Annotated in this window: 36 protein-coding genes and 3 rRNA genes (1 of these 39 cut by a window edge); 3 read left to right on the top strand and 36 right to left on the bottom strand. The window is 64.2% G+C overall.

Annotation, left to right across the window (positions count from 1 at the left end):
• Positions 1-329: 329 nt before the first annotated feature.
• The 25 genes from rrf to hisH all read right to left on the bottom strand — a co-directional run bounded on the left by rrf (position 330) and on the right by hisH (position 28,589).
• Positions 330-446: ribosomal RNA gene (gene rrf, locus DR039_RS08210) — 5S ribosomal RNA — on the bottom strand.
• Positions 447-590: 144 nt separating this feature from the next.
• A 23S ribosomal RNA gene (locus DR039_RS08205) occupies positions 591-3,756 on the bottom strand.
• 406 nt (positions 3,757-4,162) lie between these two features.
• A 16S ribosomal RNA gene (locus DR039_RS08200) occupies positions 4,163-5,698 on the bottom strand.
• The 16S, 23S and 5S rRNA genes sit together here, the layout of an rRNA operon.
• 542 nt (positions 5,699-6,240) lie before the next feature.
• The gene (tyrS, locus tag DR039_RS08195) at positions 6,241-7,503 is read right to left on the bottom strand and encodes a tyrosine--tRNA ligase (RefSeq protein WP_111836890.1); all 1,263 of its coding nucleotides are present in this window, start codon (positions 7,501-7,503) and stop codon (positions 6,241-6,243) included.
• Positions 7,504-7,624: 121 nt separating this feature from the next.
• Complete coding sequence (locus DR039_RS08190) at positions 7,625-8,020, bottom strand: type II toxin-antitoxin system VapC family toxin (RefSeq protein ID WP_111836889.1); 396 nt, start codon at positions 8,018-8,020, stop codon at positions 7,625-7,627.
• Between the two features lie 98 nt (positions 8,021-8,118).
• A complete protein-coding gene (locus tag DR039_RS08185; protein ID WP_111836888.1) occupies positions 8,119-8,271 on the bottom strand; it encodes a type II toxin-antitoxin system Phd/YefM family antitoxin in 153 nt (50 codons plus the stop codon).
• A gap of 172 nt (positions 8,272-8,443) precedes the next feature.
• Complete coding sequence (locus tag DR039_RS08180) at positions 8,444-9,082, bottom strand: DNA-3-methyladenine glycosylase (protein ID WP_229116892.1); 639 nt, start codon at positions 9,080-9,082, stop codon at positions 8,444-8,446.
• A gap of 13 nt (positions 9,083-9,095) precedes the next feature.
• The gene (gene argH, locus DR039_RS08175) at positions 9,096-10,634 is read right to left on the bottom strand and encodes an argininosuccinate lyase (RefSeq protein ID WP_111836886.1); all 1,539 of its coding nucleotides are present in this window, start codon (positions 10,632-10,634) and stop codon (positions 9,096-9,098) included.
• A gap of 156 nt (positions 10,635-10,790) precedes the next feature.
• Positions 10,791-12,173, bottom strand: a complete 1,383-nt coding sequence (locus tag DR039_RS08170) for an O-antigen ligase family protein (protein ID WP_111836885.1) — start codon at positions 12,171-12,173, stop codon at positions 10,791-10,793.
• 211 nt (positions 12,174-12,384) lie between these two features.
• Positions 12,385-13,608 carry an argininosuccinate synthase gene (locus DR039_RS08165; RefSeq protein WP_111836884.1) on the bottom strand — a complete coding sequence of 408 codons (1,224 nt, stop codon included), beginning with the start codon at positions 13,606-13,608 and terminating at the stop codon, positions 12,385-12,387.
• A gap of 68 nt (positions 13,609-13,676) precedes the next feature.
• Complete coding sequence (locus DR039_RS08160) at positions 13,677-14,243, bottom strand: arginine repressor (RefSeq protein ID WP_111836883.1); 567 nt, start codon at positions 14,241-14,243, stop codon at positions 13,677-13,679.
• Entirely contained in the window at positions 14,240-15,457 is a 1,218-nt protein-coding gene (locus DR039_RS08155; protein WP_111836882.1) for an acetylornithine transaminase, read from the bottom strand. The genes DR039_RS08160 and DR039_RS08155 overlap by 4 nt, the downstream gene beginning before the upstream one ends.
• A gap of 17 nt (positions 15,458-15,474) precedes the next feature.
• Positions 15,475-16,407 carry an acetylglutamate kinase gene (argB, locus tag DR039_RS08150; RefSeq protein ID WP_111836881.1) on the bottom strand — a complete coding sequence of 311 codons (933 nt, stop codon included), beginning with the start codon at positions 16,405-16,407 and terminating at the stop codon, positions 15,475-15,477.
• Positions 16,404-17,612, bottom strand: coding sequence for a bifunctional glutamate N-acetyltransferase/amino-acid acetyltransferase ArgJ (argJ, locus tag DR039_RS08145; RefSeq protein ID WP_111836880.1), 1,209 nt, complete (start codon positions 17,610-17,612; stop codon positions 16,404-16,406). The genes argB and argJ overlap by 4 nt, the downstream gene beginning before the upstream one ends.
• Complete coding sequence (gene argC / locus DR039_RS08140; protein WP_111836879.1) at positions 17,609-18,724, bottom strand: N-acetyl-gamma-glutamyl-phosphate reductase; 1,116 nt, start codon at positions 18,722-18,724, stop codon at positions 17,609-17,611. The genes argJ and argC overlap by 4 nt, the downstream gene beginning before the upstream one ends.
• Before the next feature lie 102 nt (positions 18,725-18,826).
• The gene (locus tag DR039_RS08135) at positions 18,827-19,318 is read right to left on the bottom strand and encodes a flavodoxin domain-containing protein (RefSeq protein ID WP_111836878.1); all 492 of its coding nucleotides are present in this window, start codon (positions 19,316-19,318) and stop codon (positions 18,827-18,829) included.
• 99 nt (positions 19,319-19,417) lie between these two features.
• Positions 19,418-22,075, bottom strand: coding sequence for a phenylalanine--tRNA ligase subunit beta (gene pheT, locus DR039_RS08130; protein ID WP_111836877.1), 2,658 nt, complete (start codon positions 22,073-22,075; stop codon positions 19,418-19,420).
• 1 nt (position 22,076) lies between these two features.
• Positions 22,077-23,162 (bottom strand): phenylalanine--tRNA ligase subunit alpha, encoded by a 1,086-nt coding sequence (pheS, locus tag DR039_RS08125; RefSeq protein ID WP_111836876.1) that lies wholly within the window; start codon positions 23,160-23,162, stop codon positions 22,077-22,079.
• Positions 23,163-23,244: 82 nt separating this feature from the next.
• A complete protein-coding gene (locus DR039_RS08120; RefSeq protein ID WP_111836875.1) occupies positions 23,245-24,072 on the bottom strand; it encodes a TrmH family RNA methyltransferase in 828 nt (275 codons plus the stop codon).
• Positions 24,073-24,186: 114 nt separating this feature from the next.
• Positions 24,187-24,567 (bottom strand): 50S ribosomal protein L20, encoded by a 381-nt coding sequence (gene rplT / locus DR039_RS08115; protein ID WP_111836874.1) that lies wholly within the window; start codon positions 24,565-24,567, stop codon positions 24,187-24,189.
• 27 nt (positions 24,568-24,594) lie between these two features.
• Positions 24,595-24,789, bottom strand: coding sequence for a 50S ribosomal protein L35 (rpmI, locus tag DR039_RS08110; protein WP_111836873.1), 195 nt, complete (start codon positions 24,787-24,789; stop codon positions 24,595-24,597).
• A gap of 92 nt (positions 24,790-24,881) precedes the next feature.
• Positions 24,882-25,904, bottom strand: coding sequence for a translation initiation factor IF-3 (infC, locus tag DR039_RS08105; RefSeq protein ID WP_267489835.1), 1,023 nt, complete (start codon positions 25,902-25,904; stop codon positions 24,882-24,884).
• A 403-nt stretch (positions 25,905-26,307) separates the two neighbouring features.
• Positions 26,308-27,039: an SseB family protein gene (locus tag DR039_RS08100; RefSeq protein ID WP_111836907.1), complete on the bottom strand. Its 732-nt coding sequence runs from the start codon at positions 27,037-27,039 to the stop codon at positions 26,308-26,310.
• Positions 27,040-27,164: 125 nt separating this feature from the next.
• Complete coding sequence (gene priA / locus DR039_RS08095) at positions 27,165-27,914, bottom strand: bifunctional 1-(5-phosphoribosyl)-5-((5-phosphoribosylamino)methylideneamino)imidazole-4-carboxamide isomerase/phosphoribosylanthranilate isomerase PriA (RefSeq protein ID WP_111836871.1); 750 nt, start codon at positions 27,912-27,914, stop codon at positions 27,165-27,167.
• 36 nt (positions 27,915-27,950) lie between these two features.
• On the bottom strand, positions 27,951-28,589 hold the full coding sequence (gene hisH / locus DR039_RS08090) for an imidazole glycerol phosphate synthase subunit HisH (RefSeq protein ID WP_111836870.1): 639 nt from the start codon (positions 28,587-28,589) through the stop codon (positions 27,951-27,953).
• 306 nt (positions 28,590-28,895) lie between these two features.
• Between hisH and DR039_RS08085 the strand changes: the two genes are divergently transcribed.
• Positions 28,896-30,458, top strand: a complete 1,563-nt coding sequence (locus DR039_RS08085) for a serine/threonine-protein kinase (RefSeq protein WP_407641284.1) — start codon at positions 28,896-28,898, stop codon at positions 30,456-30,458.
• A gap of 29 nt (positions 30,459-30,487) precedes the next feature.
• On the opposite strand, the gene DR039_RS08080 is transcribed toward DR039_RS08085, so the two are convergent.
• From DR039_RS08080 to DR039_RS08060, 5 genes are all read right to left on the bottom strand, one after another.
• The gene (locus DR039_RS08080; RefSeq protein ID WP_111836868.1) at positions 30,488-31,315 is read right to left on the bottom strand and encodes a hypothetical protein; all 828 of its coding nucleotides are present in this window, start codon (positions 31,313-31,315) and stop codon (positions 30,488-30,490) included.
• On the bottom strand, positions 31,315-31,914 hold the full coding sequence (gene hisB, locus DR039_RS08075) for an imidazoleglycerol-phosphate dehydratase HisB (protein WP_111836867.1): 600 nt from the start codon (positions 31,912-31,914) through the stop codon (positions 31,315-31,317). The genes DR039_RS08080 and hisB overlap by 1 nt, the downstream gene beginning before the upstream one ends.
• Positions 31,911-33,041, bottom strand: a complete 1,131-nt coding sequence (locus tag DR039_RS08070) for a histidinol-phosphate transaminase (protein ID WP_111836866.1) — start codon at positions 33,039-33,041, stop codon at positions 31,911-31,913. Before DR039_RS08070 ends, hisB begins: the two co-directional genes overlap by 4 nt.
• A 144-nt stretch (positions 33,042-33,185) precedes the next feature.
• Complete coding sequence (locus tag DR039_RS08065; protein ID WP_111836865.1) at positions 33,186-34,964, bottom strand: cation:proton antiporter; 1,779 nt, start codon at positions 34,962-34,964, stop codon at positions 33,186-33,188.
• 187 nt (positions 34,965-35,151) lie between these two features.
• Positions 35,152-35,757 (bottom strand): MarR family winged helix-turn-helix transcriptional regulator, encoded by a 606-nt coding sequence (locus DR039_RS08060; RefSeq protein WP_111836864.1) that lies wholly within the window; start codon positions 35,755-35,757, stop codon positions 35,152-35,154.
• Positions 35,758-35,974: 217 nt separating this feature from the next.
• Between DR039_RS08060 and DR039_RS08055 the strand changes: the two genes are divergently transcribed.
• A complete protein-coding gene (locus DR039_RS08055; RefSeq protein WP_111836863.1) occupies positions 35,975-38,401 on the top strand; it encodes a RecQ family ATP-dependent DNA helicase in 2,427 nt (808 codons plus the stop codon).
• A 105-nt stretch (positions 38,402-38,506) separates the two neighbouring features.
• On the opposite strand, the gene hisD is transcribed toward DR039_RS08055, so the two are convergent.
• Positions 38,507-39,862 (bottom strand): histidinol dehydrogenase, encoded by a 1,356-nt coding sequence (hisD, locus tag DR039_RS08050; RefSeq protein ID WP_111836862.1) that lies wholly within the window; start codon positions 39,860-39,862, stop codon positions 38,507-38,509.
• A gap of 142 nt (positions 39,863-40,004) precedes the next feature.
• On the opposite strand from hisD, the gene DR039_RS08045 reads away from it, so the two are divergent.
• Positions 40,005-40,829: a DUF4232 domain-containing protein gene (locus DR039_RS08045; protein WP_111836861.1), complete on the top strand. Its 825-nt coding sequence runs from the start codon at positions 40,005-40,007 to the stop codon at positions 40,827-40,829.
• A gap of 120 nt (positions 40,830-40,949) precedes the next feature.
• Here DR039_RS08045 and DR039_RS08040 read toward each other — a convergent pair whose 3' ends face one another.
• The 5 genes from DR039_RS08040 to DR039_RS08020 form a co-directional block, all read right to left on the bottom strand.
• Positions 40,950-41,708: an ATP-binding cassette domain-containing protein gene (locus DR039_RS08040; RefSeq protein ID WP_111836860.1), complete on the bottom strand. Its 759-nt coding sequence runs from the start codon at positions 41,706-41,708 to the stop codon at positions 40,950-40,952.
• Positions 41,705-42,697, bottom strand: coding sequence for an iron chelate uptake ABC transporter family permease subunit (locus DR039_RS08035; protein ID WP_111836859.1), 993 nt, complete (start codon positions 42,695-42,697; stop codon positions 41,705-41,707). Before DR039_RS08035 ends, DR039_RS08040 begins: the two co-directional genes overlap by 4 nt.
• Positions 42,694-43,707, bottom strand: a complete 1,014-nt coding sequence (locus DR039_RS08030; RefSeq protein ID WP_197719060.1) for an ABC transporter permease — start codon at positions 43,705-43,707, stop codon at positions 42,694-42,696. Before DR039_RS08030 ends, DR039_RS08035 begins: the two co-directional genes overlap by 4 nt.
• A 7-nt stretch (positions 43,708-43,714) precedes the next feature.
• Positions 43,715-44,761, bottom strand: a complete 1,047-nt coding sequence (locus DR039_RS08025) for a siderophore ABC transporter substrate-binding protein (protein WP_229116889.1) — start codon at positions 44,759-44,761, stop codon at positions 43,715-43,717.
• 216 nt (positions 44,762-44,977) lie between these two features.
• On the bottom strand, positions 44,978-46,009 hold the 3' portion of the coding sequence (locus DR039_RS08020) for a right-handed parallel beta-helix repeat-containing protein (protein WP_126622237.1). 990 nt of this gene lie beyond the right edge of the window; the window shows 1,032 of its 2,022 coding nt (coding positions 991-2,022); its start codon lies off the right edge, out of view — the gene reads right to left on this strand; the stop codon is at positions 44,978-44,980.

Genomic DNA, 46,009 nt, shown 5'->3' with positions numbered 1-46,009 from the left:
TGCTGCTTGTCGTCGCGGTCTCGCCAACTGCGACGCTGACCATCGCGTTGCTGGTAACCGCCATGCTGCTTGTCGTCACGGCTCCTGCGGGGGCCTCCCGAATTGGAGCGATTGCCGAAGCCATGGCGGTCGTTGCCGCGGCGAGGGCCGGAGTGGTCGTTGCGCCGTTGGTAAGGCATTCTCTGTTCCTCTTCGTGACGTCATCGCTCGGGCGTGCAGCGCGGGCTACCTTCCGCCAGACTACCGGCCTTCGCTGTGTTGTTGTGGTTTGGTGTGGTTATGTGGGGAGGCCCCCAACCTGTGGTTGGGGGCCTCGACCCTGGGTGTGTGCTCGGCGGTGTCCTACTCTCCCACACCCTGGCGGGTGCAGTACCATTGGCGCTGGGAGTCTTAGCTTCCGGGTTCGGAATGGGTCCGGGCGTTGCCTTCCCGCTGTGACCACCGAGACGTTTATGTGGGGCCCAGTGCGTGTGTTGGGCCGTATTGTGTGTTGTGTTTTGTGTTGTGTGTTTGGTGTGTGGGTTGGTGGTGGACCGTATAGTGGACGCTTGCGTGTTTGGTTCTTGTTCCCCACCTATGTGGTGGGGGGGTGTTGTTTGTGTTTGGCCTATTAGTACCGGTCAGCTTCAACCCTTACGGGTTTTGTACTTCCGGCCTATCTACCCAGTGGTCTGCTGGGGGCCTTCCACCCCACGAGGGGGTGTGGATACCTTATCTTGAAGCTGGTTTCCCGCTTAGATGCTTTCAGCGGTTATCCTTGCCGAACGTAGCTAACCAGCCGTGCCCCGGGCGGGACAACTGGCACACCAGAGGTTCGTCCGTCCCGGTCCTCTCGTACTAGGGACAGGTCTTCTCAAGTATCCTGCGCGCGCAGAGGATAGGGACCGAACTGTCTCACGACGTTCTAAACCCAGCTCGCGTACCGCTTTAATGGGCGAACAGCCCAACCCTTGGGACCTGCTCCAGCCCCAGGATGCGACGAGCCGACATCGAGGTGCCAAACCATGCCGTCGATATGGACTCTTGGGCAGGATCAGCCTGTTATCCCCGGGGTACCTTTTATCCGTTGAGCGACGACCCACCCACTCGGGATCGCCGGATCACTAGTTCCTGCTTTCGCACCTGCTTGACCTGTCGGTCTCGCAGTCAAGCTCCCTTGTGCACTTGCACTCAACACCTGGTTGCCGACCAGGCTGAGGGAACCTTTGAGCGCCTCCGTTACTTTTTAGGAGGCAACCGCCCCAGTTAAACTACCCACCAGGCACTGTCCCTAACCCGGATCACGGGCCGAGGTTCAGGCGCACGCTATGGCCAGAGTGGTATTTCAACGATGACTCCACAATCACTGGCGTGACTGCTTCACGGTCTCCCACCTATCCTGCACAAGCCACAGCGGGCGCCAATACCAAGCTATAGTAAAGGTCCCGGGGTCTTTCCGTCCTTCTGCGCGTAACGAGCATCTTTACTCGTAATGCAATTTCGCCGAGTTCATGGTGGAGACAGTAGAGAAGTCGTTACGCCATTCGTGCAGGTCGGAACTTACCCGACAAGGAATTTCGCTACCTTAGGATGGTTATAGTTACCACCGCCGTTTACTGGGGCTTAAATTCACCGCTTCACCCCCAATGGGGGTTGACAGCTCCTCTTAACCTTCCAGCACCGGGCAGGCGTCAGTCCGTATACATCGCCTTGCGGCTTCGCACGGACCTGTGTTTTTAGTAAACAGTCGCTTCTCCCTGGTCTCTGCGGCCCTCACCCCTAGCCCGCGTGGGGCTTCAAGGCTCGGGCCCCCCTTCTCCCGAAGTTACGGGGGCATTTTGCCGAGTTCCTTCACCATGATTATCTCGTGCGCCTAGGCATACTCTGCCCGACCACCTGTGTCGGTTTAGGGTACGGGCGGCTGGCACCATCGGCGTCGAGGCTTTTCTAGGCACCACAGGATCACCCTGATATCCCCCACTGAAAAGCAGGGCCACCATCACGCCTCACCCCCGTCATCGAAGACAGCCCCCCGGATTTACCTGGAGGACGGGCCGCGCGCTTGAACAGTCCAAGCCATTAGGACCGCCGGGCTACCACTGTGCGTCACCCCTGTTAAACGCTTGCCTACCTGCACGGAGGATCCCCAGACCCAAACCCACCACACCACAAGTGTCCCCCGAAAGACACCAGGGCATGACTGTGAGCCCAGGCGTGGGTTAGCACCCGCGCGTCAGCATGGGCGGTGCTTCGCCGGTACGGGAATATCAACCCGTTGCCCATCGACTACGCCTGTCGGCCTCGCCTTAGGACCCGACTCACCCAGGGCGGACTAGCCTAGCCCTGGAACCCTTGGTCATTCGGCGCTAGGGTTTCTCACCCTAGTATCGCTACTCATGCCTGCATTCTCACTCCCACACCATCCACCCCTAGGTCACCCCGAGGCTTCACCCGGTGCAGGACGCTCCCCTACCACCCACCACCCCTGCCAAACCCCTCAAAAATAGGGGGTAAGGAAGAAAAAAATTGTGGTGGGTCCGCGGCTTCGGCGGTGTGCTTGAGCCCCGCTACATTGTCGGCGCACGATCACTTGACCAGTGAGCTATTACGCACTCTTTCAAGGATGGCTGCTTCTAAGCCAACCTCCTGGTTGTCTGCGCGACCGCACATCCTTTCCCACTTAGCACACGCTTAGGGGCCTTAGCCGGCGATCTGGGCTGTTTCCCTCTCGACCACGGAGCTTATCCCCCGCGGTCTCACTGCCCCGCTACAACCCGACGGCATTCGGAGTTTGGTTGACGTCAGTAACCCTGTGGGGCCCATCAGCCACCCAGTAGCTCTACCTCCGCCGGGCAACACGAGACGCTGCACCTAAATGCATTTCGGGGAGAACCAGCTATCACGGAGTTTGATTGGCCTTTCACCCCTACCCACAGCTCATCCCCTCCATTTTCAACTGAAGTGGGTTCGGTCCTCCACACGCTCTTACACGTGCTTCAACCTGGCCATGGGTAGATCACCCCGCTTCGGGTCCAGACCGTGCCACTAAAACGCCCTTTCAGACTCGCTTTCGCTACGACTCCCCCAACACGGGTTAACCTCGCGACACAGCACTGACTCGCAGGCTCATTCTTCAAAAGGCACGCCATCACCCCGAAGGGCCCTGACGGCTTGTAAGCGCCCGGTTTCAGGTACTATTTCACTCCCCTCCCGGGGTACTTTTCACCATTCCCTCACGGTACTAATCCGCTATCGGTCATCAGGAAGTATTCAGGCAACCAAGTGGTCTTGGCAGATTCACACAGGATTCCACGAGCCCCGTGCTACTCGGGAACACACCCACACGGCCCAGACAGTTTAACCTACGGGGCTCTCACCCACTACGGCTCCCCTTCCCAGGAGATTCGGCTACCAACCAGGTTTATCACCGCGCCTACCACCGGCAGATGGCAGAAAAGCATGCCCCACAACCCCACAACCGCAACCCCTGCCGAGTAATCACACGATCATGGTTTAACCATCATCCGCTTTCGCTCGCCACTACTAACGGAATATCTTCTCCTGCGGGTACTGAGATGTTTCACTTCCCCGCGTCACCCCCCACACCCTATGAATTCAAGTGCAGGTGACACGACATAACTCGTGCCGGGTCCCCCCATTCGGACACCCTCGGATCACAGCCCGCTAGCCAGCTCCCCGAGGCTTATCGCAGGCCACCACGTCCTTCATCGGCCCCTGATGCCAAGGCATCCACCGAACGCTCATAAAAACAAACAAAACAAAACACCACCAACAAAACGTTGATGGCAGCAAAGAACAAAGATGCTCGCGTCCACTATACAGTTCACAACCAACCCACCCACACCCCCCAAAACCACCCACCCCCAAAACAAGGGAGGCAGACAACCAAGAAGGAGCCAGGCACCAAACAGGGCGTATTACCCCAGGCCCCGACAGCATGCCACCCCCAACCCAACCCCCACACCAAAAGCACGAGGATCAGGTCAGGGCACCCAAACCAACCAGTATTTAACTAACTGGTATTCGGGTGGTTTTCTATACCAAAAGTTCCGAAAAACACAGCACCCAACCCCATAGCACCAAACCCCCCACCACCCAAAACGGGCAGTAAAAACAAAAAGACAGGCCCAGCCAAGGTCAGGCAAACAATAGTGCTCCTTAGAAAGGAGGTGATCCAGCCGCACCTTCCGGTACGGCTACCTTGTTACGACTTCGTCCCAATCACCAGCCCCACCTTCGACCGCTCCCCATAAGGCCACGGGCTTCGGGTGTTGCCAGCTTTCATGACGTGACGGGCGGTGTGTACAAGGCCCGAGAACGTATTCACCGCAGCGTTGCTGATCTGCGATTACTAGCGACTCCAACTTCACGGTGTCGAGTTGCAGACACCGATCCGAACTGAGACTGGCTTTAAGGGATTCGCTCCGCCTCACGACATCGCAACCCTCTGTACCAGCCATTGTAGCATGCGTGAAGCCCAAGACATAAGGGGCATGATGATTTGACGTCATCCCCACCTTCCTCCGAGTTAACCCCGGCAGTCTCCCGCGAGTCCCCACCACAACGTGCTGGCAACACGGGACAAGGGTTGCGCTCGTTGCGGGACTTAACCCAACATCTCACGACACGAGCTGACGACAACCATGCACCACCTGTGAAGGCGCTCCGAAGAGAAACCACGTCTCCGTGATCAACACCCACATGTCAAGCCTTGGTAAGGTTCTTCGCGTTGCATCGAATTAATCCGCATGCTCCGCCGCTTGTGCGGGCCCCCGTCAATTCCTTTGAGTTTTAGCCTTGCGGCCGTACTCCCCAGGCGGGGCACTTAATGCGTTAGCTACGGCGCGGAAACCCCGGAAAGAGCCCCCACACCTAGTGCCCAACGTTTACGGCGTGGACTACCAGGGTATCTAATCCTGTTCGCTCCCCACGCTTTCGCTCCTCAGCGTCAGTAACGGCCCAGAGACCCGCCTTCGCCACCGGTGTTCCTCCTGATATCTGCGCATTCCACCGCTACACCAGGAATTCCAGTCTCCCCTACCGCACTCAAGCCGGCCCGTACCCACCGCAAGCCTCCAGTTAAGCCAGAGGATTTCACGACAGACGCGACCAGCCGCCTACGAGCTCTTTACGCCCAATAATTCCGGACAACGCTCGCGCCCTACGTATTACCGCGGCTGCTGGCACGTAGTTAGCCGGCGCTTCTTATCCAGCTACCGTCAACCACCCCACAAAGAAGGCGGCCTGCTTCACTGGCGAAAGAGGTTCACAACCCGAAGGCCTACATCCCTCACGCGGCGTCGCTGCATCAGGCTTGCGCCCATTGTGCAATATTCCCCACTGCTGCCTCCCGTAGGAGTCTGGGCCGTGTCTCAGTCCCAGTGTGGCCGTCCACCCTCTCAGGCCGGCTACCCGTCAAAGCCTTGGTAGGCCATCACCCCACCAACAAGCTGATAGGCCGCGAGCCCATCCCCAACCAGAAAAAGAACCTTTCCAAACCCACCCATGCGAGCAGGCCAAAATATCCCGTATTAGCCACCCTTTCAAGCGGTTATCCAGAAGTCAGGGGCAGGTTACTCACGTGTTACTCACCCGTTCGCCACTCATCCACCCAGCAAGCTGGGCTTCACCGTTCGACTTGCATGTGTTAAGCACGCCGCCAGCGTTCGTCCTGAGCCAGGATCAAACTCTCCAAAAGAAACCAAAAAACAACCCACCAACCAAAAACAAAAGCCCTCAGCCAGCAAGAAGCCAATCAGAAACAGAAAACAAAACCCAAGCTCAACCCACCCCACAACCGACAAGGAAGCAGAGGCAGGCAAACCAAAAAACAAGAACAAGACAACCAACCAACCCCAAAAACAGAGCCAACCAGCCACCCCATCCCAACAAATGACATAAAAAACATGACACACTATCGAGTTCTCAAACAACACACCCATTCGGTTCTTGTGGATTGCTTTCGCATTCCACCGCCTTCCGAAGGCGCCTGAGAAACTTTAGAGAATCAATTTCCAGATTTCAAATCCTGGGCTCGTGAGCCCGCTCTCATCTGTTTAGATTCTCTTGAGTTCTCAACCCCGGAACGGTTTTGGATCTCTCCGCTCCGTTTCGGGCCGGGAGGAACAATACGCAGAGCCTTAAGCAGGGGTCAAACCAGATGACGGTGACGGTGCCCACAAGGCCCCGCCACCGTCATAAGCGCCTCAAACCGCTCCAATTCGCACGGCCCTCAAAGGCTCAGCCTTGGCGCGCCACCGCGAGGTTACGACGTCCTTTGCGCACCAGCACCACGCCCCCAGCCAGCAGCTGCTCAGCGGTCACCGGCGCAGCTTCATCAACAACTTTGACGTTATTCAGGTAAGCCCCACCACCGGCGACCGTCTTGCGCGCCGCATTGCGCCCCTTTTCCAGGCCCGTGGCAACCAGCAGATCAACGATGGTGGACTCCCCCACCACCAGTTCGCCAGCGGGAAGGTCAGCAGTCGCGGCACTCAGAGTCTGCGCGTCAAGCTCCGACAACTCGCCACGCCCCCATAGAGCCTGAGTAGCTGACTCGGCTTGGGCTACGGCGTCGACACCGTGAACCCAAGTAGTTACCTCCCGAGCCAGCACCTTCTGTGCCTCACGCACCTTGGGATTCTCTGCGGTGGCTGCCTCTAGCCGCTCAATCTCCGCTCGATCCAGGAAAGTGAAGATCTTCAAGAAGCGCACCACATCGGCGTCATCGACCTGCAGCCAGAACTGATAGAAGGCGTAGGGGCTGAGCATCTCCGGGTTCAGCCAGATCGCCCCGCCTTCGGTCTTGCCGAATTTGGTGCCATCGGCCTTGGTGATCAGCGGGTTGGTCATGACGTGCACCGAGGCGCCCTCTACCTTGTGGATCAGGTCCATGCCGCCGACCAGATTGCCCCACTGATCGTTGCCTCCCACCTCCAGGGTGCAGCCATAACGCCGGAAGAGCTCCAGGTAGTCGTTGGCCTGCAGGATCTGGTAGCTGAACTCGGTAAAGGAGATACCCTCCTCACTGGCCAGGCGACGCGCCACAATGTCTTTGGCGAGCATGGTGCCCATCCGGAAGTGTTTGCCGAGGTCACGCAGGAAGTCCACCGCACTCATAGGAGCGGTCCAGTCCAGGTTGTTCACGATGCGCGCGGGATTCTCACCAGCGAAGTCCAGCAGGTGCTCGAGTTGAGCCTGCAAGCCTTTGGCCCAGCCAGCGACGACGTCCTTGGTGTTGAGGGTGCGCTCGCCTTTAGCGCGCGGGTCACCAATGAGACCGGTGGCACCACCAACCAGCGCGAGGGGGTGATGCCCGGCCAACTGCAGGTGGCGCATGACCTTCACGGCTACCAGGTGGCCGTGGTGGAGGGAGGGAGCGGTGGGGTCAAAGCCGCAATAGAAGGTGACCTGCCCCTCGGTGAGCGCCTTACGCAGCGCGTCGATGTCGGTGTGCTGGGCGATTAGGCCTCGCCACTGCAGCTCGTCCAGGATGTCGGTCACGGTCCTGTGCCTTCCATTGCTCTTCCCGGCGTCCGGCGTCCGGCGTCTGGGGCCGGAGTGGCCTCCGGCGCCGTTAGTCTGCCACGACGTCGGCTCCGGCCCAGCGCTAGTCCAGCGATACCTAGGCGCGGGCCACCGGTGTGAGCACTGACAGACCTAGACTTCGGGCGGCGGTAGCCAAGCGCTGGTCATAGGTGACCAGGCAGGCGGCACCGCAACGCAATGCCGCTACCACGTGCATCGCATCAACTAGCCGCAGCTCCTCCGCACAGAGCACGCCCGCCTCCACGAACAGAGAACGCGGCAGCTCATACAGCGGCAGCCCCTCAAGAAAACTAGTAACCGCGGCCTGACGCAACACGCCGCTGCGACGGGCAGCCAGTCGGAGTTCAGTCTCCAACAACACCGAGCTAACCAGTTCCGGCGCCTGTTGAGCCACCAACTCAACCAGCGCGGTTGACTCAGCTTCGTCTAGCAAGAGCTTGAGCGCCGCGGAGGTGTCCAAGTACCACCTCATCGCTCCTCCCGGATGCCAGCAAGCAGTATCTCGCTAGGCGTGTCCGCGCGTCGTCGCCGGAGCGAAACCGGCCGCAAGGCATGGAAGGCGGGCTTGGCTCAACGCAGCCCACCGTCCTCAACCACAGGCATCAGTAACGCTACTGGCACACCTTGACGGGTTACGCGCAGGGCCTCACCCTCCTCCACGCGGCGCAGCACAGCAGAGGAGTCTTTCCTTAGCTCACGCTGACTGATAGAGGCGGTAGACATAAGTAAAAACTAGCACTCTGGCGCATCGTTGCGCGGATGATTGCCGTTGGAGTCCGGGGCTTAGCACTCCTTGCGGTGGCCCGCTTCGATGGCCTGGCCGCCGTACCTGGCCGCATCCCCCTATTCAGTACGCCACGCCAGTGTTGCGGTTCCGAGCAAAGGTCGGAATCACTCACTGGCGGCGCGGCTTCCTAGACTTGGCAACCGCAGCTTTGTACGGGGAGACCGTGGGATCGCCGTCGATCCAAAAGCGCCAAGGGAAGCCACTTCCTTCCCCACCCGGGCCAGAAACACCGGTCCTGGGCCCGGTGCGGATGCGACCAGCTGGCACCGGTTCCTCCGGCAGTGCCAAGCGCAGACGGCCTCCGACTGCGCCGAGCACAGCGCCGTCGTCAGCACGGTCCAACGCCAGCGCTTGGCACAGGCGTCCGGGTCCACTCGCCAACTGCGCGTCCTTACGGGCGGCAGGGCGACGACGGCGGGCAAGCTCCACACCTTCAACCACCTCACCAGCGCGCAGCAGCACCGCCCTACTCAGGCCCTCCGGACCACAGACCAGGTTGACGCAGTGGTGCATCCCGTAGGTCAGATAGACGTAGACGGCGCCAGCAGCCGCGAACATCGTGGCATTGCGTTTAGTCCGCCCCCGGTAGGCATGAGAACCAGGGTCATCCTCACCGCGGTATGCCTCCACCTCGGTGATCCGCAGCGCAACCTCGCCTTCATCACTGGCTACTCGCAGCACTGCCCCCAAGAGCCGTGGACACACCTCCAAGGGGTCTAGCTGCAGCAGCTCTTGCATACCTGACATGGCAGCAGCGGTTTCAGACCTCGGCGGCATCCAAGTCGGCTTTTCCTACGACCCTCGACTCAGCCGGCCCGGCAGGGCCATCGAGCAGTGATCCTTCCCAAGCGAAAACCCGCAGCTCGGCGGAGGTAGCAATGGCCCGAGCCAGCTGCTCCACCACCCGGACCGGCGCGGTGCCGCCATGCCCGGAGCGGGCCGCCACCGAGCCCTCCGCAGAAAGCACTTGGCGCACGCCGGACTCAAGACGGGTGTCAATGCGCTGCAGGTCGGCATCGCTCAGGTCCCACAGCTCGATGCCCCGGCCCTCACACTCGCGCACACAGGCGCCCGAGATCTCGTGAGCTTCCCGGAAGGGGACCCCATGCTTCACCAACCACTCAGCCACGTCAGTGGCCAGGGAGAATCCCTGGGGCGCCAACTCCGCCATCCGTTCCAAGTGCAGCGTCATGGTGGACACCATGCCGGAAACAGCGGGCAGTAGCACCGCGAGAGTGTCCACGGCGTCGAAGACGGGCTCCTTGTCTTCCTGCAGGTCACGGTCGTAGGCGAGAGGCAGAGCTTTGAGGGTGGCCAGGAGACCAGCCAAATCCCCGATGAGGCGCCCTGCCTTCCCGCGTGCTAGTTCCGCCACGTCTGGATTCTTCTTCTGCGGCATGATCGAGGAGCCTGTAGAAAAGGCGTCGTCCAAGGTGACGAAGCCAAATTCCTTGGTATTCCAAATGATGATCTCCTCGCTCAGGCGGGAGATGTCTACCGCCACCATGGCCAGCACAAAGCTCAGCTCAGCTACGACGTCGCGTGCGGCGGTGCCGTCAATAGAGTTCTCCACAGCCGCGTCAAAACCCAGTTCTGCCGCCACGGCGTCAGGGTCGAGACCCAGGGTGTTGCCTGCCAGGGCGCCGGAGCCGTAAGGACTGACGGCGGCGCGGGCATCCCAGTCAACTAGGCGCTCAACGTCTCGCATAAGTGGCCAAGCGTGGGCCAGCAGGTGGTGGGCTACGAGCACCGGTTGGGCATGTTGCAGGTGGGTGCGACCCGGCATGATCGCCTCACCCGCGGCGGCAGCCTGGTCAATCAGAGCGTCAACCACATCCAGCACCAGTGCAGTCAGGTGTCGCGCCTGATCCCGCAGGTACATGCGAATCAGGGTGGCAATCTGGTCATTGCGGGAGCGCCCGGCACGCAGACGGCCGCCCAGTGCCGCCCCGGCGCGCTCCAGGAGTCCGCGTTCCAGGGCGGTGTGCACGTCTTCGTCGGCGAGGGTCGGGGTGAAAGTGCCGGCGACGACGTCGTCTTCCAGGCGGTCCAGGGCAGCGGTCATGCCTTCTAACTCAAATGCGTCGAGCAGACCAGCGCTGGCCAAAGCGCGGGCGTGGGCGCGCGAACCAGCAATGTCGTAGCGCGCTAGGCGCCAGTCAAAGTGAGTCGAGACGCTCAGTGCCGCTAGAGCCTGAGCTGGGCCACCAGTGAAGCGGCCTCCCCACAAACTGATGCCAGCCGGAGCGCTGGCGGCTGGGCTGTTGGGGGCGACGTCGTGTTGGGGCTCACTGCTCATAGGCACATCATGGCCTATCGGCAGCCTCGTGGGAGCAGCGATCCGGCGACTTGTCCGCGCAGGTGCCAGAAGACTGTGACGGCCTGAGGTCTGTGAGAGTGTCTGAGTATCTCAGCGGCGTCGGAGCCTAGAAGGCCTGCGGATCGCGGTGAAAAGCTATCCGGGGTTGCGGAAGCTGCGTCGCTCCGCCCGGAGGTGCTGCGATTCGGTGAGTGGCACTTCGGAGCCCTGGCGCTCCTCCACGATTCGATGCAGGCCTAGCCAGGTGCCCAGGGCGCAGACCACCACCCAGTTGCCCTCACTCAGGAGCCGGGACTCGGTGAAAGATTGCATGACCAGGGCGGTCATCAACAGGGCGGGCAGGACTACGGAAGCATCGGAGTTCAAGTGGCGCCCTGCCAGGCGGAATGAGCGGTAAACGAGCACGCAGACGATCACGACTATTAGCGCCCCACCGACCACTCCGGTCTGGAACAGGGCTTCGATATAGGCATTGTGTGCGTTCATAGTGGGGGTGCCGTCGGGACGCACCAGGATGGTGGAGAACACCGGAATCCAGGGGATCCAGTACATGATCCAGCCCCATCCGAGAATGGTGTGCTCCTGCCACAAGGAGAGCACGGCTTTCCAAATCTCCCAGCGTGCACTCATGGATTCGCTGCGGCCTAGCAGGGCGATCAACTGGGTGTACCAACCCAGCGCTGCAGCGGCCAAGCCAACGATGACAGTCACGGCGGCGGTGACTACCCAGCTACGGAAGCGCACTGGCACGTGACGCATAAGCCACAGATAGCCCATCACGGCCACGCAGACCGCCGCAGCCGCCCAGACCGTAGCGGAGTTAGTCAGGGCCAAAACCACCAGTGACAGGGCGCTCCAGACCACCATGCTGATGGGCTTGACCCGCCGATCAGCCCAACGGACCGCTATGCACAGCAGCGTCAGCAGGGCAATGAAGGCTAGGGGGTTGCGGTTGCCGACGATTCCTTGGATCGGCCCGCCGCGGAGGATGTCCCCGTAGACCCAGTAGTAGGTGATGGGAACCTCCTCCCAGCCGCGCATATACAGGGGGGCCAGCGGATGACGCAGCACCAAGGCCACGTAGAGTTCCAGCAGGATGCTGAGCACCAAGGCGGCCTCGAGGGCCCGGCTCAGGGCATCAGTCATCTGCCGCAGAGATAGGCCGCAAGCAAGCAGCACCCCGACGGCGGTAGTAGCGATCATTAGTGCTGAGGCCAGAGCGGTCTCGGCTGGATACGCAGACCAGATGATGCTCAGGGCACACAGCACCACGTACAGGCCAATTGTGGTGGGCAGGGCGGGCCACTTCACGCAGTGTCCCTCACGGATGAAGACCCATAGCAGCAGCAGGCCGCTTACTGCGGCGATGAGGCCAAAGGATTTCCAGCCCACCAGGTTGCGGACGGACTGTCCAGCAAAGGTCAGGAAGAAGGCCCAGGTGCCTGCGGCGGGCATCAGTTTGAGACGCGGTGGCGTCTCAGGCAGCAGGAGCTGCCGGAGGTTGCTGGGCTGAGTCATAGCCGCAACGTAGCACCGGAGCCTGAGCACTCTGAGTGGTCATCCCGCGACCTTGCGTGCCCGCACCAAGATGCAGCGGACACGCAAGCGGCACGCAAGGGAAGGTGGTGCGATGCCGTCAGCACTAGCCTGGATAAGCCAGAAGCGATGCCGACGGCGTCGCGAGTTGGCTATGCACATCCCCTTCGGGCTGCAGTCCTCCAGCAGAAGCTCAGTAGCCGGTGGAAAGACCCAGGCGATGCTCACGGGCTGCCGCAAGCTTGGACTGCAGGCCATAAATCTCAATGAAGCCGCGCGAGGAAGACTGGTCGAAGGTGTCACCAGTCTCGTAGGTAGCCAGGTTGAAGTCGTAAAGGCCGCTGTCCGTCTTGCGACCATTGACGGTGGCGCGTCCGCCATGCAGCACCATGCGAATGTCCCCGGTGACAAAGCGCTGCGTGTCTTCAATGAAGGCATCCATGGACTTCTTCAGCGGGGAGTACCACTGGGCCTCGTAGACCAGGTTCGCCCAGTCGGCCTCCATCTGGCGCTTGTAGCGCAGTTGCATGCGCTCCAAGCAAACAGCCTCCAGGGCCTGGTGCGCCTCGATCAGAGCTATCGCACCGGGGGCCTCGTAAATCTCGCGAGACTTGATGCCCACTAGGCGGTCTTCCACGATATCGATCCGGCCCACCCCCTGGGCGCCTGCGCGGCGGTTGAGCTCTTGAATGGCCTGCAGTGGGGTGACTGATTTGCCGTCGATAGCGGTGGGGATACCGGCCTCGAAGTGCACCACCAGCTCGTCAGGCAGGGGCGGGTAGGTGGGATCATCGGTGTAGGTGTAGACGTCCTTGGTGGGGGCGTTCCACAAGTCCTCCAGGAAGCCTGTCTCCACTGCACGCCCCCAGACGTTCTGGTCGATCGAGAAGGGGTTGTGCTTGGTGGTCTCGATTGGCAGCTGGTGCTTCTCCGCGTATTCGATGGCGACGTCGCGCGTCAGGGCCAAGTCGCGCACTGGGGACAGGCAGTCCATGTCCGGAGCCATGGAGGTGATGGCCACCTCGAAGCGCACCTGATCGTTGCCCTTACCGGTGCAGCCGTGGGCCACAGTGGTGGCACCAAACTCGCGGGCAGCCTTAACCAGGTGCTTGGCAATCACCGGCCGGGAGAGCGCGGAAACCAGGGGGTAGCAGCCCTCATATAGGGCGTTGGCCTTGAGCGCTGGCATGCAGTACTCCTCCGCGAACTCGTCGCGCGCGTCAGCTACATAAGCCTCAACGGCACCACAATCCAGAGCACGTTGGCGGATGACCTCTAGGTCCTCCCCGCCTTGGCCGACGTCTACCGCCACGGTAACCACCTCGCGGCCGGTCTGCTCACCGATCCAACCGATGGCTACGGAGGTGTCCAAGCCACCGGAATAGGCCAGGACCACGCGGTCTTTGTGCTCGCTCATTGATTCTCTTTTCTTTGGTTTGGTGAAGGGAAGCAACTGGGGAGGGGAATCCACGCCGCCACGGACTGTCAGTGACGGCCCGGCTCAGCCAGCGCGATGAGGTGTCCAGCCACCTCAGCGGAAGTGTCCTCAGAACGGGTGATGACCAGCACGGTGTCATCCCCGGCAATGCAGCCAAGGACCCCGGGGAGCATGGCATCGTCGACGGCACTGGCCAACAGCTGGGCTGCGCCGGCGGGGGTGCGCAGGATCAACTGGTTCCCGGCCCACTCAGCAGTCACTAGCAGGTCGGCGCACCAGCGGGCTAGGCGGGAGGTGACGTGTTCGGCCAGTGAGCCTTCATCGTCAACACCCGTGACGGCGGACTTTAGCTGGCCCGGGGCGCCGGCCTCAGGCACCGCGTAGACCTGCCCACCTCGGGCAGAGCGAACCTTGGTGGCGCGCAGTTCCACCAGGTCGCGTGACAGCGTTGCCTGGGTAGTGCACATGCCCCGCTCTGCCAAGGCTTGACGCAGCTCGGCCTGAGAGCGAATCCGAGCCTTGGCGAGCACCTGAATAATGAGGGCATGCCGGGCGGCTTTGGTGGCCGGGGCTGCCGCGCCACCCTCATGCTCGTTGGTACTGCTGGCAATCATGCGCTAACTCCTGAGTGTTGGTTGGCCAGCTCCGCCTGCAGAGCTGTGGTGAAGCTATGCGCCTCGGAGTCGGCCAGGATGAATGGCGGGGCCAGGCGCAAGGTAGCGGCATCTGGGGCGTTGATGATGAAGCCGCGCTGCAGCATGGCTGCCACCAGTTGACTCGCGGGCCCAGCCCCAGGCTCTAGGCCCAGGCCCAGCAGCAAGCCGCGCCCCCGGACTTCGGCCACCCCGGGCACCTGCGCCAATTCAGCGGCCCAACTGCGACCCAGCTCAGTTACGCGCACCAGCAATTCCTGCTCACGAATGGTGTTAATGACTGCCAGGGCTGCGGCGGCACAGACCGGGTTGCCACCAAAGGTGGTGCCATGCTGCCCCGCACCGAGCAGCTGGGCCGCCTCATCTTGGGCCACCACGGCACCGATGGGCATGCCTCCGCCGAGCCCCTTGGCTAGGGTGACTACATCGGGAACCACACCCGGGGCAAGTTGGTGGTGGGCCATCCAGGTGCCGGTGCGGCCCATGCCGGTCTGTACCTCGTCCAGGATTAGCAGGGCTCCGGCCTGGGAGCTCAGGCGCCGCGCTTCCTCCAGGTAGCCCTCAGGAAGCTCACGGACCCCCGCCTCCCCCTGAATCGGCTCCAGGATCAACGCTGCCACGTCCTTGCCCATGGCGGCGCGCAGGGCTTCTACGTCCCCCGCTGGCAAGAACTCGACGCCATCCGGCAAGGGCGCAAAAGGTTCACGGTAGGCGGCCTTGTAGGTGAGCGCCAGCGCACCCATAGTGCGCCCATGGAAGGCGCCCGCAAGGGCCAGGATGCGGGGGCGTGCTGCTCCGCCGTGGCGGCGAGCGATTTTGAAAGCAGCCTCATTGGCCTCCGTGCCGGAGTTGCACAGGAAGACTTTGCTAGAGCCTGCCGGAGCCTGAGGGAAGGTCAAAGCGGCGAGCTCTTCAGCTAGGCGCACCTGGGCTGGGCTGGTGAAAAGGTTGGAGATATGCCCCAGGCTGGAGACCTGCTCGCTGACTGCCTTAACTACGGCCGGGTGAGCATGTCCCAAACAGTTGACGGCAATGCCTGCCAACAGATCTGTGAACTGCTGCCCGTCAGCGTCCCAGACTTGAGCCCCGTGGCCCCGCACCAGCACGCGCGCTGGGGTGCCAAAGTTCTGCATTACGGCCTGCTGGTAGCGGGCCAACCAGCCTTCACCGCTCATATTTGGCGTGTCAGTGTTCAAGACTGAACGCCTCCTTTGGCCTGCGACCAGCCGGTGTGCTCAGGGTGCACCACGGTGCCGACGCCGTCGTCCGTGACGATCTCCAAAAGCATGGAGTGGGCTTGGCGGCCGTCAACCACGTGGGCCTGCCCAACTCCCCCACGCACGGCCCGCACACAGGCCTCCATCTTTGGAATCATGCCGGATTCAAGGGTGGGCAACAGTTCCGCTAGGGCCTCCACACCGATGCGCGAGATCAAGGAGGAGCGATCGGGCCAGTTGGCGTACAGACCCTCCACGTCAGTGAGCATGATGAGCTTTTGAGCGTGCAAGGCCACAGCAATAGCTGCCGCCGCCGTGTCCGCATTGACGTTCAGAACTGTGGTGCTGTCCGTTTTCAGAGGAGCTACGGAGGAGATGACCGGGATGCGCCCCTGTCCCAGAAGCTCGGTAACCGAGCGGGGGTCCACCTCCACGACGTCGCCGACCAGGCCGACATCTACGCTCTCGCCGTCCACCTCGGCCAGGCGCTGGCGGGCGCGCAGCAGGCCACCGTCTTCCCCCGAGATGCCGACGGCGGCCGAGCCAGACTCATTCAGCAAGGAGACCAGTTCCCGCTGGACGGAGCCGGTCAGCACCATGCGCACCACATCCATGACCTCCGGGGTGGTTACACGCAGCCCGCCACGGAACTCGGAATTGATATCTAGGCGCCGCAGCATGGCGTTAATTTGCGGACCACCGCCGTGGACGACAACGGGCCGCAGGCCCACCTGGTGCAAGAACAGGATGTCCTGCGCGAAAGCGCGTTTGAGAGACTCCTCCACCATGGCATTGCCGCCGTACTTAATGACGATGGTTGCGCCCTTATAGGCACGCAGCCATGGCATAGCCTCCAGCAGTACGGCGGCCTTCTGGGGGGCCGTGAGGGTGCTTGGCAGGTGATTCATGTCGTGTAATCCGCGTTGATGGTGACGTAGCCGTGGGTGAGGTCATTGGTCCAGACGGTGGCTTCGCCTTCGCCGGCGTGCAAAGCAATATCGATGCGGCACTCCCGCGGACTCATATCCACGCCGGAACGCTCGTCACCCACGCCGCCGTGACGGAAGATGGTGACGCCGTTGATGGCCACATCCACCTGGTTTGGGTCAAAGGGACAGACCGCCTCGGGCACGGTGCCGAGCTGTGCCAGAACGCGTCCCCAGTTGGGGTCCTCGCCAGCCACTGCACATTTGAGGAGGTTGGAAGCTGAGACAGTGCGGGCGGCAGCTTCGGCGGCTTCCTCACTGACGGCGCCGGTGACAGTGATGGCGATGTCGTGGGTAGCGCCTTCGGCGTCGGCCACTAGGCGCCGCCCTAGGCGCCCAAGCACATTGGCGACGGCCTCCTCTAGCTCCTCCTGGCTAGGTCTCACGCCTGAAGCACCGGAGGCGAGCAGCAGGACAGTGTCATTCGTGGACATGCAGCCATCGGAGTTGATGCGGTTGAGGCTGCGCGCATTGGCCTGGCTCAGGGCCTGCTGGGCTTGCTCAGCAGTAACGACGGCGTCGGTGGTCAGTACGCAAAGCACAGTGGCCATACCCGGGGCGAGCATGCCCACACCTTTGACCATGCCACCTACAGTCCAGTTGCCTTGCGCAGAAGAAAGCTCCAGAGCATCCTCCTTGGAGACCTTATCCGTGGTCATGATGGCAGTTGCGGCGTCGGTTCCGGCCTGGGGACCGGTGGCTAGTTCCTGGGTCGCTGTCTGCAAGCCTTTAAGCAAAACGGGCATATTTATGAGGGTGCCGATCACGCCGGTGGAGCAAACCAGCACCTCGTGGGCAGCGACGGCCTGCCCACCCTGACTGAGGATCTGCGCCAGGTGCTCAGCGGTGGCCCGAGAATCAGCCGCCCCTTGTGCGCCGGTGCAGGCGTTGGCGGAGCCTGAGTTCAGCACCACGGCACGAGCAGTATGCGCCTGGCCTTGGGTGCCATCTAGGACGTGGCGTGACCAGGTGACAGGAGCCGCTACCACGCGGTTGGTGGTGAAGACTCCTACGGCTACATCTAGGGGGCCGTCGTTGACCACTAGGGCAAGGTCGTGCTTACCGGAGGCCTTAAGGCCTGAGCTGATACCAGAGGCCCGAAAGCCTTTGGCAGCGGTGACGCTCATGGGGCGACTCCTTCCATGATCACACCGGTGGTCTCCTGCATTGAGAGGGCGAGGTTGAGTGATTGAAGCGCGGCTGAGGCGGTGCCCTTGCCCAGGTTGTCGATGGCACAAATCATGGTGACTACCCCGGCGGCGGCGTCATAGGCGACTTGAACCGTGGCTAGGCCAGAGCCAGCTACAGTGCCGGTGACCGGCCAGGTTCCTTGTGGCAGCAGGTGAATCAGGGCCTCGCCTGCGGAGGTTCCGGGTTCACCGTAGGCCTGGGCCCATGTCTGGCGTAGGACGGCGTCTGGATCTGGGGATTGGCGCAGCGTTGGGGTGGCGGGAGCAGTGACGGTCGCAAGGATGCCGCGACTCATGGGGACCAGCACCGGGGTGAAGGACAGGCGGGTGGTGCCCGGGGCGGCGCCAGCAACCTCTAGGTTCTGAATAATCTCGGGGATATGCCGATGGCTGCCGCCGACGGCGTAGGGCTGCGCGGAGCCAAGGGCCTCTGCGGCAGTCAGGTGAGGTTTTAGGGCCTTGCCTGCCCCCGAGTAGCCGTCGGCCAGGACCGCGGTAAGCGCACTGGTGTCGATCAGTCCAGCCGCAACGCCGGGCTGGGTGGCCAAGGTGACGGCCGTGACGTTGCAGCCAGGTACAGCGATGTGGCCAGTGGCGGCGAGTTCAGCACGCTGGGCAGCAGCGCTGCTTTCCCCTGCGTGCAGGAGCTCCGGCATGCCATAGGTCCAGGCGTCGACGTACTCGGTGCCGTAGAACTGGTCCCAGGCGGCCTGGCTGGTGAGGCGGTGGTCTGCGCCGCAGTCAATCAGCAGGGGGGTGTGGCCGCTGGCAGCTCCAGCTTGCTCCAGTGCGGCGGTGACGGCGCTGGAGGCGCCGTGCGGGAGGGCTAGGACCACGACATCGTGGTCGAGGAGGTGTTTTACGTCGCTGGGTTCGACTAGGCGGTCAGACAGGGAAAGGAGCTGAGGGTGATGCTCTCCTAGGCGCGTTCCGGCTGAGGCACCTGCGGTAACCGCGCCGATTTCAAGGCCTGGCTGCGCACTGAGGAGCCTTAGCACCTCTCCGCCCGCATAGCCGGTGGCTCCGGCGACTGCCGCCTGCAACTTCATGCAGACAACATACAGTGAACTGCATAGAAATACATATTTGAGTTGGGTGCTGAGCGGAAGCTCACGCTCCCCTGCGCCGTCGCGCTGGCAGCAGAAGCTAATTCAGGCCTGGCGCAGCACCTCGACGATCGACTTAGCCCAGGCACGCACCTCATCCCAATCCCGGAAGTCACCCTCTGCGGCGCCACCCACCTTGGCGATGGTGCGCTCACGCAGATTCAACTTGCCGGGGTCGAAACGGCCCGCAAAGGTCACATGGCCTTCCACATCCAGAGCCAGCAGCACCGGGCCAATGCGCCGCGAATCTGAGACCTTGCCCTTGGGCAGCCCGGATAGCCCCACAGAGAAGGCCCACACGGGGTGGGAAGACAAAGCCCCCTGGAAACGGCGGCAGAAGTCCAGCGCAGCTTCCGTCCAGCGCGTCAGGTAAACGGCTGAGCCGATCACGAAGGCGTCATAGCCCACCACACTGGTCACGTCTTCTGGGCGGGAGAGGTCCACCTCCATCCCAGACTTGCGGAGCTCGTCAGCGATTACGCTAGCGACCTCCTCAGTGGAACCGTGCCGAGAGGAGGCCACAAGCAAGATCTTCATAACCCTAAGTATGGGGCAGGCGCGTAACTCAGGTGAATAGTCCTAACAACTGTATCTAGTTTAACAACCATGACCACGCTCACAGGCCCCAGCGCCTGTTCAGGCCCGCAGCTCCGCCCCTAGCAACTTAGCGGCCTGCTTGACGGCTTTCTTGCGCACCCCAGCTGTCTCCTCAGCTGTGAGCGTGCGGTCAGCGGCACGCAGCCGTAGCGAGAAAGCCAAGGATTTGCGCCCCTCCCCCAGTTGCGGACCACGGAAGACGTCAAATAGGCGCACTTCCTCTGCCAGGTCACCAGCGGCGCGACGCAGCACCTGCTCCACCTGCGCCACAGTCACCGCCTCATCCACCACCAGTGCCAAATCCTCCTTGGCAGCCGGGAAGGTGGACACCGGCTTGACCTGCAACACTCCTGCGGCCTCCACGGCGTCCAGCAGCGGCTCAAGGTCTAGCTCTACGGCACAGGTCCGTGGCGGCAGACCAAAGCTGCGACACACGCGTGGGTGGAGTTCACCGGCGTAAGCAACGACGGCGCCGGGCAGGATTTCTTTGCCACGGCGCACAGAGGCCAGGCGGATCTCGGCGGTGCGGCCAGGATGCCAGGGGGCCACGGGGGCTTCAGGGGCAGCCACTTCCAGAGCGACGCCGAGGGCGCCAGCCACCTCCCGCACCACCTGAACGGCGTCAGACCATTGCCAAGGCTGGGCACCGCCGAGAACTCCGGCACGCTGGCGCTCACCGGCTAGCACCACGCCCATATGAGTGGGCTGGGCCGGGATGCCCGCCTGCAAGGTAGCTACCTCCTCCGCCGTGGGGCGCCGCTCCACCCCCAGGATCGAGGCGGGCACAGTCCCAGCAGGGTGGGTAACCGCTCCCAACTCGAAGACAGCCACGTCTCCCAGGCCTCGGGAAATATTGCGGCGAGCCACTTCCAGCAGGGAGTCAAGCACGCTCGTGCGCAGGCTGGGGGCGTCCTCTGCCAAGGGGTTGGCCAGGCGGACTGCGGCGCGGCGCGGGTCATCCGCAGGGATCTCCAGGCACTCATGCACATCTCCAATAAAGGGGTAGGAGAGCACCTGCGTGAGTCCGGCAGATACCAGCGCGCGCACAGCCGCGCGGCGGGCCCGCTGGCGAGCGCTGAGGCCGGTACCGGCAGGAGCGGTGGGAACAATCACGGGGATCTTGTCATAGCCATCTAGGCGCGCCACCTCTTCTGCGAAGTGCGCGGGTCCCAGCAGGTCGGGCCGCCAGGTGGGTGCGGTGATGGAGAGCAGTTCACGGCCTTCGGCGTCGGTTCCGGCGGGTTTGACGGTGCAGCCAATGGCCTCCAGCAGCTCGCTGACCCGGGCGGTGCCGTAGGCGACGCCAGTGAGGCGCTCGGCAGCATCGGCCCGAATCACCTGGGGCCTGGGAGCAACGGTGTGGTCTATGTCGGTGGCGACCGGCTCGGCGGTGCCGCCGCCGTATTCGACCAGTAGGTCCACGGCGCGCTGGGCGGCCACGGGGGCGATCTGGGTGTCCACGCCGCGCTCGTTGCGTTTGGATGATTCCGTGGGCAGCTTGTGGCGGCGAGCAGAACGGGCCACAGAGACGGCGTCAAAGTGTGCGGCCTCGATCAGCACGTCGGTGGTGTGCTCATCCACCTCGGTCTCGGCACCGCCAAAGACACCGGCGAGTACGAGGGCGCGGGAGCCTTCTGCGGCCGGGGAGTCAGAGATGACCAGGTCTTCCGGGTCCAGGGTGCGGGTGATCTCATCCAGGAAGGTGAGGCTTTCCCCAGCCCGGGCACGACGCACCACAATGGGGGCGTGCAGTTTGTTCAGATCAAAGGCGTGCAGGGGCTGACCTAGGTCCAGCATCACGTAGTTGGTGACGTCCACGGCCAGAGAGATGGGTCGCATCCCGGCGGCGGTGAGGCGGTCCCGCATCCACTTGGGGCTGGGGGCGGCGGGGTCGATGCCCCGCACCACGCGGGCCACATAGCGGTCAGCTCCCGGGCGCCCATTGATGGGAGTGGGATCCTCCGCAATTTTGACGGCGTAGCCGCCCGCGCCTGCTGCTGCCAGACCGTTGGGATAAAGGCCTTCATTGGTGGCATCTGCGGGGTCGGTGAATTTGGCACCGGTGGAGTGGGAGTACTCGCGAGCCACACCGCGCATGGAGAAGCAGTAGCCCCGATCTGGAGTGATGTTGATTTCCAGGACCTCATCACCCAGGCCAAGCAGGGGTAGGGCGTTGGTGCCGGGGGCAGGCAGCTCTTCACCCTCGTGTCCGTGGGCGGCAAGCCACTGGTCTAGCACGATGATGCCGTCGTGGTCCTCGCCGATGCCTAGCTCGCGGGCGGAGCAGATCATGCCGTCGGAAATATGCCCATAGGTTTTGCGGGCGGCAATGGCAAAGTCCCCAGGCAGGACGGCGCCGGGCAGAGAGACGACGACGCTGTCCCCGACGTCAAAGTTGTGTGCACCGCAGACGATGCCGCGGCTAGGCAGATCGCTGGGCTCCTTGCCGGTGCCAGGGGCGTCATTGTGTTCAGGGCCAACGTCCACACGGCAGTAGTTGATTACCTTGCCGTTGGACTGTTCTTTGGCTTCTCGACTCAGGACCTTGCCGACCACCAGGGGGCCGGTTACCGAGGGGGGAACCACGCGTTCTTCTTCTAGGCCCACGCGCACTAGGTCCTTGGCCAGATCCGCTGCGGTGGTGCCGGTGGGGACGCAGACGTGCTCGCGCAGCCAGTCAAGGGGTACGTATGGCATGTCAGTTGCCCTTTCCGGTGGTGCCGAACTGCTGGGAGAAGCGGATATCGCCTTCGACGATGTCATGCATATCCGCGATGCCGTGGCGCAACATGAGGGTGCGTTCTAGGCCCATTCCGAAGGCGAAGCCGGTGTATACCTCCGGGTCGATGCCGCAGGCGATGAGGACCTTGGGGTTGACCATGCCGCAGCCGCCCCATTCGATCCAGCCGGGGCCGCCCTTCTTCTGGGGGAACCACAGGTCCATCTCGGCGCTGGGCTCAGTGAAGGGGAAGAAGGAGGGGCGCAGGCGAGTGCGGGCCTCTGGGCCGAACATGGCGCGGGCAAAGTGGTCCAGGGTGCCTTTGAGATGTGCCATGGTCAGGCCTTGGTCCACGGCCAGGCCCTCCACTTGGTGGAAGACGGGCGTGTGGGTGGCGTCTAGTTCATCGGAGCGGAAAACCTTGCCGGGGCAGGCAATGTAGAGGGGTGGCTCACTGGCGAGCATGGCGCGGGCCTGCACCGGTGAGGTGTGGGTACGCATGACCAGGTTGGCGCTCTGTGCGGGGGCAGCACCCACGGAGGCGCCGTCGATGTAGAAGGTGTCCTGCATTTGGCGGGCGGGATGGTCGGCGTCGAAGTTCAGGGCGTCAAAGTCGAACCACTCGTGCTCCACCTCGGGGCCCTCGGCAATGGTCCATCCCATGGCAGTGAAGAAGTCGGAGACCTCGTCCATGAGGACGTCCAGGGGGTGGCGGGCGCCGCTGGCGGCGCGTTTGGTGGGGATGGTGACGTCCACGGCCTCGGTGGCGAGCATCTCCGCCTCAGCCTGGGCCTCCAGGACCTGTTGGCGCTCAGCCAGGGCAGTGTTGAGCTGGCTACGGGTGGCGCCTAGGAGCTTGCCGGCGGTGGGCTTATCTGCCTTGTCTAGTTTGCCGATGCCACGGTTGGTTAGGGCGAGTACGGAGGCGTCCCCGGTGTAGGCCAGGCGAACCTCCTTGAGGGCGGCTAGGTCCTGGGCGGCGGCAATGGCTGCCAGGGCCTCCTCGGTGAGGGCTTTTAGCCCTGCCTCGTCCAACGGCGACAGCGCGCCGGCTGCGTCAGTCATCTGCGAACCTTCCGTGCTCGTAACTCCGGGCCCAGGGTAGTCCGCTCAGCACGGCGGTTCGAAATCTGGCCACCTCCCTATGTCAGTGCTGTGCCCTGGCAGTGGCATAAAGGCAAACGGTGGCAGCCGCCGCTACGTTAAGTGACTCCGCTTTCCCGTAGATCGGAATTGCGACGACGGCGTCGGCCGCCGCAACCGCCTGGGCCGACAGTCCGTGTGCCTCATTGCCCAACAGCCAGGCCACGGGGCCCGCCAGCATGGCCTCAGCGTCAAATAGCTGTACGCTCCCGCGACCATCGGCAGCCAAAATCATCAGGCCCGCAGCGCGGAGGGCCGCTGTGGTCTCCTCTAAAGTCACGCCGGTGACTACGGGCAGGTGGAATAGGGAGCCTGCGGTGGAGCGGACCACCTTAGGACTGGTCACCTCCACGCTTCCCTTAATTACGACGACGACGTCGGCCCCAGCGGCGTCTCCAGCCCGGATGATGGTGCCGGCGTTGCCAGGGTCCTGCGCCTCAGTCAGCACCGCCACCAAGCTGGCATGCTTCAACACCTCAGCCAGCACTTGTGGGCCTCTCAACCGCGGCAGATCGGCCACTGCCAGCACGCCCTGCGCGTCAGCGCTCATGGCAGCCATGACCTCTGCGGAAACCAGGTGCCGGTATAGGCCGCGCTCTCCGGCCTCCTGCCAAATCTCCGGGTAGCGTTCGGCAGCCACCGGGGTCAGGTAAAGATCCCGCACAGCCTCGGCGGCATGACGCACAGCCTCGCGGACTGCCTGTGGACCTTCAATTAAGAAGCGTCCGTACTTGCTGCGCAGTTGGCGGCGAGTTAAACCGGCGACGCGGCTCACCCGCTCCGAACCGGGGTTGGTGAGCATAGCGTCTAGGTCGGTGGGGGTGAGCGTCATGCTCCGCAGCCTACGGTAGGAGAAGTCGCCAAGTGACAGACGACGGCGCCACCCCCTATGCAGGAGGCGGCGCCGTCGTTTCTAATGCTGGGCGCTTAGCTCAGCGAAGCGAAATCAGGCCTTAGCAGCGTTGACGTCTGCGGGAAGGGCCTTCTTAGCGACCTCGACCAGGCCCTTGAAGGCAGCAGGTTCGTTTACGGCCAGCTCGGCGAGCATGCGGCGGTCGACCTCCACTCCAGCCAGGGCTAGGCCCTGCACGAAGCGGTTGTAGGTCATGCCCTCGGCGCGGGCGGCGGCGTTGATGCGCTGGATCCACAGGCGGCGCATTTCACCCTTGCGGGCGCGGCGGTCACGGAATGCGTAGACGCCAGAGTGAGTGACCTGCTCCTTGGCCTTGCGGTACAGGCGCGAGCGCTGGCCGCGGTAGCCGGAGGCCTGCTCGAGGACGGAACGACGCTTCTTGTGGGCGTTGACAGCCCGCTTCACACGTGCCATGTGATGACTCCTTGGTGGTTGGGGCGGTCAGCGACCGAGCAGCTTCTTGACCTGGCGCTGGTCGGCCTTGTCGACCAGCTGGTCCTGGGACAGCTTGCGCTTGCGGCGCGAGGACTTAACCTCGAGCAGGTGGCGCTTGTTGGCCTGCTCGCGCATGAGCTTGCCGCTGCCGGTAACCCGGAAGCGCTTCTTGGCACCGGAGTGCGTCTTGTTCTTCGGCATCTTGGTTTCCTCTTAGTCGGCCCGTGACCGGGTGGCCCGGGCTGTTTACCCCGCAGACGGTGGTAAGGGGGTGGGGTCTGGTGGGATCAGGCTTAAGCCTTCTCCTTGGTGGGAGCTGCTGGCTTGGCGGCCTTGGTTGCAGCAGGCTTCGCAGACTTGCTGGCCGTGGTGCTCTTAGTGGCAGCCTTAGCAGGAGCCGCTGGCTTGGGAGCAGCCGCCTTTGTGGCGGTCGGCTTGGCCGAGGCGGCCTTGGCGCTGGGCTTTGGTGTGGCTGCCGGTTTCGGTGCGGCGGTCGACTTCGGTGCAGCCGAAGCCTTAGCGACGGCGGGCTTAGTTCCGGTCGGCTTGGTTGCCGCAGCCTTAGCCGCAGCAGGCTTGGTTGGCTCCGCTGCCTTGGGAGCTGCTGCCTTAGGGGCTGCAGTCTTCGAGGCGGCGGGGGCCGGAGCCTCGGGAGTCACTGGGGCTTTGGACGCAACCGGAGTCTCAGCTGCAGGCGCAGCGGCCTGGGCGGCCTTACCAGCCTGAGCCTTAGCCGCCTTCTCAGCGGCTTCCTCTTTGCCCTGGCGGCGGGCGGCGCGGGCCTCCTCGCGGCGACGACGCTGGTCTGACTTCACCTCAGCCTTGCGGCGGGTGGGGGCCAGCACCATCACCATATTGCGGCCATCCTGACGCGGGTGGGACTCAATGGTGGCAAGTTCACCAACCTGCTCAGCCACGCGCTGGAGCAGGCGAATACCGAGCTCCGGGCGGGACTGTTCACGGCCACGGAAGCGCACGATGCACTTGACCTTGTCCCCACCTTCGAGGAAGCGCTTAACGTGCCCCATCTTGGTGGTGTAGTCGTGCTCGTCGATCTTGGGCCGGAACTGGATCTCCTTGAGCTGGGTGTTGGCCTGGTTGCGCCGGGCATCACGGGCCTTCATGGCGGACTCGTACTTGAACTTGCCGTAGTCCATGAGCTTGCACACCGGGGGGCGTGCGTCGGGAGCGACCTCCACAAGGTCGAGGTCAGCCTCTTCGGCAAGACGCAGGGCGTCCTCCACGCGGACAACGCCTACCTGCTCACCGCTAGGGCCGACTAGGCGCACCTCGGGGACGCGGATCCGTTCGTTAATACGGGGCTCGCTGATGGCTTTTCCTCACTCTAAGAGATCTCACCGGCCAAACGAGGAAGGCCCCCGCTCCTGCACGCAGGACGGAGGCCTATCAAACATGCTTGGCCAGCCGACGCCTAAGGCGACAACCAGCGCGATCCAGGCTGAAACCTGGCGCATGACCCGGCCCCCAGAAGGAACCCAGGTGGGATTTCTCCGCTTGCGTACCGGGGACTCGCCCCGGTCGGTCGGCAAGGATGTTATCAAAGGCGCAGCACGCAAGTCCCGCATGATCTGGTTTCTGGCCCGTGTTCCTGCTCACCTGTGGCCTCACAGAGCTCTGCGTCGGCCGCCCAATTTGCTCACCGGCCGGGCAGGCGACGGCGTCGCCAGGTGTGCACGATAGGCGCGGAGGCAGCCGTATTCAGGCCGGCAGCGGACATAGTTCCACGGTGTCAATCAGCTCACCCCAGGCAGGATTGACCATGATGTGTTGGCAGGCTTCCAGGACCCTCGCCACCGCAGGCCTACCGCCGCTGGCATCTAGGCGCACAAAAATGCGCAACTCCGCCTGTTCGCCGGGACTGTAGGCCACTCCTGTAACCCCGGCGATCTGTTCCAGCTGAGCGGATATCTCAGCTTGTACCGGTCGGTTCCGCCAGGAAGGCACCCAGGCCTCTCCCCCGGCGAAGGCCACTACCGCGGGCCTAGGCAAGCGCAGATCGTGGGTGCCGGGGTCCAACACCCAAAGCTGGTCTGTAGACAAGCAAGCCACCTGGGCCGCCTGCTGGCAGTCCACGGGCACCGGACGCACATCCTGGCGCCAGGCACGCAGGGCTACCGCAGAGGTGAAGACGGGCAAAGCCACATGCCCATCCGGCAAGTGCACCGCCAAGGTAGCGGCATCCTCGCAGGCAGTGGTGGCGTGCGGCTCCTGGAGGCCGTCACTAGGCAGAGCATGAGCAGCCACAGGCACCAGCAAGCGGGAGTGATACAGCGCAGTTAGCAGAGCGTCCAGGTATTCATGACGGGGCCGCTCGGTGGCTTCCAGGGCGGCGGTGACAGCCGGGTCAGCGGCGCCGTCGTCACCCGCAAAAGGTGTGGGAGCAGCTAGGAGACGCTCGAGCTTGGCGCGGGCCGCCAGGGCACGCGCCACCTGCGGGTCGGTCTGCGGCAGTTTGGTCTCTGGGAAGACGGCGGTTTGCTGGCTGTGGTGCTTCCTGGCGGGCAGTATCTGCACGGCACCTGCCTGGTCTTCAGGCCGTGCTTCAGCGGAAGCGCTCACCTGGGCAACTCCGCGGCGTCCCCTTCATGACCGCTGGCCACCAGCAGGGCCTGCTCCAAGGTGAAGGCACCCGAGTACAGAGCCTTGCCGATAATCACGGAGTCCAGCCCTAGCCCAGCTAAGCCGGCCAGGGCGCGTAAATCATCCAGGTGGGAGATGCCACCCGAGGCGGTCACCGGCGCAGGAGTCACCTCGCAGACGCGGCGCAGCAGCTCAGTGTTGGGGCCGGAGAGCGTGCCGTCCTTAGTGACGTCAGTGACCACGTAGCGAGAACAACCGGCAGCGTCCAGACGCGCCAGGGTCTCCCACAGGTCGCCACTGTCTTTGGTCCAGCCGCGCGCGGCCAGGGTGCTGCCGCGCACATCTAGGCCCACGGCAATTCTGTCCCCGTGCTCGGCGATGACGCGCTCCGTCCAAGCGGGGTCCTCCAGTGCAGCTGTGCCCAGGTTTACCCGAGCGGCCCCGGCATCCAGAGCACGCTTGAGGGTGACATCGTCACGAATGCCGCCGGAGAGCTCCACCTTGATGCCCACCTCCCCCACGATGCGGGCCAGCAGCGGGGCGTTGGAACCACGGCCAAAGGCCGCGTCTAGGTCCACCAGGTGGATCCACTCGGCACCGGCTTTCACCCAATCGCGGGCGGCGTCTACCGGGCTGCCATAGTCGGTTTCACTGCCTGCCTCCCCACGCAGCAGGCGGACGGCTCTGCCGCCAGCAACATCGACGGCGGGTAGCAGCGTGAGCATGAGGTCTCCTTGGGGGCAGTGGCGTTAGGTGAAAAGTTAGAGGGTGGCGAGCCAGTTGCGCAGCAGTTGAATACCGGCGTCGCCGGACTTCTCGGGATGGAACTGGGTTGCAGATAGGGCGCCGTTTTCCACGGCGGCCAGGAAGTCCACCCCATGTGTGGCCCAGGTGGCCTGCGGCAGCGTGGTGGGCCCAGGGCCGAGTAGTTCAGCGGGGTCCTTCAAGGCAGCATAGGAGTGGACAAAGTAGAAGCGTTGGTCGGCTACGCCGTCGAAGAGCAGAGAGTTGACCGGTGGGCGTACCTCAGACCAGCCCATATGCGGCACGACGGGAGCGTCCAAGAGTTCCACGGTGCCAGGCCATTGCCCTAAGCCCAGCTCGGTGGTGCCATGCTCGGTGGAAGCCTCGAACATGACTTGCATGCCGACGCAGACTCCCAGCACGGGGCGTCCGCCCGCTAGGCGGAGATCGATTAGGCGAGCTGCGTCAACCTGGCGCAGCTGAGCCATGACGGCGCCGAAGGCGCCAACTCCGGGGACCAGCAGGCCATCGGCGTTTTCTACGGCGGCAGGGTCGGCGGTTAGTTCGACGGCGGCGCCAGCCCGCTCTAGGGCACGGACAGCCGAGCGGACATTGCCGCTTCCGTATGACAAAACGACGACCTGGGGCTGACTCACGGCCTTAGGCTACCGGTTCCAGCTCCCTAGAAGACTGCAGAATCGCAGGAGCGCTGTGGCGCCCTCGCAGGCTCCGCGCCGTTTTGCAAACCTGAAGACTCCGGCACCCTGAGCTCTTGGGATACCTCCCCGAAGTTGCGCTTATCCGCTCAGCGCAGAGCCCGATTCAGCACAGTGCCCGGTCTTGCCAACCCGGGCAGCTGGCGTCAGGGCCCGGGCTCCAGTGAGTATTGTCCCGTGAGCGTCACCCCTCCCCCCGATCCCGGCCCTAGCTCCGCATCGCCTCAACGGAGCACCCTGCCTTCGATTCCCGGCTTCCGCCTAGAGAACGTCATTGGCCGCGGCGGATTTGCCACCGTCTACGGTGGCGTGCAGGACTCGGTCCAGCGTCCCGTGGCCGTAAAAGTCGATTCCCGCCCACTGGATGATGAACGCAACCGCCGCCGCTACCTGCGCGAGGTACAGGCAGCTGGGCGGATCAGTGGGCACCCGCACGTGGTCTCCCTGGTGGACACCGGCGTGCTGCGCGACGGGCGGCCCTACATCGTCATGGAACGCTGTGACGGCGGTTCATTGGAGCAGCTGGCAGCCACAGGTCCCATCAGTGCTCCCGACGCCGTGCGCCTCGTATTGGCCGCCGCCTCAGCACTTGGGGCAGCCCATGCGGCAGGCATCCTGCACCGCGACGTCAAACCAGCAAATATCCTCTTGGACGCTTACGGCTCACCGCGACTAACCGATTTCGGGATCGCGGCAGTGGTGCGCGAAGGGCAAGACCCCACGGTGACCCTGGAGTGTTTAACCCCCGATTTTGCGCCGCCTGAGGCCTTTGAACTACAACCGCCTGGCCCGGCCGGGGACGTGTGGTCCATGGGCGCCACGCTGTTCTATCTGCTCACCGGGCGTGGCCCCAGACGGGGTCCAGATGGCAAGACGCTATCCCTACCAGAGATCGTGCATCAGCTGAGTGTGCCGGTGGACCTGTCCGCCGCCAACATCCCTGTCAGCCTGCATCCGCTGCTGGCCAAGGCGATGCACCGAGACCCAGCCCAGCGTTACCCCGACGGCACCGCGCTGGCCGAGGCCCTGGCAGCAGCCTCCGAGGCACTGGGCGACGGCGGGCTAACGGTGGCTGGCCCAGGTGTGGCCCTCCGTCTAGCGCAGGCTGGCCAAGCCTTGCCTGCCGGATCTGCCAGCGCGCTGCCAGGAGTTTCAGCGGGGGCTCAGAGCCGCAGTTCCCGGCAGCGATTGGTGGCCGCCGCTGCTGCAGTGGGTCTGGTTGCAGGCCTAGCGGTGGGCGCAGGCGGGACGGCGGCGCTCCTGCAGCGCAGCGCTGCAGGCTCTGCCAGTGCAGAAGTGGTCCAGTCTGGGACGCCCGCCGCCGACCAAGCTGGTGTTCCCGCAGCTAGTGCTGCTCCAGGGGCACAGTCCGGAGGCAACCAGTCGGGGGGCACTGCCGCTACCCCGCAGGCAGGCAGCGCTGGCGGCCCAGCGGGAACTGCCACAACTGCGGCGGCACAGACACCCGCCTATCCTCAAGGCACCTGCTTGGCGGGCTTAGTAGTGATCAGCGACGTGCCCAGCACCCGAAAGGTCGATTGCAGTCAGGCGCACCCCTGGGAGGTCTTCGCAGCCGGGCCGCTATCCGAATCCGCCACCGGCTTCACCCAGATCGAGTTGAGTGAAGACTCAGCAGTCAAGCAAGCTTGCACGCGGCAGGCCGCCGTCGCCTATGGTGAACCAGATCCTCATATCGAGGTAATCGGTCCCACTGAGACGCAGTGGAGCAACGGCGCGCGTTGGTTCTCCTGCCTGGTATCGCCTGCCGCTGGCGGGCAACGCACCGGGTCATACACCGCCACCCGGTGAGGCTTGGCGTCCCGCGGGGGCGCTAAGCCTCACATGGGCGCTGGCCCCTTGCCCCCACTCAGGCCCCGTCCCATCCAGCGGCCTAAGGGCCCCAATTTGACGTCACTGGAACGCACCGCCCCAGGAAGCGCCTCAGCCTTGGTCAAGCCGAAGAGTAGGTCTTCAACCACGGTGTCCACCGAAGCGAGCACCAACCCAGAGGACATATCCGGCCCCCCTTGGCCGCGCTCAAAGCCGCGGGCGGTGATGGTGCCAGATAGGCCCGCCTCGATGCCGACATCGGTGGCCAAGTCTGCGGTCAACAAGATGGTGCCACCGCGCGAAAGGTGGGACAGCCGTCCGGCAAGCTCAGCGGCCTCAGCGGGTTCGGTGTCTACGCCGTCGAGCAGCTCCGCCACATCCCACTCACTGTGGGAGGACACAAACTCCTTCACGGCCACCGCCCCGGTCCTGGTGGGCACCACCGTGCAGTCCAGGCCGCTCATGGCGCAAAGCTGCGCTAGGGCGTCCGCGTTGGCCAGCGGAGTCAGCACGACGGCGATTTTCACGGCCTGGGTCGGCTCCGACTCGCCTAGCCTTGGACCGTAGAGTCCAGGAAAGGTACCGCAGGGAGGGGCGTCAAGAGTCGAATCGTCGGGTCGTTCTGAGGATGCTGGAGGGCTACCCGCACTTGCGGCGCTTGCAGCCAAGACTTCCTTGGCCGCTTCCTCCACATCCGTAGCCTCCCGCTCAGCGGCGGCGTCTAGTGCCGCCATGCCAGCCCGGGTGTCCTCGGAGATGTCTAGGCCCTCCATCATGGCGGCAAAGGCCGCATCCAGGTCATCATCGCCGTAGCCACGGCTGTGCTGCCCCGTCATTACAGGGCTCCCTTCGTTGAAGGCACGTCGTCTACTCGGGGATCCGGCTCCACCGCCATGCGCAGGGCACGGGCTAGGGCCTTGAACTCAGCCTCAGCGATATGATGCGGGTCGCGACCAGAGATGACATGCAGGTGCAGGCAGATGCCGGCATGGTAGGCGATAGCTTCCAGCACATGGCGCACCATAGAACCAGTGAAATGCCCACCAATGAGGTGGTGGGTGAAGGCTTCGGACTCACCGTCATGTACCAGGTAGGGACGGCCAGATAGGTCCACTACGGCTTGGGCCAGGGCTTCGTCGAGGGGCACTAGCGCGTCCCCAAAACGTTTGATTCCGCGTTTGTCACCCAAAGCCACTCGCAAAGCCTCACCAATGCAGATGGCGGTGTCTTCCACGGTGTGGTGCACATCTATATGCGTGTCTCCGGTGGCGCGGACCTTCAAGTCGATCAGGGAGTGCTTGCCGAGGGCAGTGAGCATGTGGTCGTAGAAGGGAACGGTGGTTGAGATCTCTGTCTGGCCAGTGCCATCGAGGTTGAGCTCGACAAGCACACTGGACTCGCTGGTGGCTCTTTCAATCCGGGCGGTGCGGCTCATGACTGCTCCTCCTTGTTGATGGCTGTCAGGGCGTCACGGAACTGCTGCATCTCGTCGGGGGTGCCGACGCTGACTCGAAGGTACCCGTCCGGGCCCACCACGCGGATGAGGACACCCCGGGCGAGCAACGCCCGCCACACGGCGTCGCGGTCCTGGAAAGGTCCAAAGAGCACGAAGTTCGCGTCTGATTCAAAGGCCGTGTAGCCCTGGGAGCGCAGCCACTCCACTAGGGCGTCCCGTTCGGCGCGCAGTGAAGCCACCTGGCTCATGAGTTCTTGGCGGTGGTCCAGGGCCGCCAAAGCGGCGGCCTGGGTTAGCGCAGAGAGGTGATAGGGCAGGCGAACCACCCGCAAGGCCTCCACGAGCTCGGGCGCGGCAGCCAAATAGCCCAGGCGCAACCCCGCCATGCCAAAGGCCTTACTCATGGTACGGCTGACGGCCAGATTAGGGTTGCCCTCCAGCAATTCCAGGGCACTGGGCACTCCGGGGCGGCGGAACTCTCCATAGGCCTCATCCACCACTACGACGGCGTCGCTTGGCCTGCCGTCACTGGTGGCGGGCCCGTTCCCCCGCGCGGCGTCCAGCACCGCCTGCACGTGTTCTAGTGGCAAGGCAGTGCCGGTGGGATTGTTAGGGTTAGCCAAAATAACGACGGCGGGCTGAGCCCCCTGGATGGCGTCGAGGGCGGCGTCGAGGTCCAGGGTGAAGTCTTGGAGGCGCGCCTGGGTGCGGTATTCAGTGAGGGTGTCGCGTGCGTATTCGGGGTACATGGAGTAGGTGGGGGTGAAGGACAGGCAGATGCGTCCGGGCCCGCCGAAGGCCTGTAGCAGGTGGAGCATGACCTCATTGGAACCGTTGGCAGCCCAGATCTGCTCCGGAGGCAGCCGCACTCCAGACTCCACGGCCAGGTATTCGCCCAACGCCTGGCGCAGGGCCGGGAAGTCCCGGTCTGGGTAGCGGTTGAGTTCGGCGGCGGCCCTGGCGGCAGCCTGCGCAATGTCAGCGATTACCCCGGGGGCGGGGGCATAGGGGTTCTCGTTGACGTTGAGGCGTACGGGCACCTCTAGCTCGGGGGCACCATAAGGCTGCTCGCCCTCGATGCCGGGGCGCAGAGGAAGGTTGCTCACGCCTGGCAGTTTACGGCCCTGGGATGACGTCTCTCGCCGTCCTGGGAGAGTGATCTTCTTGCACTTAAGTGGCGATCGCGCCGTCGCTTTGCTGCGGCAAGGCCAATCGTGTGCCGACCGTAAAGGCCACCACACCCCTCTCCGTCAGTGGTGCGCTGCCAGCATGACTTCCTCCGCATCCAGGCGTTCCAGCGCGTACTGGAGGGTGGTGGAGGAGAACAGACCTTCGTCGCGAGCCTCCAGTAGGGCATCTCGTTGCGCATGGATGGCCTCTACCGCCAGGCCACGCAGTTGAGACTGGCTGAGCTCATGTGGCAGCTTGGTGGGAGCGTTGGCTGCCAAAGCCCGCCCCACTGTGGAAAAGGACTTAGTCAGGCCGCGGGACTCCTCAGGCACCTGCTCACGCAAGGTCTCAGCTAGGGCGGACTCCTTGACCACATTGCGCATAATCTTGAGGACCCGGAGTTTCTCCTCTTCATCCTCCCCTGCAGCCGCCATCAGCGGGTTAACAACCCGCACCAACAAGGGCAGGGTTAGGCCTTGGATTACCAGGGAGCCGGCGGCCACTAGCAGCGCGACCAGAAGCAACAACGGACGCAATGGTGCGGAAAGCGGCAGGGTTTGGGCGGCGGCCAGGGTGACCGCCCCGCGCATTCCGGCCCAGATGATTACCGCACCCTCGCGTGGACCGAGCGTCGCGGCGGTGAAATAGGCCAGGTCGTTGCGGGCGCGCTGCTGACGACGTCGCCCCCGATCCAAGCGGTTGTGCCAGCGATCCAGGGCCTGCTGCCAGGCCTCTGGGCTGAGGTGACGGGAGGCCAAGAGCTCCTCGTCCACGTCGCAGGAGTGGGCTAGGCGGTCTTCAAAGCGGGCCAGGCGCTCCTCGTAAAGGTGCAGGCGTCGCTGGTTGCGGCGTCGGGCTTGGCGCAGCCAGAAGAGGATTGCCGCCACGAATATGGCTCGCACCACCAGGATCAGCGCCCCGGCCAACCCTGCCAGGAGGATGGCGTGTGAGACGGTGGGGGTGGCCGGGTCCACCTGTAGCTCGTGGACGATGCCGTAGGCCTGCAGTCCCATTACCAGGAATACGCCGCCTTCCAGCACCAGTTCAATGGTGCGCCAGTTGGTGTCCGCAGCTCGGCGGTTGCCCGGCGGCAGCAGCTTGGGGCCGTGCACGGAAACGACTAGTCCGGCAACCACTGCCGCCACCAGCCCGGAACCGCCTAGGTGTTCTGCAGGAATGGAGGCCAAGAATGGCACCGTGAAGGAGATAACGGTGTCTGCGGCGGGGTCGGTGACGCGGCGACGCAAGCGGATGGTGGCCTCTCCCACGAGCCAGCCAACCAGCACTGCGACTGCCAAAGCCTGCACGAAGCCGATTGCCAGACTGGCAGGCCGCAGCGCTCCAGCACCGGCATCGAGCCCGGCAGCCACAGCGGAAGACAGGAGGACCAGGGCGGTGGCGTCGTTGAAGAGGCCTTCACCTTCCAGCACTGTGATGATGCGGTGGTTCACTCCCATCACCCGCGCAATGGCGACGGCGACGGCGTCGGTGGGACTGAGCACGGCGCCCAGCGCGATGGCCCATGGCAGGGAGATGGGGGGCACGAGCAACTGCACTACCAGCCCCAAGAGCACTGCGGATACCAGGACCAGTCCGACGGCTAAGGCGGCGACGCTGCGCAGTTCGCGACGGAAATCCATGACGGGCATGGACACGGCGGTGGCGAACAGCATTGGGGGCAGCACGCCTTCCAGAATCAGCTCTGGTTCCACCTCGATGGCTTGCACCCATGGTATGAAACCCACACCGATGCCCAGGGTTAAGAGGATTAGAGGTGAGGCCAGGCCGACCTTAGGGGCCAACTGGTTGCACGCGGCAATGACCAGCAGGGCGACTACTGCGATGACCAATGACTCCATGGGAGCAGGATAAGAGGTGCAGAGGTCAGCTTCTTGTCATCATTGCTCACCTACTCATTCCCAACCCCGTCCTTACTCCCTCCTTTCGGACAACCAAACGCCCAGCGGACAACCTTTCGCGCGGTCGTAGGTTGTCCGAAAGGCGGAAGGTTGTCCGAAAGTCGGGGGGCGGGGGAAGGAGCGCTAGTTAGTCCCGGCAACCACATTTGCCTTGAGGGCCAAAACCGTGCCCGCCGTGATGCCTAGACCCAAAGGGACCGGGCCCAAAACCACGTTCGCGCATACGCATCATGGCTTCAAAACCCTCCTCCCCCATGAATCGCCGGGCCTCTTCACGCCAGCCGCCGAGCTCTTCATCAGCATCTACCCCGAGCTGCTCCTCCAGGCTGCCGATTACTTTGTCCAGAAGGTGATTGAGCTGTACTGCCTCTTCCTGACTGAGGACCTGGAGGTAGTCATCTCCCTCATTACCTAGGCGGGCTTTGGCACCTTCCGGGGTAAGGCTGATGAGCATGATGCGGCGATCGACGTCGCTGGGCTTGCGTTCGATGAGGCCGTCGGCCTCGAGCTTCTTGAGTAGCTCGTTTAGTGACTGCTGGCGGATGTCCAGCAGGTAGGCGAGTTCGCGGGTGGGAATGGGGCTCTGCATCTGCAGGGCGGCAAGCACACGGCCGCGTCCGCGGCTGGTGTCGGCCAGTGGACCGACGTTGTGGCGCGCCTGCATGTGATTGCGACGCATGAGCTTGTGGAGGCGGTGGAGCCGCTCGCGGATTCCGTTCTGGATCGTGTCCATGTTGTTCTCCTGTTTCGTGTCCGGCACCTTTCTACGGGAACCTGTTGTATCTGACAAGCAGGATATTACAGGTACCCTCAGAAAATAATCGAGCGATTCCCACAGGAACCTGTATGTTCTGTGTCACAGGGGGGTGATTCGGATTCCTCAAGAAACCACGGCGAAGAGCGACGGCGCAGGCGGGATTCTGGCCAGCCGCTGCTACTAGCGTGAGGTCATGGCCAGCAGCAACCGGGACCACTCCCCCAGGAGCGTCAGCACCGGCGTCATTCCTACAGACCCGCTCAGCTCGGATGACGCCGCCCCTCGCCCCCACCCCAACACTGCTGCACCGCTGCACTCCCTCGTGCGCAAGCGCGCTGAGCAGTTGCTGCGCGAGCTGGTTGGTCACCCTAACTGCATCCTCCACGACGACCAATGGCGGGCGATCGAGGCCTTGGTCTGCGGACGCCGTCGCACCCTGGTGGTGCAGCGCACCGGCTGGGGCAAGTCCGCCGTGTACTTCATCGCCACTGCCTTGCTGCGCCAGGGCTGGGGCGGCTGGCAGGCGGGAGATCCCTCCCCTTCCTCAGATAATTGCCAGTGTGCAGGCGCGACGGTGATTATCTCGCCCTTGCTGGCCCTAATGCGGGATCAGGTGGCCGCCGCGCAGCGCGCCGGGATCAACGCGGTCACCATCAACTCAGCCAACGCCACCGCTTGGGCGGAGATTGAGGAGCAAATTCGCGCCGGAAGCGTGGATGTGCTGCTGGTATCCCCCGAGCGGTTGAATAACCCGGTCTTCCGGGAGGAGATGGCGCCGCAGCTGGCGGCAAACGCGGGTCTGGTGGTTATTGACGAGGTGCACTGCGTCTCAGACTGGGGCCACGACTTCCGGCCCGACTACCGGCGAATCCGCACCCTTCTAGCGGAGCTACCACCGGGTACCCCGGTGCTAGCCACCACGGCCACCGCAAATGCTCGCGTCACCACCGACGTCGCCGAGCAGCTGGCGACTCCTGGCGAAAACCGGCACGCAGCAGCCCTAACCACCAGTTCTGCTACCAAAGCGTCGGCTGACGACGGCGCCACCGAGGTGCTGGTGCTGCGTGGCCCGCTCGCGCGCCACTCCCTGCACCTGGGGCAGCGCCTGCTGCCAGACGCTGCCTCCCGCCTGGCTTGGCTCACCACGTATCTGCGCACCGCCACGGGCTCCGGCATCGTCTATTGCCTAACGGTCTGCGCAGCACATGAGGTGGCTGAGCGTCTGCAGGAGGCGGGCCTTACAGTCCGGGTTTACACCGGGAAGACTGACCCGGCGGAGCGCGAGCAGCTTGAGGAGGATCTCCGGCACAACCGCGTGAGGGCCCTGGTTGCCACCAGCGCTCTGGGCATGGGTTTTGACAAGCCTGATTTGGCTTTTGTGGTGCATCTGGGAGCCCCCAGCTCCCCGGTTGCCTACTACCAACAAGTCGGTCGCGCAGGACGCGGCGTGGACCGGGCTGAGGTGATCCTGCTGCCAGGCGCGGAAGACCAGGCCATCTGGGACTGGTTCGACTCGCAAGGCTTCCCACCGGAGTCCGAGGTGCGGGCAGTATTGGCAGCCTTGGAGCAGGCCCGTGGCACCGGGGTGAGCGCGCTGAGCACGGCGGTGCTGGAAACGGTCACGAGCCTACGTCGCACCCGCTTGGAATCGATGCTCAAGGTACTGGATGTTGACGGCGCAGTGCGGCGGGTACGCGGTGGCTGGGTGTCAACCGGGCAGCCCTGGAGCTACGACGTCGAACGTTACGCGCGAGTTGCAGCCGCCCGGCAAGCCGAGCGGGACGCCATGTTGAGCTATGAGCGCCTAGAGGCTCCCGCCTGCCGCATGGCCTTCCTGCGCCAGGTCCTCGATGATCCAGAGTTGGAGGCGAGTTGGCGTTGCGGCCACTGTGACTTGTGTGGCGGCCTGAACCTGCCGGAACTGCCTGACACCACGGAGGTTACGGCGGCTCGTCAGTCACTCAACCGAGTGGGAGCGAGCGTGGAACCGCGCCGTCAGTGGCCCACTGGAATGGCTCGCCTTGGCTTGCCCGAGTTCAAGGGGCGCATCAGCGACGCCGAAGGCGCTGGCATCGGGATCGCCGTCGGGCGCCTTGATGGCCTAGGACTGTCTGCGACGCTGCGCGAATTTGTGGAGGCAACTGCCGACGGGCCGGTGCCCCAGGCCCTACGCCCGGCGGTGCTTGAGGTAGCCCACCGACTGGCCCAGCAGATCAGCCAAGCAGAGGAAGAGTCGGCTCCCCCACCGTCGGCCGAGGTACCTGCGCCAAGCTCCAGCGGACTTGTGGTGGTGCTGGTGGACTCCCGCAGTCACCCCCAGCGCTTGCGCCAGCTGGGCAACGCCGTGGCACACACCCTCGGCGCCACAGCCCTGGGCATCATCACGGTCAGTGGCGCTCCTGGGCGTCACGACGTCGGCTCCGCCTTCCGTCTGGCGGAAGTGGCCCGCTCCCTGAGCCTGGCGGGTTGGGGCCGCAGACAGCTTGAGCGATTACGCGGAGCCGAGGTGGTGCTGGTGGACGACTGGACCGACTCAGGTTGGACGCTCACGGTGGCAGCCGCGCTGCTCCGCCGGGCCGGTGCCGCAGACGTGCACCCGCTGGTGCTGGCCCGGAGGTGATCCCCGGGGCACGCCGCGAACCCCAGCAAACAGCGCCCGGCAGCGCCCTGCCCCACCGCATCAAGCACATCAAGGCTGACGCCCTTCCGGCAGCGCGGACACCCCTCAGCTCTGGCGGGCGCGGACGGATTCACCGTGAGCGGGCAGGTCTTCGGAGTCGGCCAGGGCGATCAACGGCGCAGCCATGGAGTCCAGGGCGGCGGCATCGTACTCGATGAGCTGGACGGGCTTGATGTAGGCCATGACGTTGAGCCCGGCGGCGAAGCGCGCGGTTCCACCGGTGGGCAGCACGTGGTTGGAGCCCGCCAGGTAATCCCCCAGCGGCACGGGGCTGTAGGGCCCCACGAAGATGGCCCCGGCGTTGCGGATGCGGCGGGCAACGGCAGGAGCGTCTGCGGTCTGAATCTCCAGGTGCTCGGCGGCATAAGCATCGGCCACAGCGATGCCGTGCTCCAGGTCGCGCACGAGCACGATGCCGGATTGGGGCCCGAGCAGGGCCGTGCGGGCGCGCTCGGCGTGCTTGGTGACCTCCAGGCGGCGGGCCAGGGCCGCCTCGACGGCGTCGGCCAGCTCGGTGGAGTGCGTGATCAGGACGCTGCCGGCGCTGGGGTCGTGCTCGGCCTGGGAGAGCAGGTCGGCGGCCAGGAGCTCGGGGTTGGCGGCGGCGTCAGCCAGGATGGCGATCTCGGTGGGACCAGCTTCGGCGTCGATCCCGACCACTCCGCGCACGGCGCGCTTGGCTGCGGCCACGTACACGTTCCCGGGCCCGGTTATGACATCGACGCCCTCGCACAGCAGATCACCAGTGCCGCCGACGGCAGTGAGGTCCGCCAGGTCGGTTTCATTCTCAATCTTGGCGCCGTAGGCGAGCATAGCGATGGCCTGCGCGCCGCCGACGGCGTAGACCTCATCAACGCCCAGCAGGGCGCAGGCGGCCAGGATGGTGGGATGCGGCAGTCCCCCGAAGTGCTTCTGAGGCGGGGAGGCCAAGGCGATCTGCTTCACGCCCGCGACTTGAGCGGCCACCGCGTTCATGACCACGGAGCTGGGGTAGACGGCGAGCCCGCCCGGCACGTACAGGCCGACGCGCCGCACGGGGATCCAGCGCTGGGTGATGTGCCCGCCGGGGACGATCTGCGTGTCCTTCTCCACCGGCAGCTGAGCTTCGTGCCCGGCACGATTGTGGGCGATGGACAGTTCCAGGGCCTCCCGCACAGCGGGGTCGAGTTCCTCAAGGGCGGCCTTGATCGCCTCGGCCGGGACGCGCAGATGCTTGGGCCGCACCCGGTCGAAGCGCTCGGCCGCGTCACGCAGGGCGGCGGCGCCTCGGCTTCGTACGTCCTGGATCACAGGGGTGACGACGTCCAGGGCGGCAGCAACGTCGAGGGCGGCGCGGGGCAGCGCCTGCGCCAGCTCACGGGCGTTCAGGTCGGTGCTGCGCAGGTCGAGGCGGTGGAGCATGGGGGCATGCTACCGGCCGAGTGCGGACACCTCTGCGGCGCGCCCTGGCGCATTCGTGCTCTCCTAGTTCCTCTTCTGCCGGTTTTGCCCAGACCCCGGCTCTCAACGCGCACTATCTCACCTCCGGTTATATTCTCAGAGCATGAGTACACGCAATACAGGCATTAAGATCGGCGCTGGCATCCTCCTAGCGTTCAGTCTCACCTCCTGCGCAAGCAATCCAGATCCGGCCGCCTCCACTACGCCACTGGCATCTGCGGACACAAGCTCCGCTGCCGGGGCCAGCACCTCTTCCGGCACTGCCACAGCCGTTCCCGGTGGTGATCCCTCCGCCGCCCCGGCAGCCGGTGAAGCAGGTTCAGCGACTGAGGCGGCCGAGGATTCTGCCTCAAAACCCGCCGCTGCCGCCTCGGCGAGCGCGGGAGCCATGGCTGCGCCCTCCGTCGCGGCCTCGGCATCACCCGGCGCCGATGGGGCCGATCGGGCCGCGCAGGACAAGGCCGGTGCGGACAACAAGGACGCGGGAAAGAAGGACAGCACCGCCCTCCAGGACGCCGTCCTATGCTCGACGGACAACCTGCAGGCCTCTCTGGCGGAGGCTTCCAGCGGTGGCACCGACGATTCCTCCTACTGGGACCTGAAGCTGACCAACAACGGCAAGTCCGCCTGCTTGCTGGCGGGTTACCCGGGAGTCCTTCTGAATGACGCCAATGGCCATACCGTCGGCGAGCCGCCCGCGTGGGAGGAGGACGCTGAGACATCCCAGGTACTTCTGGAGCCGGGCAAGAGTGCCGTCTCCACCTTGCGGGCCTTAAACCCCGAGGCTTTGGCCTGTGCCCCTGCGGAGTCCGCCAGTGCTCTGGTCTACCCGCCGGACTTGGAGGGGGTGCTGGACACCGAGGCCAGGGTAAAGGTCTGCCGAGGGATGAGCAGCATGGTCGTCTCCCCGTTCAGAGCCGCGAGCTGAAGCAGAGTCATCGGCTCCCGGCGGTGGGGCCGCCGTCGGCTCCCGGCAGTGGTGCCGACGGCGGCCGCCAGTAGCAGGTGGCGTATTGGCGCCGCCCTGCCGGGGCTTGGCACACCCCGGTCAACGTCGGGGGAAGGCCACCGGGCGACCTTCCAGCTCCACCACCTGCACCTCCACTTCGAACACCTTCCCCAGGACCTCTTCCGTCATCACCTCCTGCGGGCTGCCGTCAGCCGCCACCCGCCCGTCCTTGAGGGCGATGATGCGGTCGGCGTAGGCGGCGGCGGTATTGACGTCGTGTATCACGATCACCACACCGACGCCGCGCTCCTGACCGATTCGCGTGATATGGCGCATCATGTCGCGGGCGTTACGCAGGTCCAGGGCCGACAACGGCTCATCCAGGAGCAGGTGCGTGGACTGCTGTGCGAGGGTCATGGCGATAAGCGCACGTTGCCGCTGTCCGCCGGAGAGTTCGTCGAGGAAACGGTCGACGCAGGCCTGCAGTCCAACCTGTGCAATGGCCTCCGCCGCGACCTCATGGTCCTGCCTGCCCGGGCGTCCCTCACAGTGCGGGTAGCGGCCCAGGAGCACCAGTTCACCCACGGTCAGGCGCACGGACATGTGGTTGTCCTGCCTGAGAATGGCCATACGGCGGGCGAGCGCGGCGCGCTCCCACCGCCTGACGTCACGGTCATCCACCAGCACACGTCCGCCGCTGAGTGGCAGCAGGCGACCGATGCCGCTGAGCAGGGTGGACTTTCCGGCTCCGTTGGGGCCGATCAGGGCAGTCACACCCTGCTCGGGCAGGCAAAGGCTGACCTCTGTGACTACCGGCTCGGCGTCGTAGGCGATGGTCACCCGATCCAGCTGGATCATCTGCGGGCCTCCTTGAAGATCATGGTGGCGAGCAGCAGGCCGCCCGTGAACTCGATGACCACGGGCAGCACGGTGCTCTGGTTGAAGAGGTGCTCCAGCAGGCCCTGCCCTCCCACCAGCACCACTACGGCCAGCAGTGAGCAGCCCAGTAGCAGGTCGCGGGTGCGCGTAGAGCGCAGTGCGTAGACACCGATGTTGACCACTAGCAGGCCCAGGAACATGAGGGGCCCCACCAGGGCGGTGGCGCAGGCCACCTGCATGCAGGACAGGCCCAGTGCGATCCGGGACTCACGCTGGTGGTGCACGCCGAGCCCGCGTGCCAAGTCGGGTCCCAGGGCCAGCACGTCCAAACGGTGCGCCCGGAGACTCATTATGAGGGTTACGACGGCGCATACGGCCCCGCAAACCCACAGCGACTCCTCGTTGACCACGGAGAATGACGCGGTTCCCTTGTCCTGGACCGTCAGTAGCTCGTTGGGGTCCATGATGAAGGAGAGCATGACCGACAGGGAGCGGAATAGGGTTCCCAGGACGATCCCCACCAGCACGAGCAGGTGGATGCTGCGGCGGCCGTCACTGAGGAAGCCTGCGAGCAGCAGCGCGGCGAAGCCCGTCATGATGCCGGCGTTGAGGGCGAAGACGGCCACCGGGTGCAGGCCTGCGAATGCACCGGAGCCCATGAGGAAGACGGAGGTCGTTGCGATCAACCGGTAGAGGGCGTCGAAACCCATTACCCCGGGGCTGAGGATGCGGTTGCGCGTGACGGACTGGAACACGACGGTGGAGGTGCTCAGGGCCACGGCAACCACCACGATTGCCAGGAAGCGGCGCACGCGCAGGCCGACGATGATCTGCCAGCCGGGGAAGGCGTCCCATAAGAGGAAGGCCAGGCAGCACGCCAAGGCGGCAATGGCCAGGACGGCTGTACGTGCGCGCACGCCACGGCGTCGTGCCGCCAGACAGGTTGTAAGGGCGGTGTAGGGAGTCATCCGCGCCTCCGGATCTGGCGGCTCAGCAGCACTACGAAAATCGCCGAGCCGAGCACTCCCATAACCACGCCTACGGGAATCTCCGCCGGGGCGATGAGCGACCGCCCCAGGAGGTCGGCCAGCAGCACGAACAGCGCCCCGCCCAGCGCCACCAGTGGCAGGCTGCGGCGCACGTAGTCACCCACGAGCAGTGAGACCAGGTTGGGTATGACCAGCCCCAGGAAGGGCAGGGTGCCCGCCACCACGGTGGTCACCCCGGAGATGACAGCTACTGCGCCCAGGCCCAGGAGGCTGACACGACGATGATCGATCCCCAGACTGGTGGACAGGCCCTCCCCCATCCCGACGATCGTCAGGGCACTGGCCAGCGCATAGACCAGGAGCGCCACTATCAGGGTGATCCACAGCAGCTCGTAACGTCCTTTGATGACGGAGGCGAAGTTTCCCGTCAGCCAGATTCCCAGCTGCCCTTGCAATCCCGTCTGCCAGGCCAGCAGCTCGCCGGCCGCGCTGATGACTCCGGTGAGGATGATGCCCAGCAGCGGCACTATCACGGGGTCCCGGCTCGGGACTGCGCGCACCAGCGCCATCAGTACGGCGGTGCCTGCCAGGGCGAAGCCGACTGCCACCACCATGCGCAGCCACAGGCTCAGCTGGGGCAGGAAGACCACGGCGACCAGTACGCCCAAGCCCGCAGCTTGTGTCACTCCGGTGGTGGAGGGCTCCACGAAGCGGTTGCGGGTTATCAGCTGCATCACCAGCCCGGCCACGGCCATGGTGGAACCGGCCAGGAGGACCGCGAGGGTACGGGGCAGGCGCGAGACCAGCAGCACCTGCAGCTGGTCCTCGTCAGCCTGACCTCGCAGGAGGTCCAGGAGGGACATCTGCGCGGTGCCGGTGGTGACGGAGACCAGGAGAAGCAGTGCGAGCAGGCACAGGCCACCCGCCAGCCACCAGAGGGTGTGCGGCTGGCGGGTGGCGAGGCCGGCTGCGGGTGCGGTCGGCGTCAAGGTGAGGTCACTTGATCGCTGCGGCGATCTCGTCGAGCTCAGCCAGGAAGTTGCCGGCCCCGGCCATGACCACGTACCACCGCTCCGGGGTCAGGTAGACGATGTGGCCGTTGCGCGCCGCCTTGGTGGAGTTCACCAGGTCGTTGTCCAGGAGCTGCTCGGCGGGAGTCACCCCGTCGGTCTGGCCGATTGCCTTAGCACGGTCCACCACGAAGATGTAGTCCGGGTCGGTCTCCTTGACCGTCTCGAAGGAGATGCTCTTGGCCTTGTGCCCTTCGTCCGGGGTGGTGTCCATGGCCTCCTGGAAGCCGAAGACGTCGTAGATCGGAGCCCAGCGGGAGTTCTTGCCGTGGACGGACAGCTCGTCGGCGTTGGTCATGAGGACCATGGCCGTGCCTTTGGACTTGGCGGTGTCCTGGTGGTTGTTCAGGGCGTCGGTGATCTTCTTCGCGGCCTCAGCGCCCTTGGCGCGCTCCCCCACGGCGTCGGCGACCATCTGCACATTGGCGGCCACCTTCTGCGAGTAGTTGCCCTCCGCCCAGGTGACACCGGCGTTGATGGTGGTCCAGTTCTTGGCCAACTCGGCGCCAACGGCGGCGTCATTGCGGGCCCCCAGGATGATCAGGTCCGGGTTCAGTTTGGCGATGGCCTCCTGGTCCAGTTCTTTGACGGAGCCGATCTTGGGCAGGGTGGAGTAGTCGATGCCCTCGGCGTCTTTGAGCCAGCTGGGCACCGATGTGCCCACAGTGCCCACCACCCGGTCTCCGGCACCAATGGCGTCAAGGGTGTCCAGGGCGGCCATGTCCACCACGACGATGCGTTCGGGACGCTTGGGTATGGTCACCTCCCCGTCGCGGCTGGCCACTGTCAGGGGGAAGGTGACAGCCTCTGCGGCGGCTGCCGGGGAGGCCGTGGCCTCGGGTGCGGTTGCCGCAGTGGAGCTTTCCGGCTGGCTTGAGGAACTGGCTGAGGAGGTAGTGGCCTGGCCGGAGCAGGCGCCCAGCAGCGTGAGGGAGGCTAGGGCCACAAGGGCCTTGGACAGGGGGGAGCGCACTAGGGTTCTCGCTTTCTCTGCACATCGATTGACATGTGAGTACAGGCTACCCTCATTACATTTAGGCACGCATGCATGTCATAAAAACGACAGCTCCGCCAGGACTAAAGTCCTGCTGACTTTCAGTGAAACCGCACCCTCTCAGTGACCAAGGACATACAGGCTCCGCGCAGAGTTCGTCTCGCCTCGACCGCCCCGGAGTCAATCCGATGCGACTCAAGGAGCACTTGTGGAAGCAGCTGAAGCACCTGCAGACGCAGCGCTCGGCTGCCAGGAGCTGGTCCCCCAGGCGACGTTGAACAGGGCTCCGCGGTCCACCACCGTGTGCTCCTCCAAACCGAGGGCCTTGGCGGTGTCACCGAACACCGGCTTACCTGCTCCTTTGGCCCGCGAACCTTCCTTAAGGCGGAAGTCTGAACCCGCATAGTCCCGTGGGTTGCGGGCCTCACGGTTCATCAGGGGGTTATCACCACGTGCGCCTATGATCTCCCAGCCGTTCTGCTCGCGCTCATTCGCGGTAACCTCCCGGCTCTCAGTGAGCTCCTTGAGGCTGCCCGGAAGCACGTTCATCGAGGCGGAGACTTGCCACATGACCGGCACGTTCTGGGACTGCGGTGTGGAGGCTTCGTGGTAGTAGACGTTGTAATCCAGACCCAGGATCATGTCATTGGCGCCCACTTCCCTGCCATCCCAGTTCTTGCCTGCCAACACCCCCGTGTGCCAGGCGAAGCGCCAGGGGTCTTCGGGCAGGGGCGTGGTCTGTTTGGAGGTGAAGATATTGTTGAAGACTTCTGTGTCAGTCTGATCCCAGGTGAATCCGTATTTGACTGACCAGGGATCCTCCACCACACAGGTGCCGTCTTGTTTGCGTGCATTACAGCCCTGGGTGCGCGCATCTTCACGTACCACTAGCGGTTCCAGGGCATAGGCCACCGTGTTGTTCCAGATGCGGGCCCTCTCCGAGCCGGAGCTCAGGATTCCGGTGCCGGCGCCGTTGATGATGTTGGAAGCGATCACCGTGTTGTGCGAGATCTCGTTGAAGACGCCGATAGGGGTGTTCACAAAGTGGTTGCCTACCACGGAGGAGTTGCCCACACCCTCATCCAGCCAGATCCCCGCGCGCCGATTTTCCTGGTAGTGCAGCGGGTCTGCAGCATCGGCTTGCACATCTGCGTAGTCCACCCGGTTTAGTTCAAAGCGCATCCCAAGGGAGTGAGTGATCTTGAAGTCCGCCACGTAACAGTGGGA

This window comes from Actinomyces bovis (genome assembly GCF_900444995.1).
Taxonomy (GTDB): domain Bacteria; phylum Actinomycetota; class Actinomycetes; order Actinomycetales; family Actinomycetaceae; genus Actinomyces; species Actinomyces bovis.
Note: the sequence above shows the minus strand (reverse complement) of the source record. Positions and strands in the feature narration are given on the sequence as shown.

Coding starts and splice junctions, on each gene's coding strand:
- DR039_RS08190 (WP_111836889.1), bottom strand. CDS start 8,020: ATGAGGTGGTACTTGGACACCTCCGCGGCGCTCAAGCTCTTGCTAGAC.
- DR039_RS08185 (WP_111836888.1), bottom strand. CDS start 8,271: ATGTCTACCGCCTCTATCAGTCAGCGTGAGCTAAGGAAAGACTCCTCT.
- DR039_RS08180 (WP_229116892.1), bottom strand. CDS start 9,082: ATGTCAGGTATGCAAGAGCTGCTGCAGCTAGACCCCTTGGAGGTGTGT.
- argH (WP_111836886.1), bottom strand. CDS start 10,634: ATGAGCAGTGAGCCCCAACACGACGTCGCCCCCAACAGCCCAGCCGCC.
- DR039_RS08170 (WP_111836885.1), bottom strand. CDS start 12,173: ATGACTCAGCCCAGCAACCTCCGGCAGCTCCTGCTGCCTGAGACGCCA.
- DR039_RS08165 (WP_111836884.1), bottom strand. CDS start 13,608: ATGAGCGAGCACAAAGACCGCGTGGTCCTGGCCTATTCCGGTGGCTTG.
- DR039_RS08160 (WP_111836883.1), bottom strand. CDS start 14,243: ATGATTGCCAGCAGTACCAACGAGCATGAGGGTGGCGCGGCAGCCCCG.
- DR039_RS08155 (WP_111836882.1), bottom strand. CDS start 15,457: ATGAGCGGTGAAGGCTGGTTGGCCCGCTACCAGCAGGCCGTAATGCAG.
- argB (WP_111836881.1), bottom strand. CDS start 16,407: ATGAATCACCTGCCAAGCACCCTCACGGCCCCCCAGAAGGCCGCCGTA.
- argJ (WP_111836880.1), bottom strand. CDS start 17,612: ATGAGCGTCACCGCTGCCAAAGGCTTTCGGGCCTCTGGTATCAGCTCA.
- argC (WP_111836879.1), bottom strand. CDS start 18,724: ATGAAGTTGCAGGCGGCAGTCGCCGGAGCCACCGGCTATGCGGGCGGA.
- DR039_RS08135 (WP_111836878.1), bottom strand. CDS start 19,318: ATGAAGATCTTGCTTGTGGCCTCCTCTCGGCACGGTTCCACTGAGGAG.
- pheT (WP_111836877.1), bottom strand. CDS start 22,075: ATGCCATACGTACCCCTTGACTGGCTGCGCGAGCACGTCTGCGTCCCC.
- pheS (WP_111836876.1), bottom strand. CDS start 23,162: ATGACTGACGCAGCCGGCGCGCTGTCGCCGTTGGACGAGGCAGGGCTA.
- DR039_RS08120 (WP_111836875.1), bottom strand. CDS start 24,072: ATGACGCTCACCCCCACCGACCTAGACGCTATGCTCACCAACCCCGGT.
- rplT (WP_111836874.1), bottom strand. CDS start 24,567: ATGGCACGTGTGAAGCGGGCTGTCAACGCCCACAAGAAGCGTCGTTCC.
- rpmI (WP_111836873.1), bottom strand. CDS start 24,789: ATGCCGAAGAACAAGACGCACTCCGGTGCCAAGAAGCGCTTCCGGGTT.
- priA (WP_111836871.1), bottom strand. CDS start 27,914: ATGCTCACGCTGCTACCCGCCGTCGATGTTGCTGGCGGCAGAGCCGTC.
- DR039_RS08080 (WP_111836868.1), bottom strand. CDS start 31,315: ATGACGGGGCAGCACAGCCGTGGCTACGGCGATGATGACCTGGATGCG.
- hisB (WP_111836867.1), bottom strand. CDS start 31,914: ATGAGCCGCACCGCCCGGATTGAAAGAGCCACCAGCGAGTCCAGTGTG.
- DR039_RS08065 (WP_111836865.1), bottom strand. CDS start 34,964: ATGGAGTCATTGGTCATCGCAGTAGTCGCCCTGCTGGTCATTGCCGCG.
- DR039_RS08060 (WP_111836864.1), bottom strand. CDS start 35,757: ATGGACACGATCCAGAACGGAATCCGCGAGCGGCTCCACCGCCTCCAC.
- DR039_RS08055 (WP_111836863.1), top strand. CDS start 35,975: ATGGCCAGCAGCAACCGGGACCACTCCCCCAGGAGCGTCAGCACCGGC.
- hisD (WP_111836862.1), bottom strand. CDS start 39,862: ATGCTCCACCGCCTCGACCTGCGCAGCACCGACCTGAACGCCCGTGAG.
- DR039_RS08045 (WP_111836861.1), top strand. CDS start 40,005: ATGAGTACACGCAATACAGGCATTAAGATCGGCGCTGGCATCCTCCTA.
- DR039_RS08040 (WP_111836860.1), bottom strand. CDS start 41,708: ATGATCCAGCTGGATCGGGTGACCATCGCCTACGACGCCGAGCCGGTA.
- DR039_RS08035 (WP_111836859.1), bottom strand. CDS start 42,697: ATGACTCCCTACACCGCCCTTACAACCTGTCTGGCGGCACGACGCCGT.